At 62.6% G+C, this 57,477-nt stretch carries 50 protein-coding genes (1 of these 50 only partly in view); 13 read left to right on the plus strand and 37 right to left on the minus strand.

Annotated features, from left to right (window positions below; genetic code table 11):
* Positions 1 to 354 carry the 5' portion of a nucleoside-diphosphate kinase gene (ndk, locus tag P3T20_RS14430; RefSeq protein WP_074264186.1) on the minus strand. It extends 72 nt beyond the left edge of the window, so only the first 354 of its 426 coding nucleotides appear in the window; it begins with the start codon at positions 352 to 354; its stop codon lies beyond the left edge, outside the window.
* 266 nt (positions 355 to 620) lie between these two features.
* On the opposite strand from ndk, the gene P3T20_RS14435 reads away from it, so the two are divergent.
* The gene (locus P3T20_RS14435) at positions 621 to 1,319 is read left to right on the plus strand and encodes a Bax inhibitor-1/YccA family protein (protein ID WP_074264185.1); all 699 of its coding nucleotides are present in this window, start codon (positions 621 to 623) and stop codon (positions 1,317 to 1,319) included.
* Between the two features lie 226 nt (positions 1,320 to 1,545).
* Here P3T20_RS14435 and P3T20_RS14440 read toward each other — a convergent pair whose 3' ends face one another.
* From P3T20_RS14440 to P3T20_RS14485, 10 genes are all read right to left on the minus strand, one after another.
* On the minus strand, positions 1,546 to 2,319 hold the full coding sequence (locus P3T20_RS14440; RefSeq protein WP_429287148.1) for an MBL fold metallo-hydrolase: 774 nt from the start codon (positions 2,317 to 2,319) through the stop codon (positions 1,546 to 1,548).
* Positions 2,320 to 2,327: 8 nt separating this feature from the next.
* A complete protein-coding gene (gene bamC / locus P3T20_RS14445; protein ID WP_429287149.1) occupies positions 2,328 to 3,461 on the minus strand; it encodes an outer membrane protein assembly factor BamC in 1,134 nt (377 codons plus the stop codon).
* 111 nt (positions 3,462 to 3,572) lie between these two features.
* Positions 3,573 to 4,490 (minus strand): 4-hydroxy-tetrahydrodipicolinate synthase, encoded by a 918-nt coding sequence (gene dapA / locus P3T20_RS14450; RefSeq protein ID WP_429287150.1) that lies wholly within the window; start codon positions 4,488 to 4,490, stop codon positions 3,573 to 3,575.
* Between the two features lie 42 nt (positions 4,491 to 4,532).
* Positions 4,533 to 5,174, minus strand: coding sequence for a class I SAM-dependent methyltransferase (locus P3T20_RS14455; RefSeq protein WP_429287151.1), 642 nt, complete (start codon positions 5,172 to 5,174; stop codon positions 4,533 to 4,535).
* Between the two features lie 58 nt (positions 5,175 to 5,232).
* Entirely contained in the window at positions 5,233 to 6,435 is a 1,203-nt protein-coding gene (locus P3T20_RS14460) for a tryptophan--tRNA ligase (protein WP_074264180.1), read from the minus strand.
* Between the two features lie 4 nt (positions 6,436 to 6,439).
* Positions 6,440 to 7,105, minus strand: a complete 666-nt coding sequence (locus P3T20_RS14465; RefSeq protein ID WP_074264179.1) for a site-2 protease family protein — start codon at positions 7,103 to 7,105, stop codon at positions 6,440 to 6,442.
* Positions 7,106 to 7,176: 71 nt separating this feature from the next.
* Entirely contained in the window at positions 7,177 to 7,812 is a 636-nt protein-coding gene (locus P3T20_RS14470; protein WP_074264178.1) for an L-threonylcarbamoyladenylate synthase, read from the minus strand.
* A gap of 79 nt (positions 7,813 to 7,891) precedes the next feature.
* Positions 7,892 to 8,722 (minus strand): 3',5'-nucleoside bisphosphate phosphatase, encoded by an 831-nt coding sequence (locus P3T20_RS14475; protein ID WP_074264177.1) that lies wholly within the window; start codon positions 8,720 to 8,722, stop codon positions 7,892 to 7,894.
* Positions 8,723 to 8,828: 106 nt separating this feature from the next.
* Complete coding sequence (locus P3T20_RS14480) at positions 8,829 to 9,713, minus strand: alpha/beta fold hydrolase (protein WP_074266015.1); 885 nt, start codon at positions 9,711 to 9,713, stop codon at positions 8,829 to 8,831.
* A gap of 110 nt (positions 9,714 to 9,823) precedes the next feature.
* Positions 9,824 to 10,678, minus strand: coding sequence for a ferritin-like domain-containing protein (locus tag P3T20_RS14485; protein WP_074264176.1), 855 nt, complete (start codon positions 10,676 to 10,678; stop codon positions 9,824 to 9,826).
* Positions 10,679 to 10,925: 247 nt separating this feature from the next.
* Between P3T20_RS14485 and P3T20_RS14490 the strand changes: the two genes are divergently transcribed.
* Together P3T20_RS14490 and hslO are read left to right on the plus strand one after the other, a co-directional pair.
* The gene (locus P3T20_RS14490) at positions 10,926 to 11,450 is read left to right on the plus strand and encodes a gamma carbonic anhydrase family protein (protein WP_074266014.1); all 525 of its coding nucleotides are present in this window, start codon (positions 10,926 to 10,928) and stop codon (positions 11,448 to 11,450) included.
* Between the two features lie 70 nt (positions 11,451 to 11,520).
* Entirely contained in the window at positions 11,521 to 12,471 is a 951-nt protein-coding gene (gene hslO, locus P3T20_RS14495; RefSeq protein ID WP_074264175.1) for an Hsp33 family molecular chaperone HslO, read from the plus strand.
* 50 nt (positions 12,472 to 12,521) lie between these two features.
* Here the strand turns inward: hslO and ftsB are convergent, their stop codons facing one another.
* The 9 genes from ftsB to P3T20_RS14540 all read right to left on the minus strand — a co-directional run bounded on the left by ftsB (position 12,522) and on the right by P3T20_RS14540 (position 24,024).
* Positions 12,522 to 12,968: a cell division protein FtsB gene (gene ftsB / locus P3T20_RS14500; protein ID WP_074264174.1), complete on the minus strand. Its 447-nt coding sequence runs from the start codon at positions 12,966 to 12,968 to the stop codon at positions 12,522 to 12,524.
* Positions 12,969 to 13,092: 124 nt separating this feature from the next.
* Complete coding sequence (gene eno / locus P3T20_RS14505) at positions 13,093 to 14,376, minus strand: phosphopyruvate hydratase (RefSeq protein ID WP_074264173.1); 1,284 nt, start codon at positions 14,374 to 14,376, stop codon at positions 13,093 to 13,095.
* A gap of 168 nt (positions 14,377 to 14,544) precedes the next feature.
* Positions 14,545 to 15,399: a 3-deoxy-8-phosphooctulonate synthase gene (gene kdsA / locus P3T20_RS14510; RefSeq protein ID WP_074264172.1), complete on the minus strand. Its 855-nt coding sequence runs from the start codon at positions 15,397 to 15,399 to the stop codon at positions 14,545 to 14,547.
* Complete coding sequence (locus P3T20_RS14515) at positions 15,396 to 17,066, minus strand: CTP synthase (protein WP_074264171.1); 1,671 nt, start codon at positions 17,064 to 17,066, stop codon at positions 15,396 to 15,398. Before P3T20_RS14515 ends, kdsA begins: the two co-directional genes overlap by 4 nt.
* A gap of 371 nt (positions 17,067 to 17,437) precedes the next feature.
* Complete coding sequence (locus P3T20_RS14520) at positions 17,438 to 18,244, minus strand: alpha/beta fold hydrolase (RefSeq protein ID WP_074264170.1); 807 nt, start codon at positions 18,242 to 18,244, stop codon at positions 17,438 to 17,440.
* Between the two features lie 66 nt (positions 18,245 to 18,310).
* Positions 18,311 to 21,082, minus strand: a complete 2,772-nt coding sequence (locus P3T20_RS14525; RefSeq protein ID WP_429287175.1) for a ComEC/Rec2 family competence protein — start codon at positions 21,080 to 21,082, stop codon at positions 18,311 to 18,313.
* A 141-nt stretch (positions 21,083 to 21,223) separates the two neighbouring features.
* On the minus strand, positions 21,224 to 22,012 hold the full coding sequence (locus tag P3T20_RS14530; RefSeq protein ID WP_074264168.1) for a TatD family hydrolase: 789 nt from the start codon (positions 22,010 to 22,012) through the stop codon (positions 21,224 to 21,226).
* 25 nt (positions 22,013 to 22,037) lie between these two features.
* Positions 22,038 to 22,778 (minus strand): lipoprotein-releasing ABC transporter ATP-binding protein LolD, encoded by a 741-nt coding sequence (lolD, locus tag P3T20_RS14535; RefSeq protein WP_429287152.1) that lies wholly within the window; start codon positions 22,776 to 22,778, stop codon positions 22,038 to 22,040.
* Positions 22,771 to 24,024, minus strand: coding sequence for a lipoprotein-releasing ABC transporter permease subunit (locus P3T20_RS14540; RefSeq protein ID WP_074264166.1), 1,254 nt, complete (start codon positions 24,022 to 24,024; stop codon positions 22,771 to 22,773). Before P3T20_RS14540 ends, lolD begins: the two co-directional genes overlap by 8 nt.
* Positions 24,025 to 24,345: 321 nt before the next feature.
* On the opposite strand from P3T20_RS14540, the gene P3T20_RS14545 reads away from it, so the two are divergent.
* The 5 genes from P3T20_RS14545 to P3T20_RS14565 all read left to right on the plus strand — a co-directional run bounded on the left by P3T20_RS14545 (position 24,346) and on the right by P3T20_RS14565 (position 31,309).
* Positions 24,346 to 25,503 carry a regulator gene (locus tag P3T20_RS14545; protein WP_429287153.1) on the plus strand — a complete coding sequence of 386 codons (1,158 nt, stop codon included), beginning with the start codon at positions 24,346 to 24,348 and terminating at the stop codon, positions 25,501 to 25,503.
* A 52-nt stretch (positions 25,504 to 25,555) separates the two neighbouring features.
* A complete protein-coding gene (gene recJ, locus P3T20_RS14550) occupies positions 25,556 to 27,262 on the plus strand; it encodes a single-stranded-DNA-specific exonuclease RecJ (RefSeq protein ID WP_074264164.1) in 1,707 nt (568 codons plus the stop codon).
* Between the two features lie 168 nt (positions 27,263 to 27,430).
* Positions 27,431 to 28,535 (plus strand): peptide chain release factor 2 gene (gene prfB, locus P3T20_RS14555; protein ID WP_143787488.1). Its coding sequence is split into 2 segments (ribosomal slippage): positions 27,431 to 27,511 and positions 27,513 to 28,535, totalling 1,104 coding nucleotides; the frame shifts between segments, so codons are not numbered across the junction.
* A gap of 142 nt (positions 28,536 to 28,677) precedes the next feature.
* A complete protein-coding gene (gene lysS / locus P3T20_RS14560; RefSeq protein ID WP_074264163.1) occupies positions 28,678 to 30,204 on the plus strand; it encodes a lysine--tRNA ligase in 1,527 nt (508 codons plus the stop codon).
* Positions 30,205 to 30,568: 364 nt separating this feature from the next.
* Positions 30,569 to 31,309 carry a glycine zipper 2TM domain-containing protein gene (locus P3T20_RS14565; RefSeq protein WP_429287154.1) on the plus strand — a complete coding sequence of 247 codons (741 nt, stop codon included), beginning with the start codon at positions 30,569 to 30,571 and terminating at the stop codon, positions 31,307 to 31,309.
* 114 nt (positions 31,310 to 31,423) lie between these two features.
* Here P3T20_RS14565 and iscX read toward each other — a convergent pair whose 3' ends face one another.
* The 12 genes from iscX to P3T20_RS14625 form a co-directional block, all read right to left on the minus strand.
* A complete protein-coding gene (gene iscX, locus P3T20_RS14570; RefSeq protein WP_074264161.1) occupies positions 31,424 to 31,621 on the minus strand; it encodes a Fe-S cluster assembly protein IscX in 198 nt (65 codons plus the stop codon).
* Positions 31,622 to 31,634: 13 nt separating this feature from the next.
* Positions 31,635 to 31,976, minus strand: a complete 342-nt coding sequence (gene fdx, locus P3T20_RS14575; RefSeq protein WP_074264160.1) for an ISC system 2Fe-2S type ferredoxin — start codon at positions 31,974 to 31,976, stop codon at positions 31,635 to 31,637.
* Between the two features lie 104 nt (positions 31,977 to 32,080).
* Positions 32,081 to 33,952, minus strand: a complete 1,872-nt coding sequence (hscA, locus tag P3T20_RS14580; RefSeq protein ID WP_429287155.1) for a Fe-S protein assembly chaperone HscA — start codon at positions 33,950 to 33,952, stop codon at positions 32,081 to 32,083.
* 155 nt (positions 33,953 to 34,107) lie between these two features.
* Complete coding sequence (gene hscB, locus P3T20_RS14585) at positions 34,108 to 34,635, minus strand: Fe-S protein assembly co-chaperone HscB (protein ID WP_074264158.1); 528 nt, start codon at positions 34,633 to 34,635, stop codon at positions 34,108 to 34,110.
* A gap of 164 nt (positions 34,636 to 34,799) precedes the next feature.
* Positions 34,800 to 35,123, minus strand: a complete 324-nt coding sequence (gene iscA / locus P3T20_RS14590) for an iron-sulfur cluster assembly protein IscA (RefSeq protein WP_074264157.1) — start codon at positions 35,121 to 35,123, stop codon at positions 34,800 to 34,802.
* A gap of 17 nt (positions 35,124 to 35,140) precedes the next feature.
* On the minus strand, positions 35,141 to 35,557 hold the full coding sequence (gene iscU, locus P3T20_RS14595; protein WP_074264156.1) for a Fe-S cluster assembly scaffold IscU: 417 nt from the start codon (positions 35,555 to 35,557) through the stop codon (positions 35,141 to 35,143).
* Positions 35,558 to 35,630: 73 nt separating this feature from the next.
* Complete coding sequence (locus P3T20_RS14600) at positions 35,631 to 36,854, minus strand: IscS subfamily cysteine desulfurase (RefSeq protein ID WP_074264155.1); 1,224 nt, start codon at positions 36,852 to 36,854, stop codon at positions 35,631 to 35,633.
* Positions 36,855 to 36,917: 63 nt separating this feature from the next.
* On the minus strand, positions 36,918 to 37,448 hold the full coding sequence (gene iscR, locus P3T20_RS14605) for a Fe-S cluster assembly transcriptional regulator IscR (RefSeq protein WP_074264154.1): 531 nt from the start codon (positions 37,446 to 37,448) through the stop codon (positions 36,918 to 36,920).
* A gap of 180 nt (positions 37,449 to 37,628) precedes the next feature.
* A complete protein-coding gene (locus P3T20_RS14610; RefSeq protein WP_074264153.1) occupies positions 37,629 to 38,126 on the minus strand; it encodes a low molecular weight protein-tyrosine-phosphatase in 498 nt (165 codons plus the stop codon).
* Between the two features lie 121 nt (positions 38,127 to 38,247).
* A complete protein-coding gene (locus tag P3T20_RS14615) occupies positions 38,248 to 38,487 on the minus strand; it encodes a hypothetical protein (protein ID WP_074266013.1) in 240 nt (79 codons plus the stop codon).
* A gap of 156 nt (positions 38,488 to 38,643) precedes the next feature.
* Positions 38,644 to 40,056, minus strand: coding sequence for a lactate utilization protein B (locus tag P3T20_RS14620; RefSeq protein ID WP_074264152.1), 1,413 nt, complete (start codon positions 40,054 to 40,056; stop codon positions 38,644 to 38,646).
* 27 nt (positions 40,057 to 40,083) lie between these two features.
* Positions 40,084 to 40,806, minus strand: coding sequence for a (Fe-S)-binding protein (locus P3T20_RS14625; protein ID WP_074264151.1), 723 nt, complete (start codon positions 40,804 to 40,806; stop codon positions 40,084 to 40,086).
* Between the two features lie 192 nt (positions 40,807 to 40,998).
* Between P3T20_RS14625 and P3T20_RS14630 the strand changes: the two genes are divergently transcribed.
* The gene (locus P3T20_RS14630) at positions 40,999 to 41,805 is read left to right on the plus strand and encodes an IclR family transcriptional regulator (RefSeq protein WP_074264150.1); all 807 of its coding nucleotides are present in this window, start codon (positions 40,999 to 41,001) and stop codon (positions 41,803 to 41,805) included.
* A gap of 153 nt (positions 41,806 to 41,958) precedes the next feature.
* Here the strand turns inward: P3T20_RS14630 and pbpG are convergent, their stop codons facing one another.
* On the minus strand, positions 41,959 to 43,137 hold the full coding sequence (gene pbpG / locus P3T20_RS14635) for a D-alanyl-D-alanine endopeptidase (protein ID WP_074264149.1): 1,179 nt from the start codon (positions 43,135 to 43,137) through the stop codon (positions 41,959 to 41,961).
* Positions 43,138 to 43,943: 806 nt separating this feature from the next.
* Between pbpG and P3T20_RS14640 the strand changes: the two genes are divergently transcribed.
* Positions 43,944 to 44,516, plus strand: a complete 573-nt coding sequence (locus P3T20_RS14640; protein WP_074264148.1) for a phasin family protein — start codon at positions 43,944 to 43,946, stop codon at positions 44,514 to 44,516.
* A gap of 504 nt (positions 44,517 to 45,020) precedes the next feature.
* Here P3T20_RS14640 and lpdA read toward each other — a convergent pair.
* The 3 genes from lpdA to aceE form a co-directional block, all read right to left on the minus strand.
* Positions 45,021 to 46,820: a dihydrolipoyl dehydrogenase gene (gene lpdA, locus P3T20_RS14645; protein ID WP_074264147.1), complete on the minus strand. Its 1,800-nt coding sequence runs from the start codon at positions 46,818 to 46,820 to the stop codon at positions 45,021 to 45,023.
* A 275-nt stretch (positions 46,821 to 47,095) separates the two neighbouring features.
* Positions 47,096 to 48,775: a dihydrolipoyllysine-residue acetyltransferase gene (aceF, locus tag P3T20_RS14650; protein WP_074264146.1), complete on the minus strand. Its 1,680-nt coding sequence runs from the start codon at positions 48,773 to 48,775 to the stop codon at positions 47,096 to 47,098.
* An 85-nt stretch (positions 48,776 to 48,860) separates the two neighbouring features.
* Entirely contained in the window at positions 48,861 to 51,557 is a 2,697-nt protein-coding gene (aceE, locus tag P3T20_RS14655) for a pyruvate dehydrogenase (acetyl-transferring), homodimeric type (RefSeq protein WP_074264145.1), read from the minus strand.
* 276 nt (positions 51,558 to 51,833) lie between these two features.
* Here aceE and fixL point away from each other — a divergent pair, with 276 nt between their 5' ends.
* From fixL to folD, 3 genes are all read left to right on the plus strand, one after another.
* Positions 51,834 to 54,347, plus strand: coding sequence for an oxygen sensor histidine kinase FixL (gene fixL, locus P3T20_RS14660; protein WP_074266012.1), 2,514 nt, complete (start codon positions 51,834 to 51,836; stop codon positions 54,345 to 54,347).
* Complete coding sequence (fixJ, locus tag P3T20_RS14665; RefSeq protein ID WP_011488992.1) at positions 54,344 to 54,988, plus strand: oxygen response regulator transcription factor FixJ; 645 nt, start codon at positions 54,344 to 54,346, stop codon at positions 54,986 to 54,988. The genes fixL and fixJ overlap by 4 nt, the downstream gene beginning before the upstream one ends.
* A gap of 250 nt (positions 54,989 to 55,238) precedes the next feature.
* Positions 55,239 to 56,096 (plus strand): bifunctional methylenetetrahydrofolate dehydrogenase/methenyltetrahydrofolate cyclohydrolase FolD, encoded by an 858-nt coding sequence (gene folD / locus P3T20_RS14670; protein WP_074264144.1) that lies wholly within the window; start codon positions 55,239 to 55,241, stop codon positions 56,094 to 56,096.
* A gap of 114 nt (positions 56,097 to 56,210) precedes the next feature.
* Here the strand turns inward: folD and P3T20_RS14675 are convergent, their stop codons facing one another.
* Positions 56,211 to 57,323 (minus strand): acyltransferase family protein, encoded by a 1,113-nt coding sequence (locus P3T20_RS14675; protein ID WP_074264143.1) that lies wholly within the window; start codon positions 57,321 to 57,323, stop codon positions 56,211 to 56,213.
* Positions 57,324 to 57,477: the final 154 nt, after the last annotated feature.

Here is a 57,477-nt window from a genome sequence, read left to right on the forward strand (position 1 = left end):
ACCGTGCACGGCGTTCGCGTCGATGCTGTCAGCGAAGTCAGCGCGGATAGTGCCCTTTTCTGCCTTCTTCGGGTCCGTTGCGCCCATCAGGTCGCGATGCTTCAGAATAGCGTTTTCGCCTTCGAGCGCCTGCACGACCACCGGGCCCGAAATCATGAAGTCAACGAGGTCCTTGAAGAACGGACGTGCAGCGTGCACAGCGTAGAACTTCTCTGCATCAGCACGCGACAGATGGACCATGCGCGAAGCGATGATCTTCAGTCCAGCGTTTTCGAAACGGCTGTAGATCTGCCCGATCACGTTCTTTGCCACTGCGTCCGGCTTGATAATCGACAGGGTGCGTTCGATCGCCATAAAAACTCCAGAAAATTAAGAGGTTACAGATTCAAATGAATCCGCTATTGTAGCATGTTCCCATGTATGATTGCGATTGAACCCTTACGGCATTGAAAGACTCCAACGGGGAGTCGGTATTTATCTTAAGAGGACCGCGCGGGCTATTGAAACTCCCTGCCACGGCGCTAATCTTAGGGTTGTACAGATCAAGCGACCGGCCGCAAACTTGCTGGCCGGCGCTGCAAAACCACGGCGAGTTAATGCGCCTGACGCAAGGAGAAACCATGAACGAACATCCCTATAGTTTCGGCCGCAACGGCGCTGTCGCCACGGCTGAATCCCGCAACCGCGTGCTACGCAACGTCTACTGGCTGCTGGCGCTGTCCATGGTGCCGACGGTGCTGGGGGCGTACGTTGGCGTCGTCACCGGTTTCTCGCTGTTCGCGGCCACTAGCCCGGCCATGAGCATGCTGGCGTTCTTCGCCATTGCTTTCGGCTTCATGTTCGCCATCCAGCGCACCAAAGACAGCGCAGCCGGCGTATTCGTGCTGCTCGGCTTCACGTTCTTCATGGGCCTGATGCTTTCGCGCATGCTGAGCTTCATCCTCGGCTTCTCGAACGGCCCGTCGCTGATCATGCTCGCGTTTGGTGGCACGGGTGTGATCTTCGCAGCAATGGCAACTGTCGCCACGGTCAGCAAGCGTGACTTTTCGGGTCTTGGCAAGTGGCTGTTCGTGGGTGTGATCGTGCTGCTGCTGGCGATGGTCGCCAACATGTTTCTGCACCTGACAGCGCTCATGCTGACCGTATCGGTCATGGCCATCGTGATCTTCTCGGCCTACATGCTGTTCGACATCCAGCGCGTTGTGCGCGGCGGCGAGACGAACTACATCACCGCTACGCTGGCAATTTATCTGGACCTGTATAACGTTTTTGTGAATCTGCTGGCGCTGCTGGGTATCTTCGGCGGCAACCGTAATTAAGCGTAACGTGCACGCGCAACCAGGCGCGGCGCGGTAAGCGCGACCCAGACGAGTGGTCCGCAAGCCTGAGAGGCAGAAGCCGTAACCAGCAGTAATAGACGTAAAGCTCGGTTTTTACGAGTCGCATGAAAAACGCCCATGACCTTTGACCGTCATGGGCGTTTTCTTTTGGGCGCTCGCTCTGGCTTGCAGGTATGCGACGATGCACAGGCCCGGAATCGGTGAATCAAAGGCTCAGCCAGTCGAAGCCGTCGTCCTGCGAGGCCACCACTACCTCGACCGCTGCCGCGCCTAGCACGCCCGCCATAGCAGCTTGCGCGAGTGCCGGCGTATTGTTCTGCTGGCTCAGATGCGCCGCGATCAGATGACGCAAGCGCGAGCGATCGAGCGAGGCGAGAATTTCTGCCGCCGCTTCGTTGTTCAGGTGGCCATGGTTGCCGCCAATACGCGCCTTCAGCGATTGCGGATAGCGGCTCGCCGCCAGCATGCGCACGTCGTGATTGCATTCGAGCACCAGCGCGTCGCAGCCGCTCAGCACGGCACTGATGTGCGGCGTCGACGTGCCGACGTCGGTCAGCACGCCCAGCCGGCTCGCGCCGTCCGACAGGACATATTGCAAAGGTTCGCGGGCATCGTGCGGAACGGTATAGGGCAGCACGCTCAGGTCGCCGATCGCAACAGCCTCGTCGCCCCACAACACATGCAGGTCGACCTCAGCCTCGTCGGCGCCCACAGCGCGCGCCGTGCCCCAGCTCATGTGCAGCGGAATCGACCACTTGCGGGCCAGCGTCAAGGCGCTGCCGATGTGGTCGCTATGCTCGTGAGTAATCAGAATGGCGTCGAGAGATTCGACGCCCAACCCGAGACGCGCTAACCGGCGTTCGAGTTCTTTTGCCGAGAAACCGCAGTCGAGCAATACGCGCGTGGTGGTTGTGCCGCTGTGCACTTCCACCAGCAAGGCATTGCCTTCACTGCCGCTTCCCAGGCTGGCGAACCGCACGGTTCGTCTTAGTTCAGCTGCGCATGCAGCAGCGAAACAATGTGCTGCGCGTCCGACGAGGTATCCACCTGACCGTTGGCGTCGACCACCGCCACCTGCGTCAGCGCATCGCCCTTCGGTCGCACGTTGACGAGGAATTCCGGTGCAGGCTTGTTCGAACCGCCGCTGAACAGCTTGCCGAAGAGACCTTCCTTCTTCAGCTCCTGCGCCGCGTCTGAATAGCGCACGTAGTAAATGCCCTTCTGGCGATCGCGGTTGTCCACGGCGAAGTTCGTACGGTCAAGCGCGAGGCCCACACGCAGCCACGCGCTGTCGAAAGACTCCTGCAGGTCGAGGGTTGCACCGCCAGCCGTCATGTCCACCGTAACCGGTGCGGTAGCCGGGCGAGCATCCGTCAGCAGTTGCTTCGACTGCGCATCGGTCAGGCCGAATTTCTGCATCAGCTTGGCAAGGAACAGCGCTTCCAGCACCGGATTGCGCGGACGCTCCACCCAGCGCGACGACGTCTTGTCCTGTCCGGTCAGCATTTCTTCCATCGCGCTATGCGTGATCGAAATATCCGTGGCGCCGTCCGGGCCGTGCGACACGAGGGTGCGGAAGCTGTCGCGGGTACCCGACGAGTAAGCGAAATCGACCAGCTTGCCGATCGAGTTGCGGAACCAGTCGTCCGGGATGTTGGCGCGGTTCTCGGCCCAGTCGGTCGACATGATGCCGGTGTTCGGCGTGTCGCTCTTCAGCGCAAAGCCGTTTTCCTGCCAGAAATCCTCGATCTGCGGCCACAACTGCTCCGGCGTCCGGCCGTCGACAACCAGCCAGCGGTGATCGCCGTCGCGCTCGATGTGCATGCCGAGCGGGTCCCGCGCGCTCGGTACGCCTTCGACCGAATTGCCGGCGCTCGTGGCCACGCGCGTCGGCGCGCCGCCAAGCGCCAGGTTGGCCGGCGGGGCGACGTACTTCTGCTGGGTCTGCTGGGCCTGCAGATCGCTCGGCACGTTCAGCGGTGGGGCCGTGCCTGCACCCTTGTAGTTGACGCGATCGGACGCAAACCAGTCGTTCAGCGTGTCACAGCCGGCGAGCGTCACCAGGGCAAGCGCCAGCGCCGCCATGCGGGTTGCGTGGAGGGAAAGTGCGGAACGTTTCATGAGGTCCTTCGTGAAGCTGGAACGCGGTGCCTGGTTCAATGCCGGGAACGCGGGCGATATCGACGTCGGTTAAAAAAATGCCGGTGACGGGCTGCTCGGTGCTGAAACCACTCAGCTGAGCAAACCCGCTTCGCGCAGCGCCGCACGCACCACTTCGTGGTAGCGCGCATCGAGCGGGGTGAGCGGCAGGCGGATTCCGCCTTGCACGCGCCCCAGTTGCTGCAAAGCCCACTTCGCCGGGATCGGATTCGATTCGATGAAGAGGTTCTTGTGCAGCGACAGGAGTTTCAGGTGAATCTCACGCGCGGTCTTTGCGTCGGCTGCCAGAGCGGCCTTGCACAACTCGCTCATGTCGCGCGGTGCTACGTTCGCGGTCACGGAAATATTGCCGTGGCCACCCAGCAACATCAGCGCGATCGCCGTCGGATCGTCGCCGCTGTAAATGCCAAAGTGCGCGGGTGCCGACTTGATCAGGTGAGCGGCGCGGTCGATATTGCCCGTCGCTTCCTTCACGCCCACGATGCCCGGCACCTGCGCGCAGCGCAGGATCGTTTCGTTAGACATATCCGCCACCGTGCGACCCGGCACGTTGTACAGAATCACCGGCAGATCGACCGTTTCGGCGATCTTGGCGAAATGGCGGTAAATACCTTCCTGGGTCGGCTTGTTGTAGTACGGCACGACTTGCAGCGTCGCGTCCGCGCCGACTTCACGGGCCTGCTGCGTCAGCTCGATCGCCTCAGTGGTGGAATTGCCACCGGAGCCGGCGATCACCGGAATGCGGCCCGCCGTGTGTTCCACAGCGGTTTTGACCATCAGCACGTGCTCTTCGACCGACAAGGTAGCCGATTCGCCGCTCGTGCCCACTACGACGAGCGCGTTCGTACCCTCTTCGATATGCCAGTCGATCAGTTTGCGGAACGCCGGCAGGTCGAGGCTGCCGTCTTCGAGCATCGGGGTGATGATGGCCGGAATGCTGCCGCGAATCTGAGGGCCGTTACTGCTGCCGCTTTGAATGCCGTTGGTCATGAAACGCCATGAATTTAATCAGTAAACCGCGATTGTAGCGGATTAGCTAGCCAGTTCGTAACAAGGCTGGGGTAATGCCTGAGTGTCGCCGGAAGCCGGCTGCGCCTCCAGAATTGCGCAGATCCGCTGAACGTACGCCGGACGCGGCTGCGCAAGAAAACCGTCCTGAAACGCGACCACCCGCAGACGCGGCCGTACCACGTCGAGCAGCTCGCCCGGCGCAAGCAGGAACGCCGGGTTGGACGGCTTGCCAACCGTCTGGTTGCCCTGCGCGAAGGTCTCGTAAATCAGCACGCCGCCCGGCGCGAGCGCCGCCAGCAGGTTCGGGAACAACGGACGATGCAGGTAGTTCGTCACCACCACCGCGGCAAATTTCGCATCGTCGGGCAGCGGCCAGGGCGCGCCTTCGAGATCGGCCACGAGCGTCGTAATTCGGGGCTCGTCCCGCATGGCGGCGAGTGCTGCCGCATCGCGATCGAGCGCGCTCACCGGATGGCCGTGCCCGGCAAACCAGCGCGCGTGCCGACCTGTTCCCGACGCCACATCGAGCACCGCGCCGCCCGGCGCCACGAGATGTGTCCAGTGACATACCCAGCGCGACGGCTCGCCGAGCGAAGCGTGAGCTGCGACGGCGGCCGGAGAAGCCTCAGAGTTGGCAGAAGCAGCGGATGCGGATTCGCTCATGGCCTGCAAAAAGCGCTGCGCGCGGTTCGTGCCGGACGCACCCGTTGCGCCAGCGACGTCAATTGTACGAGAGTCCCATTGCCTCACGCACATCGCGCATGGTTTCGGTGGCGAACTTGCGGGCCTTGTCGCAGCCGTCGGCGGCGATCGCACGCAGCAGCGACGGATCGTCCATGTACTTTTGCGCGCGTTCGAGCATCGGCTGCTGTTCGCGCAGAATGCCTTCGATCACCGGCTGCTTGCAATCCAGACAGCCAATTCCGGCCGAGCGGCAACCCTTTTGCACCCACTCGTGGGTGGTTTCGTCTGTGTAGACCTGGTGCAACTGCCACACCGGGCATTTGTCGGGATCGCCCGGATCGGTACGGCGCACGCGGGCCGGGTCGGTTGGCATCGTGCGAACTTTCTTCGTGATGGTTTCCGAATCTTCCCGCAGGCCGATGGTATTACCGTAAGACTTCGACATCTTCTGACCATCGAGGCCCGGCATGCGCGACGCCTCGGTCAGCATGGCTTGCGGCTCGACGAGGATGATCTTGCGCGAGCCTTCGAGGTAGCCGAACAGCCGCTCGCGGTCGTTCATCGACAGGCTCTGCGACTCCTGCAGCATCGCGCGGGCCTGTTCGAGCGCTTCGTCGTCGCCTTCCTGCTGGTAGGCGTTGCGCAGCTCGTGATAGAGCTTCGAGCGCTTGCCGCCCAGCTTCTTCGCCGCCTCGTTGGCCTTCTCTTCAAAGCCCGGCTCGCGGCCGTACAGGTAGTTAAAGCGCCGCGCGATTTCACGCGTCATCTCGACGTGCGGCACCTGGTCCTCGCCGACCGGCACGAGCGAACCGCGATACAGCAGAATGTCCGCCGCCATCAGCACCGGGTAGCCGAGGAAGCCGTAGGTGGACAAGTCCTTGTCCTTCAGCTTCTCCATCTGCTCCTTGTAGGTCGGCACGCGTTCGAGCCAACCGAGCGGCGTGCTCATACCGAGCAGCAGCGCCAGTTCGGCATGCTCCGGCACCTTGCTCTGGATGAACAGCGTGGCCTGGGCCGGATCGATGCCGGAAGCCAGCCAGTCGATCAGCACTTCCCAGACGTTCTTTTCGATGACCTCGGGCGTCTCATAGTGCGTCGTGAGCGCGTGCCAGTCGACGACGCAGAAAAAGCACGGATATTCGGACTGCAGGCGCACCCAGTTTTTTAGCACACCGTGATAGTGGCCGAGGTGCAGGGAGCCGGTAGGCCGCATGCCGGAGAAGATACGGTCAGGGAACATGATTTTATTGAAAGAGCGAAGCGATAGGAGTCAGGATGGCGGTCACGGCGTCATAGCCGAGACCAACGAGCGGGCTCAGCCAGAAGCGGGTCAGGAGGCCCGTCATCACCAGCGCCATCACGATAAAGAAACCATACGGCTCGAGGCGCGCCAGCGCAATGGCCTGGCGCGGCGGCAGCAGCGCGGTCAGCACGCGCCCGCCATCGAGCGGCGGCAAGGGAAACAGATTGATCACGCCGAGCACCAGATTGACGCCAACGCCTGCGGCGGCCATGCGCGTGAAAAAGGGCTCTTGAACACCCGCCACACCAAGCGCCACGGCGATCACGCCCCAGACCAGCGCCTGCAAGAAATTGCACATCGGACCGGCCAACGCGACCCACAGGCTGCCCCAACGAGGATTGCGCAGATTGCCGAAGGCCACGGGCACCGGCTTCGCGTAGCCGAACATGAATGCTCCGCTGGTCGCAAAGTAGAGCAGCAGCGGAATCGCGATGGTGCCGAGCGGGTCGATGTGACGCATCGGATTGAACGAAACGCGACCGAGCGCGTAGGCGGTATTGTCGCCGAGGAGACGCGCCACGTAGCCGTGAGCCGCTTCGTGAAGCGTGATGGCAAAAATCACGGGCAACGCATAGACCGCGACGGTCTGTATCAGGGAAGAGTCCATAACCCGCTATTGTAACAACGCCATTGCGTGCGTCTGTCCGCTTTCGCTCATGCAGGCTAACACGGAGGCCCTCATGCCGGCTGTTCGAGACCAAAAGGCGCGAGACTGCCGCGCCCTGCCCGCACCAGCACCGGTTCTGGACCCGTCAGATCGACGATAGTCGACGGCTCGCATGGACACGGGCCGCCGTCGATCACGAGGTCGAGCTGTTTTTCGAGGCGCTCGCGGATTTCTTCGGCGTCGTTGAGCGGCTGGGTTTCGCCCGGCATGATCAACGTCGTGCCGAGCAGCGGCTGGCCGAGTTCTTCGAGAATCGCCAGCGTGATCGCGTGATCCGGCACGCGCAGGCCGATGGTCTTGCGCGACGGATGCGACAGGCGTCGCGGCACCTCTTTGGTGGCTTCGAGCACGAATACGTACGGGCCCGGGGTCACTGACTTGATCAGGCGGAACTGGCGGTTGTCGACCATCGCGAAGTTCGCGAGTTCGGACAGGTCGCGTACCAGCAACGACAGCAATTGACGCTCGTCGAGGCCACGAATCCGGCGCAGGCGCTCGACCGCGTTCTTGTCGTCGAGGTGGCAGGCAAGCGCATAGCTCGAATCGGTCGGCAGGGCGACCACACCGCCGTCGTTGATGATCTGCGCGGCCTGCTTGATCAGGCGCGGCTGCGGATTATCGGGATGGAGCCGAAAGAATTGGGACATGGTTATGAGCGGGTGGAAGCGAAGCAGAAGCGGGATCCGGGGCGAACCGGCCGCGAAGCCCGGTGCCGCCGGTGCACCGTCACAACCAGCGTTCCCACACCGGCGTCAGATCGGACGGCAACGGCGGCAGACTGCCCAGTTCGACCCGGCCCTCGCCCGCCGCATGAAAATCGGAGCCGCGCGAGGCCTCGAAACCGAAGCGGCGCGCCACGTCCGCATACTCGCGATACTGGTCTGGCGTATGGCTGCCTGTTACGACTTCGATCGCCTTGCCGCCGAGATCGATAAACTCGCCGAACAACGCGTCGAATTCTAGCTGGGTGTATTCATAGCGCCCCGGATGCGCAATCACCGCTTCGCCGCCGGCCACCTGGATCCAGCGGACCGCGTCAGCCAGCTTCGACCAGCGATGGGCGATGTATGCCGGCTTGCCGTCGCCCAGATAGCGAGTGAACACGTCCTGGGTCGATTCGGCGTAACCGTTCTCCACCATGAAGCGCGCGAAGTGAGTGCGCGAAATCATGTCGGGGTTGGACACGTACTTCAGTGCGCCTTCGTAGGCATTCGGCACGCCCAGGGTGGCAAGCAACTCGCCGATCGCTTCGGCACGTGCCGCGCGGCCGTCGCGGGTGCGCACAAGGCCGTCTATCAGCGCCTGGCAGGTCGGATCGACGTTCAGGCCGACAATGTGCACCGTGCGTGATGCCCATGTGACCGAAATCTCCACGCCGCTCAGGTAACGCATGCCGAGTTCCTCGGCGGTCTGGCGCGCTTCGGCCTGACCGCCCAGTTCGTCGTGATCGGTCAGCGCCCACAACGTGACGCCGTTAGCCTGCGCGCGACGCGCGACATCGGCGGGCGCAAGCTGGCCATCGGAAACGGTGGAGTGACAGTGGAGATCGGCGTTCATCGGTGTCTTAAAAAGGTTCTGCACTCATTTTACTGCAACGCAGTAACCCGAGCAGACCATTCGACGACGCCCAAGACCTTGCGGAAAGCTCAACCTGTCAGAAATCTTATGCGCAGAACGCCTCGATCAGCGCTGCCACCTGCTCCGGCTGATCGTGATGGACCATATGGCCCGCATCCTCGATGATTTTCTCGCGCCAGTCGGGAAACGCGCTGAACCGCGCCTTGAATTCGTCGAGCGGCACCTCGCCGGCAATCTGTGCGAGGGTCGGCGAGCCGGCGGCCTCGACGTGCAGCACTTTGGCGCGCACATTGGCCCAGACGGCCATGATTTCATCGAGACGGTAGAGCAGCGGGCTACGCAGCTTATGCGCGGGGTCAGCGAGCAGCATGAAACCGCCCTCGCCGTCCGGCTTCGACCAGTGCCCGGCGAGAAAACGCGCGCGCTGTGGGGCGAGACGCGGGTTGGTCTTCGTCAGCCGCGCAGCGACTTCGTCGAGAGACGCGTAACGCCTCAACTGCGGCGGCTCGCGCAATTCGTCGAGCCAGCTACGCAAACGCCTGGGCGACTGGCTCGGTTTCGCGGCGGCAAGGCCGAAGCCCTCCAGGTCCACCACCCGGCGAACCCGCTCCGGACGCGCCCCGGCATAAAGACAGACCACGTTCGCGCCCATGCTGTGCCCCACCAGGTTCACTTCGCCGGTCGGCGCGTAGTGGTCAAGCAGTGCGTCGAGGTCCGAGAGATAGTCCTGAAACCAGTAGCTACCACCGCCCCGCTCGGCCACCGGCCAGTCCGACAGCCCGAAACCGCGCGCATCCGGCGCGATCACCTGCCAGTTGCCGCCCAGTGCATCCACGACGAACTGGAACGATGCCGCCACGTCCATCCAGCCGTGCAGCATGAACAGCGTCGGGGCGTCCGGATTGCCCCAGCGCCTCGCATGCAGTCGCACGCCGCGCACGGCGATGAAGTCGGACTCTGGAATATTCATGAGCGCATCGGGCCTAAAAAAGAATGGTCGTTCGATTATAGCGAGATAGCGGGCAAGCGGAAGGTGCGACGTATCGAGAGGCGGCTCGATGTGCGACCGGCGCAACCGGCTCAATCTGTGGCTGGCGGAGTCGGCTCTAGGCCGGCCAGCGCGGCCAGTTCGGCTTCGTCGAAACCGGCGTCGCGACGGGCTTCGAAATTGAACGGACCACGTAATTTCGGTGCGTGATACTGGTCGGCGAGCTGCGCGTAAGTGGTGTGCGGGTCGAGACCGCCCTCGTCGCACAGGTGGCGGAACCAGCGGTTGCCGATCAGCACGTGGCCGATCTCGTCGCGCAGGATGACGTCGAGAATCGCCGCCGAAGCGTGGTCGCCCGCCTGCTGGAGCCTCGCACGGATCGGCGGCGAGGCGTCGAGGCCGCGTGCTTCCAGTGTGCGCGGCACCAGCGCCATACGCGCCAATACGTCGCCGCGCGTGCGTTCGCACATATCCCACAGGCCATCGTGGGCGGCAAAATCGCCGTAAGCGTGACCGAACTCGGCAAGCCGTGCGACCAGTAGCGAAAAGTGATGGGCTTCCTCTGCCGCCACCTTGAGCCAGTCGGTGTAGAACGCCGGGGGCATGCCGCTAAAGCGCCAGACCGCGTCGAGTGCCAGGTTGATCGCGTTGAACTCGATATGGGCGAGCGCGTGCAACAGCACGGCGCGTCCTTCAGGGGACTGCATACTGCGGCGGCCCAGTTTGCGCGGCTCCACCAGCTCCGGGCGGCCGGGCCGTCCTGGCAAGCCGGGCGGTTCGTCGATCAGCAGGGACGGCGAGCAGACCGCGGCGAGGGCCAGCACGTCGGCGTATAGGGTCCGCGCTGCGGCGGCCTTCGCCTGCGGATCGGACTGGCGCAATACTTCGAGTGCCTCGGCACGGGCACAACGCGACAGGTGGGGTACAACGGGAACGGCGGAATTCATCGTGACGGTCGTGGCGATCCTGGCGGGGCAGGAAAGTGGCTTGGAAAGGATTAAAAACGCACGCCGCAAGGCTGCCGGCCCACCGAGCGGTCTCTCCACACAACCGTTTACAATACGCCATTCAACCACACGGCGCGCACCATTCGCGCAGCCGTTTGCACTACCCCTACGCCCGCCGACGGCGGTGCGGCGACCGATCAACAGCAACCATCTTGCATGGATGCAGAAGCCTGGGACCGGAGACATTGTGGCAATTTACAAGCTTGGCGACGCAGCGCCGACCATCCACGAAAGCGTGTTCGTCGCGGATACCGCGACCATCATCGGTAAAGTCGAACTCGAAGAAAATTCGAGCGTCTGGTTTGGCGCAGCCATTCGCGGTGACAACGAACTGATCTCGGTAGGCCCGGGCAGCAACATCCAGGAAAACGCAGTCCTGCATACCGATCCGGGCTATCCGCTGACCATCGAAGCCAACGTGACAATTGGCCATCAAGCCATGCTGCACGGCTGCACCGTCAGGGAAGGCGCACTCATCGGAATTCAGGCGGTGGTCTTGAATGGAGCGGTAATTGGCCGCAACTGTCTGGTCGGAGCAGGCGCCATCGTCACCGAGGGCAAGGTATTTCCTGACAATTCGCTGATTCTGGGCGCGCCGGCCAAGGTCGTGCGCGAACTGACGGAGGCCGACATCGCCGGCCTGCGCCGTAACGCTGCCAATTACGCCGAGCGGCGCGCCTATTTCAAGGCGCAACTCGTGCGTATCGGCTAACCATGCCGCTCGCGCACAGTGCGCAAGCGCAGCATCGCATCAAGCTGCGCGATTCGACCGAGGAAAAGTTGTGAACGACCAGTTGCAAAAATTCATGTTCAGCGCGGCGCCCGTGCGCGGCGAAATCGTTTCGCTGCGCAATACGTGGCAAGAAGTGCTGACCCGCCGCGACTATCCGGCGCCGGTGCGCACGATACTCGGCGAAATGATGGCCGCCTGCGCGCTGCTCTCGGCGAACCTGAAGTTCGACGGCACGCTCATCATGCAGATTTTCGGCGACGGTCCGGTCAAGATGCTGGTAGTGCAATGCAGCTCCAACCTGTCGATGCGCGCCACCGCCAAGTTTTCTGGCGAAGCGGACGCCACTATCGGCGACGACACCACGCTGATCGAGCTCGTCAACGCCAGCGGTCACGGCCGCTGCGTAATCACGCTCGACCCGCGCGTCAAGCAGCCGGGCCAGCAGCCCTACCAGGGGATCGTGCCGCTGTCGGGCCTCGACGGTCCGCTCAAGTCAATGGCGGAAGTGCTCGAGCATTACATGCACCACTCCGAGCAGCTCGATACGCGCTTGTGGCTTGCGGCCAACACCGAGCGCGCGGTCGGCATGCTGTTGCAGAAGCTGCCCGGCGACGGCGGCATCGTCCCGCACCCCGGCGATCTCGACGTGGATACGTGGGAACGCGTGTGCACGCTCGGCGGCACGCTGTCGCAGGAGGAACTGCTCAAGGAAGAACCGGAGACCGTATTCCGGCGCCTCTTCTGGCAGGAAAACGTCCAGCATTTCGAACCCGCGCCTGCACGTTTCGAATGTAGCTGCTCGCGTGAGAAAGTCGGTGCGATGCTGAAAATGCTGGGCCGCGAAGAAGTGGATAGCGTGATCGAAGAACGCGGCCACGTCGAGATTCACTGCGAGTTCTGCAATCAGCGTTACGAATTCGATCCGGTCGACGTGGCGCAACTGTTTGTTGCCAGCGAGCTGTCGCAAGGCGTCTCGCCCGCTGCGGACCAGCGGCATTAACGGCATTAAGCAGAAACGCCTGCTCGCACATGCGGGCAGGCCAACCCGGCTTATTGCGCCGGCTTCTTCTCTTTCGAACCCTTGTCTTTCGTGTCCCTGCCGGCGCGCTTGCGATCCGGCTTCGCGCGCGATTCGGGATTCGGCACCACGCGCACCGGCGCCGCGGACACCTCGCCACGCGTCGATGTGGTGACCGACGCGTTATTCGGCGTAGGCAACGGCGCGTTAGGCGCGACGAACTGCACGAACACTTCGCCGTCCTTCACCATACCCATCTCGTAACGCGCGCGCTCTTCCACTGCGGCCGTACCATTCTGCAGATCCTGCACTTCACCCGCAATGCGTTCGTTGCGCAGCTTCTCGTCCGCGTTCTTCTGCATCTGCTGCGCCAGTTCGCCTTGCAGCTCATGCACGCGCAGCCAGCCCCCATGCCCCCACCAGAGTGGGTACTGGATCAGGGCCAGCAGTACGATCAGGACAGCAGTGACAAGCCGCATGAGGTAAGCACAATAAATACACGCCGCCCTGCGCTATACGCAGGGCGGCGTGCTGAATCAGAAACGAAGGAGAACCGGCTCAACGGTCAAAACCTGCATTCGACCTCATGATCAAGACTAGCGATCAACGCAGATTGTAGAACGCCGACTTGCCCGGGTAGCTGGCGATATCGCCGAGATCCTCTTCAATGCGCAGCAACTGGTTGTACTTCGAGATGCGGTCGCTGCGCGAGAGCGAACCGGTCTTGATCTGACCGGCGTTCAGGCCAACGGCGATATCGGCAATCGTCGAATCTTCCGTTTCGCCCGAGCGGTGCGAGATCACGGCCGTATAGCCGGCGCGCTTGGCCATTTCGATCGCGGCGAAGGTTTCCGTCAGCGTGCCGATCTGGTTGATCTTGATCAGGATCGAGTTAGCGATACCCTTCTCAATGCCTTCCTTCAGGATGCGCGTGTTGGTGACGAACAGGTCGTCGCCCACCAGCTGGATCTTCTTGCCGAGCTTGTCGGTCAAGATCTTCCAGCCGGCCCAGTCGCTTTCGTGCATGCCGTCTTCGATCGAGACGATCGGGAACTTGTCGGCCAGATTCGCCAGGTAGTCCGCAAACTCCGTCGACGACAGTTGCAGGCCTTCGCCCGCCAACTGGTACTTGCCGTCGTGGTAGAACTCGCTCGCAGCGCAGTCGAGTGCCAGCAGCACGTCTTCACCCGCGCGGTAGCCGGCTTTCTCGATGGCTTGCAGGATCGTCGACAGACATTCGTCGTTGCTGCCGAAGTTCGGCGCGAAGCCACCTTCGTCGCCCACGGCCGTGCTCATGCCACGGTCGCTCAGGATCTTCTTCAGCGCGTGGAACACTTCGGCGCCGCAGCGCAGTGCTTCGCGGAAGGTCGGCTGGCTGACCGGCACAATCATGAATTCCTGGATGTCCAGGCTGTTGTTGGCGTGCGCGCCACCGTTGACGATGTTCATCATCGGCACCGGCAGTTGCATCGCGCCCGAGCCGCCGAAGTAGCGGTACAGCGGCAGGCCGGCTTCTTCAGCGGCAGCCTTGGCCACCGCCATGGACACAGCCAGCATGGCGTTCGCGCCGAGGCGCGACTTGTTCTCGGTGCCGTCGAGTTCGAGCAGGGTCTTGTCGAGGAAAGCTTGCTCGGAAGCGTCGAGGCCCATGATCGCTTCGGAGATTTCGGTGTTGATGTGCTCGACAGCCTTCAGCACGCCCTTGCCGCCGTAACGGCCGGTTTCACCGTCGCGCAGTTCGATCGCTTCGCGCGAGCCCGTCGATGCACCCGACGGCACCGCAGCGCGGCCCATCGTGCCCGACTCGAGCAGCACGTCGCATTCGACGGTGGGGTTGCCTCGCGAATCGAGAATCTCTCGACCGATGATATCTACGATAGCACTCATGGTTTCCTCAAGAAATGACGTTGGATTCTTACGGTGAAACAGCGTCCGGCGTACGAAGCACAGCCTCTAACCAGACACCTTGGACGACCATTGGGTTCAGATCGGGGTTCAAAGCGGATTCAGACGCACTGCGCCGGCTAGCGGGTCGACACAGCACACGGGTCAGCATCAGTTGAAATCGCTTTCGAGGAACGGCGTACGCTTCACAGCCCGATCGAGCGTCACCAAAGTTTCGAGCAAATCGGCCATACGATGCAGCGGCACAGCGTTCGGACCGTCGGACTTCGCTTCCGCAGGCTTCGGATGAGTCTCCATGAAGAGCCCGGCCACACCGGTCGCCACAGCAGCACGCGCGAGCACCGGCACAAATTCGCGCTGACCGCCCGAGCTGGTGCCCTGCCCGCCCGGCAACTGCACCGAGTGGGTAGCGTCGAACACGACCGGCGCGCCAGTTTCGCGCATGATCGCGATCGAGCGCATGTCCGAAACCAGGTTGTTATAACCGAACGAGACACCACGCTCGCAAGCCATGAAGCGGTCTTCCGACAGACCTGCTTCACGCGCAGCGTCGCGTGCCTTGTCAATCACGTTCTTCATGTCGTGCGGTGCGAGAAACTGGCCCTTCTTGATGTTGACCGGCTTGCCCGAACGCGCGCACGCATGAATGAAATCGGTCTGGCGGCACAGGAACGCCGGCGTCTGCAGCACGTCGACGACTGACGCAACCTGCTCGATCTCGTGTTCAGCATGCACATCGGTCAACACCGGCACGCCAAGCTGGCGCTTCACTTCCGACAGGATGTGCAAGCCTTCGTCCATGCCCAGACCGCGAAACGACTTGCCGCTGCTGCGATTGGCCTTGTCGTATGACGATTTGTAGATGAACGGGATCTCCAGCTTCGCGCAGATTTCCTTGAGCTTGCCGGCGACGTCGATCGTCATCTGTTCGGATTCGACGACGCAGGTGCCCGCGATCAGGAAAAACGGCTTGTTCAGGCCGATTTCGAAATCGCCTAGTTTCATGCTTTCTCCTCGACGACCGGCTGCTGGTGCTGCTGATGCGCCAGCGCCGCCTCGACGAACGACTTGAACAACGGATGACCGTCACGCGGAGTGGACGTGAATTCCGGGTGGAACTGCACGCCGACGAACCACGGGTGCATGTCACGCGGCAATTCCATCATTTCCGGCAGATCTTCGCTCGGGGTACGGGCGCTGATGATAAGGCCACCGCCTTCGAGCTGGGGCACGAAGCGGTTATTGACTTCATAACGGTGACGGTGACGCTCGTTCACGTCCTTGCCATAGATCTCTTCGGCCATCGTGCCCGGCTTGATCGGGCAACGCTGCGAACCGAGACGCATTGTGCCGCCGAGGTCCGACTCTTCGGTGCGCTTTTCGACGCGGCCGTCACGGTCGTACCACTCGGTGATCAGCGCGACCACGCGGTTCGGTGTGCCGGGATCGAACTCGGTGCTGTTCGCGTCCTTCAGACCGACCACGTCGCGAGCGAATTCGATCACCGCGAGCTGCATGCCGAGACAGATGCCAAGGTACGGCACCTTCGCTTCACGCGCATAGCGGATGGCCGCGATCTTGCCTTCGGTACCGCGCCGGCCGAAGCCGCCCGGCACCAGCACGGCGTCGAGATGCTTGAGGCTCTCGACGCCTTGCGTTTCGATCTCTTCCGAGTCGATGTATTCGATGTTGACCTTGGTCGACGTATGAATCGACGCATGGCGCAGCGCTTCGATCAGCGACTTGTACGACTCCGTCAGGTCGACATACTTGCCAACCATGCCGATGGTGACCTGATGCTGCGGATGTTCGAGCTTGCCGACCATTGCCGCCCACAGGGAGAGGTCAGCGGGCTTCGGCGTGAGCCGGAGCTCTTCGCAGACGATCGCGTCCATGCCCTGGTCATGCAGCATCTGCGGAATCTTGTAGATGCTGTCCGCGTCCCACACCGAGATCACCGCGTCTTCCGGCACGTTGGAGAACATCGAGATCTTCGCCCGTTCGTCGTCCGGAATCGGACGGTCGGCACGGCACAACAGCACGTGCGGCGAGATACCGATTTCGCGCAGCTTCTGCACACTGTGCTGGGTAGGCTTGGTTTTCAATTCACCGGCCGTCGCGACCCAGGGCACCAGCGTCAGGTGCACGAAGCACGCGCTGTTGCGGCCGAGACGCAGGCTCATCTGACGAGCGGCTTCGAGGAACGGCAGCGATTCGATATCGCCCACCGTACCGCCGACTTCGACGATCGCGACATCCGGCTCACCGCACGTCGCAGACGCTGCGCCGCGCTCGATAAAGGCCTGGATTTCGTTCGTGATGTGCGGGATTACCTGCACGGTTTTGCCCAGATAGTCGCCGCGCCGTTCCTTGCGGATGACCGACTCGTAAATCTGGCCCGTGGTGAAGTTGTTGGCCTTGCGCATCTTCGTACTGATGAAGCGCTCGTAGTGGCCGAGGTCGAGGTCGGTCTCCGCTCCGTCTTCCGTCACGAACACTTCGCCGTGTTGAAACGGGCTCATCGTGCCGGGGTCGACATTGATGTAGGGATCGAGTTTGAGGAGGGTGACTTTCAGACCGCGCGATTCGAGGATCGCGGCGAGGGAAGCGGCGGCAATACCCTTGCCGAGGGAAGAAACTACGCCGCCGGTGACGAAAACATATTTGGTCATCGCTGGATGCTCGCGGGAAAAACGGATTATACCGTAAAGCAGGGTCTCAACCCAGCAAAATGCGCGGCATCCGCGCCGATCCTGCACCGTTTTCTGCGCCGCCTGTTGCTACTGCATGAAGCCCTGCGGTAGCGACGTTGTTGTTGTCAAGCGGTTGCTATCTTGTTGCCTTGCTGCTTTCCCCTTTCCTTGCGGCTGACCTGCTGCCCGGACTTCCACGTGACATGCAGGACTGCTTGCCTGCATGTTAACGCTTGCGACGTTCGTTGTGCAGGTTCAATTGCTAATGGAAGTCAAGCGCGCCTGTGGGAGCGGATAAACGGCGCCGCGCGACGTTCGCGGCAGCCTCCGTGGTGCCGTGCCACCGTTCATCAGGCAGGCGGCCGTTCGAGTTCGCGCAGCATCCGCTGCACGGCCCGCGCGGTTTCGATCGGTTTCTCCATCGGATAGAGATGGCTGCCCTGGATCCATTCCAGGTGGCCCCCGGTAACGCGGCGTGTGGCCTCCAGCCCGGCCTGGCGAATCTCCTTCGAATGGGTCCCGGCGATGAAGCCGACCGGCACCGGCGCGCCACGCGCCAGCCGCGAGCCGAGCGTGTGCGGCAAGGTCTTGTAGATCCTGTATTCGGTGCGCCGGTCGAAGGCGAGCGCGCGACTGCCGTCAGGCGAGGCTTGTGGAATGCCGAAGTCGATATAGTCGGACAGCATCCGTTCGTCCCAGCGCGCGAAGGCGGGTTTCGAATGAAAGTGGCGCCACGCTTCATCGCGGCTCGCCCACTGCGTTCGGCGCGTGCGGGTCGCGGCCGCCGGCGAGAGACGTTCGTCGAGCCCGGTCCATTGCGACACGCGTAGCATGCTGCTGCGCCAGCCAGCGATCACCGGGGAGTCGAGCATCACGACGCCCCTCACCCACTGCGGCTTCTTCAACGCCGCCATCAGTGAAAGATAGCCGCCGAGCGAATGACCGACCAGCCAGACCGGTTGCTCGTATGACCGGCTGATGTCGTCCAGCAACTGCTCCACCAGATGCGGCCAGTCCTGCGTCACAGGAAAGCGCGTGTCATGGCCGATGCGCTCGATGAAGCGGACCTCGTAGTCGTCGGCGAGCTCGGCAAAGATGGTCCGGTAGGTCGACGCCGGGAAACCGTTGGCGTGGGAGAAGTGAATGATGTTTTTCAAGTGCTGCTGTCTCCGTTCCTGATTATGTTGCGCGAGGCGCCCGGCCGGGTGTGGCGCGAGCGTCCTTCATCGGTCCATCCAGTACCGGTGATACGCAGTGCGATACCGTTCGAGCGTGAGTGTGGCGGGCGGCGATGGTGCGTCCTGCGCCGGGTCGCTGTGTGCATGAGTGCCCGCCGGCAAGGTGCCCTGCGCATGGTCGCCCGCCGCCAGGTAGCCCTGCGCACGGTTGCCCGCCGCCATGATTTGCACCGCGCCGTCGGTGTCGCTGCGCGTGAGTTCGATGTGCCGTCCCAGATAGCGTTCGAAGACACCCGGATTCGGATGATGAAAACGGTTGCGATAGCCTACCTGAAATACCGCGACAAGCGGCTCGATAGAGTCGAGGAACGGCTCGGTCGACGAAGTCTTGCTGCCGTGATGCGGCACGACAAGGATCTGTGCGGGCAGCGCCGAGCGATCCCGCGCCAGCAGGATACGCTCAACCGGTGCCTCGATATCCGCAGCCAGCAGCGCGCTGACACTGGGCGCGGCGGGGCTGCCAGTTGTGTGACCAGGAGATTCGCCGGAGCCCGCGATACTGACACGCAGCACGCAGCAATGCGCATTCGGATTGCCTGATAACGGCCCGGGGTCGGGCCAGAGAATGCTGAAATCGACGCCGTCCCATTGCCAGTGCTGCCCCGCCGCACAGCGCACCGTGTCGGCACCGACGGCACGGGCTTTGTCCCAAAGCGCATTCGACGGCACGAGGCCGCCCAGCAACTGGCGCACCTCGACGCCTTGCAATACGGCCGGCGCGCCGCCCGAGTGATCGGAATCCTCATGGCTGATCACCATCGTGTCGAGCGTGTACACGCCGTTGGCGTGCAGATACGGCACCACCACCCGCTCGCCGGCGTGGGTCGACTCCGGCCCTGGGCCCGCGTCGAACAGCAACGCGTGATGGGTCGTTTCGACGAGGATCGACGAACCCTGGCCGATGTCGAGCGCGGTCAATCTGAACGAGCCCGACGGCGGCCCCGGAGGAGGTGGCAACAGAAGCGGCAGCCACGTTAGCGGCGCTGCCCAGCGTAACGGCCAGCCGCGCGGAGCGAGACACCAGACGACACCCACCGCCGCGACGGCCAGCACCCAGCCATTCGGCTGCGGCAAGCGCCAGAGCGTCCAGCCAGGGCCGGACAACATCTGCAATCCCGCGACGAGCAGTTCGAGCAAAGCATGGGCGGCACGAAACGCATACGCGTCGACAGGCATCGGCAACGCGACGCCGGCCAATACTGCGGGAGTGACGAACAGACTGACCCAGGGAATCGCAAACGCATTGGCGAGTGGCCCGATCAATGGAATCTGCGAGAACCAGTAGATAGTGAGCGGGGCAAGCGCGATCGTCACCGCAAACTGGACGTGTGCGGCACCGCGCATACGCTCGATGAGCGCCCGGCCACGGGCGCATACGACGCGGAGCAGGCGGGTGGAGAAATGCGTGGTAGCCTGGCCGCTAGCTGCACCGACGCCAGCACTGCCACTGCCACTGCCACCGCCACCGCCACCGCCACCGCCACCGCCACCGCCTGCATCAGGATCAACGCCAGGCCCACCCCCCGCTCCATCGCCGCGCTCATCCGCCCGCACACGCGGCCGCCCCGACATCGCATACAGGATCGCCGCCACCGCGCAGAACGACAGCCAGAACCCCGCGGACACCGGCGCCCACGGATCAAGCAACAGCACAAGACCAAGCGCCCAGGCCAACACCCACGACGGCGCGACACTGCGTCCGCTGACAAACGCCAACGCCACCACACCCGCCATCCACAATGCCCGTTGCGCCGGCACATTGAACCCGGCGAGCGCCGCATGCAGCGCAGCGAACATCGTCCCCGCAGTCACCGCGACGAGTTGCGCCGGAATTCGCAACGGCCAGTTGCGCCCAACCAGGCCCGACCGCCGCCACAGCGCGCCGGCCAGCCATCCGGCGAGGCCCGCAACGAAACCAATGTGCAGACCGGAGATGGCCACCAGGTGGCTCGTGCCGGTGGCGCGCATCAGCAGCCAGTCGGCGGCGCTGACCTCGTCCTGCGCGCCGACCGCGAGCGCCACGACAATGCCGCGATGCGGGGCGTCGGCCAGCACGGTGTCGATGCGCGCACGCAGTGCCGCGCGCCAGCGGTCCACGCTGACACCCAGGCCGCCCGCGTAACCATCGAGACGCCGTGCCGTAGCAGGCGCATTGACATAACCCGTTGCGCGGACATTGCGTGCCAGCAAGCCCGCTTCGGCGTCGCGCACGCCGAAGTTGGCATTGCTGTGCGGACGCTTGAGCCGTACCGTCAGACGCCAGCGCGCGCCGGGTTCGAGCAATGGCGGCGGCGGGCCCTTCTGATCGATCCACGCCAGTTGAATCGTGCGAGGAAAATGTTCGATCGGCGCAGCAACAGAATCCACGTCGAACAGAAAGCGCGCGCCCTTCTCGTCACGGCTCGGCAGACCTCGAATGGCGCCCTGCACTTCGAGGTCGCGTCCCTCCCACGCGGTAGGCAAGCTCAGGGCAAGACGCATTTCGGCCCGCCAGGCTGCATAACCGAATCCGACACATGCTGCGGCCAACAAGACCGCGCACCAACCGGTGTACACACGCCAGCGTATCCCGTACCACCAGGCTGACGCGCACCGAGCGGCCGTGCAGCTTCTCTGCCCTCGCAAGCACCAGCAAGCCCAAGCGAGCGCGCCGCCAGATATCAGCAACAGCACAAGCCACTCGCGCCACACAGGCAATGCCGCCTGCTGCTGCAAGACAATCACACCCAACGCAAAACCACACCACACTGCCCGCATTCGCCCTCCGCCCTGCTCGCCAGCCGGCCGCGCCGGACTGCCACCCAATGCCACCGGGCGTAGCCAACGCATGCAGGTCAGAAGCCATTTCAGACGAATTACCGGACGCGTGTTCCGCCCGGCGCGAACCACCAGGAAAGATTATGCAGACGAAAGTGCTAGCCGCGGCAGCGCGGCGTGAGCGTTAGCCGTTGTGCCTATGGAAAGCTCGTCTACGCCGATGCCGCGCAGTTGCGCGAGTCCCGCGCCGATGGCGGGAATCTGGTCCGGCGTATTGCGTTGGCGATAAAGCCATGAAGGAGCGATGTCCGGCGCGTCGGTTTCGACCACCAGCGCATCGAGCGGCAATTGCGCCGCGAGACGACGAATCTGCAGCGCGCGCTCGAACGTCAGATTGCCGCCGAAGCCAAGATGCATGCCGTGATCGATGAACGCCTGGGCCTGCTGAAAACTGCCGTTGAACGCATGGGCGATGCCGCGATGCACGCTATGCCGGCGCAAGCCTTTGAGCACCTGGTCCTGCGATTTGCGCACGTGGCAAATCACCGGCAAATCGAATTCGTGCGCGAGTTTCAGCTGCTCGTTGTAAAAGAACTGCTGACGCCCATCGTCGAGGCCCGCGACGAAATAATCGAGGCCGATTTCCCCAAGTCCGACAAACAGCGGATCGTCCAGACTTGCTTCGATCTCCATGCGGAGCACGTCGAGATCGGCGTCCTGCGCACCGGGCGTAAAGAGCGGATGAATCCCGAGCGCGTACGCACCGCCCTTCACGCGATGCGCGAGTTCACGCACCCGCGCGAAGTTCTCGCGCGCCACACCCGGAATCACGATGCGCGCTACGCCTGCCTCGCAAGCCGCAGAAGCGACCGCGTCACGATCCGCGTCGAATTCCGACGCGTCGAGATGGCAGTGCGTATCGATCCACATGCTGGCGCCCCGGCAGCAAAAGACGTTAGACCGGAACGTGCGGCTCTTCGTGCAGCACGCCGTCGCGCAGACGCATGATGCGATCGCAGCGCGCCGCCAGATCGGGATCGTGCGTGACGATCACGAAGCTGGTATCGAAGGTTTGCGACAGTTCGAGCATCAGGTTAAACACCGTATCCGCGGTGCCGCCATCGAGATTGCCGGTGGGCTCGTCAGCCAGCACGCAGGCCGGGTTCGTGACGAGCGCACGCGCGATCGCCACACGCTGACGCTCGCCGCCCGAGAGCTCGCCCGGGCGGTGTTTCGCGCGATGCGCGAGGCCCACGCGTTCCAGCGTCTGCAATGCCGTGCGACGCGCCTCGTCGGTTGGCATGCGGCGGATGCGCAGCGGCATCGCGACGTTGTCGAGCGCAGTGAATTCCGCCAGCAGATGATGGAACTGATACACAAAACCGAGCGCGCGATTGCGTAGTTCATTGCGCTCACGCTCCGAGAGTTTCGTGAACGGCTTACCCAGCACCGAGACTTCGCCCGTGCTCGGATCGTCGAGGCCGCCCAGCACGTGCAACAGTGTGCTCTTGCCGGAACCCGACGCGCCGACGATCGCCAGCTTCTCGCCGCGCCGCACTGACAGTTCTGTGTTGTTCAGCACCTGCACGTTCAGGCCGCCCTGCACGAACGACTTCGAGATGCCGGTCGCTTCGAGGACATACGGATGCAGCGCGCTGTCTGGGGTCATGGCCTGGCCAATGGAACGATCATTCATAACGCAGCGCCTCCGCCGGGCGAACCTTCGCACCGCGCCAGCTCGGATACAGCGTCGCCAGCGATGCCAGCACGAACGCGATCACGCCGATCCGGATCACATCTGCGGGCACCAGCTCGGACGGCAGCTCGCTGATGAAATACACCGACGGCGGCAGGAACTGCACGCCGAGCAGATGCTCGATCATGGGCACGAGCCACGGAATGCTCCACGCGATCAGACACCCGAGCGCCACACCGGTTGCGGTACCGATAAAGCCGATCGTCACGCCCTGCACCACGAAGATCTTCATGATCGAGCTGGGCTGCGCGCCAAGCGTGCGCAGGATCGCGATATCCGCCTGCTTGTTGGTCACCGTCATCACCAGCGACGACACCAGGTTGAACGCCGCCACCGCAATGATCAGCGTAAGGATGATGAACATCATGCGCTTTTCGATCTGCACGGCGGAAAACCAGGTTTTGTTCTGCTGGGTCCAGTCGCGGATGTAGAGGTCACCGGAAAGCGTGCGCGCCAACTGGTGCGCGACCTCCGGCGCGCGCTGCATGTCCTTCAGGCGCAAACGGACGCCAGTGGGCGCAGCGAGCCGGAACAGCACTTGCGCATCCTGAATGTTGATCAGCGCGAGCGTGCTGTCGTATTCGTAGTGGCCCGATTCGAAGACGCCGACCACGGTGAACTGCTTCAGGCGTGGCAGCATTCCTGCAGGCGTGATGGTGCCCTCGGGCGCCACCAGCGTAATCTTGTCGCCAACCATCACACCCAGGTTAGCAGCGAGATCCGCGCCCAGCACAATGCCGAAATCGCCCGGCTTCAGATCGGACAGCTGGCCGCCTTTCATTTCCTTGTAGATATCGGACACCTGCGGCTCGAGCGCCGGGTCGACACCACGCAGCGCGACGCCGCTCACGGCGTCCTGACGGGTCAACAGCGCCTGGGCGTCGACATACGGCGCCGCGCCGATCACTTCCTTGTTCTGCTTCGCTTCCTTGGCGGTCAACTGCCAGTTCGGCATGGAGCCGGTCGGCGAGAAGATCTCGACGTGCGCAAGCACCGACAGCATGCGGTCGCGCACCTCTTTCTGGAAGCCGTTCATCACCGACAGCACGACGATCAGCGCCGCGACGCCGAGCGCAATGCCCGACATCGAGACGAGCGCGATGAAGGAGATAAAGCCGTTACCGGTCGTGCGTTTGCCGGCGCGGGTGTAGCGCCAGCCAATTGTCCATTCGTAGGGAAATTTCAAGCGAATCCTTTTCTGCGTTCTTCAGCCTCGTGCTGCGGCGTCGGTATTCGACCGTTGGTGCAGCGCATGACGGTGGCAATCCCGCGCGCCATGCAGTTCGAGGGTCGTGACCATTGGTGCCGGATCGGGGCGGATGGTTCCGGTTCGATGCGCAAACCGCTGGGGCTGCCGGGCTGGTACCGCTTCCAGCGTCGGGGCGGTGCACCGAGCTGTCCATGCTGCACCGCACGGGTACATTACCAAAGCCTTAATACCGTCCTCCGACGCCGCCCGTCCACTGCCGCTCATCTACCGTCGGTCAAGCGCGAAGTTTGCCATACAATGCCGAGCATCATGCACGCCAACCGTCTTCAACTCCTCCTGCCCTTCGCGCTGCCCGCTGCAGCCGACGCCTCCACCGCGCTGCATAACATCGAAAGTCCCGCCCTCGACAAGCTGGTCGCAAGAGCCACGCTGGTCGAACGGGTGATCGGCGAGGACTTCCAGCGCACGCTCCCGCACGAACGCTGGGTGGCCCGTCAGTTCGGCACGGTCGCGAGCGGCGAAGGGGCTGCGGACGAAGCGCCGCTCGCCCCCTACATGCTGCGCGCCGATGGCGGCGAACCCGGCACGTCGACCTGGGCGTGCGTGCAACCGGTGCACGTACGCATCGCGCACGACCATCTGGTCCTGATCGATCCGGCCTCGCTCGAACTGACGGACGCCGAAGCCGCGACGCTGCTCGAGGTCGCCAGGCCGCTGATCGAAGAGCTGGGCGTGCGCATCGAGGCGCCCCATCCATCGCGCTGGTATCTGGCGAGCGACGCCTTCGGCACGTTGGCCGGCGCGTCGCCGTTGCGCGCCAGCGGCCGCAACATCGAGATCTGGCTTCCGCACGAAGCCCATACCGGCCAGCGCTCGCGCGCCTGGATGAAACTGCAGAACGAAGTGCAGATGGCGTGGTTCGAGCATCCGGTCAACGAGGCGCGCGAAGCGCGCGGCCTGCCCGCGGTCAATTCCATCTGGTTTCATGCGCAAGGTGCCGCGCAACCGGTTAAAAGCCCGTTCACGCGAGTGCTGTCGGACGCAGCGGCGACGCGCGGCCTCGGGCTCACCGCTGGCGGGGTCGAGATCGGGCCGCCGCCGGCTTCGTTTGCAGCCCTCACGCCCAGCGCCGCCACGGCACCGCGCGCGAACGGCGCGAGCGGTGCTCAGCAAGCCGGCAACGGCGCCACAGCAACGGCATCAACAACGCTCGTCGAGCTCGACCCATTTTCCGCGCCCTATATCGAGCAGGACTGGGGCCGCTGGAATGCGGCCTTCGCCGCGCTCGAAACCGACTGGTTCGCCCCTGCTCTCGCTGCCTTGCAGTCGGGCCAACTCGGCGAACTGGGCCTCACACTATGCGGCGACACCGGCTCGGTGACGCTCAACATTACACGCGGCGATCTGCGCAAATTCTGGCGCCGCCGCGTGCTCGCATCGCTCTTTATCGAATGATGCACTTCATCACCCAGCTACCGTTCCACCGCATGTTTTCCGGCCTTTCCGCATGACTCGAATCGTTACGCGCGCCTGCTCCCCCGTCGATGCCGAAGTGTTGACCCGTCATGGCCTGCATCCGGTGCTGGCCCGTCTGTACGCGTCGCGCGGCGTCTGCCTGCCGGATGAACTCGAAACCGGCCTTGCGCGGCTGGTCGCGCCCACTCAACTGAAAGGCTGCGAAGAAGCGGCCGTGCTGCTCGCCGATTCGATCGAAGGCAAACGCCGCATGCTGGTGGTCGCCGACTACGACTGCGACGGCGCCACCGCTTGCGCCGTTGCCGTGCGCGGGCTGCGGATGTTCGGCGCGAACATCGACTATCTGGTGCCGAACCGCTTCGAATACGGCTACGGCCTGACGCCCGAAATCGTCGCGCTAGCAGCACGCAATTCGTCGGGCAAGCCGGACCTGCTGATCACCGTGGATAACGGCATCGCCAGCGTCGACGGTGTGGAAGCGGCCAACGCGCTCGGCATCGACGTACTCGTCACCGATCACCATTTGCCCGGCGACGAGCTGCCTGCCGCGCGCGCCATCGTCAATCCGAACCAGCCCGGTTGCAGCTTCCCGAGCAAATGCATCGCCGGCGTCGGCGTAATGTTCTATGTGCTGCTCGCGCTGCGCGCCGAACTGCGCAAACGCGGCGCCTTCGACGACGCGCGGCCCGAACCGCGTCTGGACGGCCTGCTCGATCTGGTCGCGCTCGGCACGGTGGCCGACGTCGTCAAGCTCGACGGCAACAATCGCGTGCTGGTGGCTCAAGGCCTGCAACGGATTCGCAAAGGCAAGATGCAGCCGGGTGTGGCGGCGCTGTTTCGCGCCGCTGCACGCGACGCCCGTAGCGCTTCCGGTTTCGATCTGGGCTTTGCGCTTGGCCCGCGGCTGAACGCGGCGGGACGGCTCTCGGATATGTCGCTCGGAATCGAATGCCTGACCACCGACGACATCGGCCGCGCATGGGAACTCGCGCAGCAACTCGATTCGATCAACCGCGAGCGGCGCGAGATCGAAGCCGGCATGCAACAGCAGGCACTCGAAGATCTGTCGTCGATCGATCCGGCCGGCTCGGCCACCATCGTGCTGTTCAACCCGAGCTGGCATCAGGGCGTCATCGGCATCGTCGCGGGGCGCATCAAGGAGAAGTTCCACCGGCCCGTCTTCACCTTCGCACCGGCTGACGAAAGCGGCGTGCTCGTCAAAGGCTCGGGCCGTTCGATCGGGGGCTTTCATCTGCGCGATGCGCTCGACCTGATCTCGAAACGCGAACCCGGTCTGATCGCCAAGTTCGGCGGCCACGCCATGGCTGCCGGCATGACGCTCGCCGCCGCCGATGTGCCGCGTTTCACGACTGCCTTCGAAGCAGTGGGCCGCGAGTGGCTCAGCGAAGACGCGCTCGCCCGTGTGGTCGAAACCGACGGCGATCTAGAAGAAGCCTATTTCACGCCGCAATTCGTCGAAATGCTCGACGCGGCGGTCTGGGGTCAGGGCTTTCCGGCACCGGTGTTTTCCGGCGAATTCGAGGTGGCGTCGCAAGCGCTGGTGAAGGACAAGCACCTGAAGCTGCAACTGCTGCGCGGCCGGCAGCGCTTCAACGCAATCTGGTTCAATCACACGGATTCGCTGCCCAACCGCACGACAATCGCCTACCGCCTCGCAAGCGATACGTGGAATGGCGTCTCGCGCGTGCAACTGATCGTCGAGCATGCAATAAGCTGAGCGGCAGTGCGTCCGCCTCGACCTCGCGTCATCCACGCCGGGGCGCCGAAATCGCGCGAAATCCCCCGCAAAACGGCCCCAACCACCCGCCGGATCGCGTATTCGCCTCCGGCGGGCAGCCTCGATCGGCTATAATTTCCCCTTTTTACGAAGCTATAAAAGATCGACATGGAAGCGGAACGTCTCAACGCGATCGAAGCCTCTCTGGCCGACCTGCGCCATCGCGCGGGCGAGCTACGGGGGTATCTTTGACTACGACGACAAAGCACTGCGTCTAATCGAAGTCAACCGGGAACTCGAAGACCCGAACGTCTGGAACGACTCGAAGCATGCCCAGGCCCTCGGCCGGGAAAAGAAGCTGCTTGACGACGTCGTCGGCAAACTCACAGCGCTCGACAACGACCTGCGCGACGCGCAGGACCTGTTCGGCATGGCGCGCGAAGAAAATGACGAGGAAACCCTGCTCGCCTGCGAAAGCGATGCAGCCGGCCTCGAACAGCGCGTCGCCGATATGGAATTCCGCCGCATGTTCTCGAACGCGGCCGACCCGAACAACGCCTTCCTCGACATTCAGGCCGGCGCCGGCGGCACCGAAGCATGCGACTGGGCCGCGATGCTGTTGCGCCAGTACCTGCGCTACTGCGAGCGCAAGGGCTTCAAGACCGAAGTGCTGGAACAGACCGACGGCGACGTCGCGGGCATCAAGAACGCCACCATCAAGATCGAAGGCGAGTACGCCTACGGGTTCCTGCGCACCGAAACCGGCGTGCACCGCCTCGTGCGCAAGTCGCCGTTCGACTCGTCGGGCGGCCGTCATACTTCGTTCTCGTCGGTGTTCGTGTACCCGGAAATCGACGATTCGATCGAAGTGGACATCAACCCGGCCGATCTGCGTATCGACACGTACCGCGCGTCCGGCGCGGGCGGTCAGCACATCAACAAGACCGACTCCGCGGTGCGGATCACGCACATGCCGTCGGGCATCGTCGTGCAGTGCCAGAACGACCGCTCGCAGCACCGTAACCGCGCCGAAGCGATGGCCATGTTGAAATCGCGTCTGTACGAAGCGGAAATCCGCAAACGTCAGGCCGAACAGGACAAGCTCGAGGCAGGCAAGACCGACGTGGGCTGGGGTCATCAGATCCGCTCGTACGTGCTGGACAACAGCCGCATCAAGGATCTGCGTACCAACGTCGAAATCAGCAATACCAAGAGCGTGCTCGATGGCGACCTCGATCCGTTCATTAGCGCCAGCCTGAAACAGGGCATCTAAAGTAAGCGCATCCGGCGCGGCGAGCTTTGCCGCGCCGCATCTTTTGACCGCCTGCTTTGGTCCGATTGCAGTCCGATTTCCGACCCGCAGGCAACCTCGTGCGGCCCACCCGCATGCAGGCCACCCCGAATACCGACCCATCATGACCGAACCGAACCAGACGAACGCTGCGCCCGAGGGGGACGAAAACAAGATCATCGCCGAGCGCCGCGAAAAGCTGCGCGAGCTGCGTGAACAGGGCGTCGCCTATCCGAACGATTTCCGCCCGACGCATCACGCGGAAGACCTGCAGACGCAATACGCCGAGACCGACAAGGAAACGCTCGAAGCGAATCCGCTTCAGGTTGCCGTGGCCGGCCGGATGATGCTGAAGCGCGTGATGGGCAAGGCGAGCTTCGCGACCGTGCGCGACGGTTCGGGTCAGATCCAGTTCTTCATCACGCCGGCTGACATCGGCCAGGAAACCTACGACGCATTCAAAAAGTGGGACATGGGCGATATCGTCGCCGCGCGTGGCGTGCTGTTCCGTACCAACAAGGGCGAGCTGTCGGTGCGTTGTACCGAACTGCGTCTGCTGTCGAAGTCGCTGCGTCCGCTGCCGGACAAGTTCCACGGCCTCGCCGATCAGGAGATGAAGTACCGTCAGCGCTATGTCGATCTGATCGTCACGCCGGAAACGCGCAAGACCTTCGTGGCGCGCACCAGGGCGATGTCGTCGATCCGCAAGTTCATGGCCGAGGCCGACTTCATGGAAGTCGAAACGCCGATGCTGCACCCGATCCCCGGCGGCGCCGCGGCCAAGCCGTTTGTGACGCACCACAACGCGCTCGATATGCAAATGTTCCTGCGCATCGCGCCGGAGCTGTATCTGAAGCGTCTGGTGGTGGGCGGCTTCGAGCGTGTGTTCGAGATCAACCGGAACTTCCGTAACGAGGGCGTCTCCGTGCGCCACAATCCGGAATTCACGATGATAGAGTTCTATGCCGCGTACACCGATTATCAGTGGCTGATGGACTTCACCGAACAGTTGATCCGCCAAGCGGCGATCGATGCGCTCGGTACGGCGACGATCAGCTATCAGGGTCGCGAACTCGATCTGTCCAAGCCGTTCCATCGGCTGACGATCACGCAGGCTATCCAGAAGTACGCGCCGCAGTACACCGACGAACAACTCGCTGACGCTGCGTTCCTACGCCCCGAACTGAAGAAGTTCGGCGTTGATGCGTCGCAGCCGCAGTTTTTGAACGCAGGCGTCGGCGCGCTGCAACTCGCGCTCTTCGAAGAGACCGCCGAATCGCAATTGTGGGAGCCGACGTACATCATCGACTACCCGATCGAAGTGTCGCCGCTCGCGCGCGCATCGGACAAGGTGGCGGGCATCACCGAGCGCTTCGAGCTGTTCATCACCGGGCGTGAAATCGCCAACGGTTTCTCCGAGCTGAACGATCCGGAAGACCAGGCCGCGCGCTTCAAGAAGCAGGTCGACCAGAAGGACGCCGGCGACGAGGAAGCGATGTTCTACGACGCCGACTACATCCGCGCGCTCGAATACGGTATGCCGCCGGCGGGCGGTTGCGGTATCGGCATCGACCGTCTGGTGATGCTGTTGACCGACAGCCCGAGCATCCGCGATGTGATCCTGTTCCCGCATCTGCGCCGCGAGGACTGATTGCGTGGATCGACTTGGTCCGACAGACAGCGGGTCCTGACTGACGCAACGCCCGGCTCGTCGCCGGGCGTTTTCATTTGAGCGGCCTGCAGGCCCGTCGGCCTATCTCCAACATCTCGGCGCGCCACCTGACAGTTTGTAACGATCGGTAAAAGGTTCCCGGCCGGAGGCGACTCTCGTCGGGATCGGAAGGCCGTGTCAGCGCTTGAAATCAGGCGCCAGGCCGCCGTCTCCGCGATGCGCTTCAAAACATCTCTGCGGACGCTACAGAACTGGTTACAAATTGAAACCCCGCGCGAGTCTGTCTGTCAGACACTTAAGTCTCGAAAAAACCAATCGGACTCTGCTCAAGACGGAGGTCATCATGGACAATCCTGGCAACACACAACCACGCCGAATTCACCCGCTTGTCGCGACCGCGGCAGGCGCTGTCATCATCGCGAGCCTCGCGGCCACAGCGGCTATCACGGGTCTGTTTCCCAAAGCGTCGAGCAACGGCGCGCAGACAGATCAAACCCAGGCGGCACAGGTGACTTCGCAGCCGTCGCAGCAGGTGGTCGATTCGGCGGCTCCGGCCAATCCGAACACCTACGCGCAGCAACAGCAGTCGCAGGCCCAGCCTGCACAGGCTCAGGCGCAAGCCGATGCTCAGACCCAGCAGCCCCAACCGGCTCCGGTCGCAGCGGCTCCTACGCCCGCGCAAGCGCAGTACGCACAGCAGCAACAGCAATCGGGCCAGTACGCGCAGCAACCGCCACCCCAACCCGCCTATTGCGCTAGTTGCGGGACCGTCGTAGCGATCTCAGCAGTGCGTCAGGAAGGCCATGGCACCGGCGTCGGCGCTGTGGGCGGTGCGGTGGTCGGCGGTCTGGTGGGCAATCAGTTCGGCGGCGGCGTGGGCCGCGGCGCGATGACGGTGCTGGGCGCAGTCGGCGGCGGTTTCGCGGGTAACGCGGTCGAGAAAAATATCCGCAGCACGACCGCCTACTCGGTGCATGTGCGTCTGGAGAGCGGCAAGAACCGTTACTTCACGTATCACGAGGCGCCGCCGTTCCAGCAAGGCGAGCGCGTGCATATCGAGAACGGCGCGCTCGTAGCAGGCTAAACAACGCGTCAGGAAGCGCATCAAACAAAACGGCGATTCCAGTGAAATCTGGAATCGCCGTTTTTCTTTCAGAGCCGGTCGAGATCGAGAGTCAATCCTGAACCCACAGCCCGCTCAATAATCCGCATCCTCGATCCAGGCCGTCTGGATCGCTTCGAGAATCTTCTCGTTCGAACGGTTCGGATCGTCGTCGAAGCCGTCCAGTTCGGTGACCCAGCGGTGCAGATCGGTAAACCGGATCTGCTGCGGGTCCACTTCCGGGTGCTTGTCGGTGAGGGCCATCGCGATGTCTTGCGTGTCGGTCCACTTCATGGCTGCGCTCCTGTTAGTGATTTTCCTTCGCGTGGTTGATCGAGTAACGCGGGATTTCAACGACCAGATCCTGGTCGACCGGCACCATCGCCTGGCACGACAGACGCGACTCCGGCTCGAGGCCCCAAGCCTTGTCGAGCAGATCGTCCTCGTCTTCCTCCGACGGCGTGAGCGCATTGAAGCCTTCGCGCACGAGCACATGGCAGGTCGTGCAGGCACACGATTTCTCGCAGGCGTGCTCGATTTCAATGCCGTGCTCCAGCAGATTGTCGCAGATGCTCTTGCCCGGCACAGCATCGATCACCGCGCCTTCCGGACACAGTTCGACATGGGGCAGCACAACGATTTGAGGCATACGATTTCCGTTTAGTCTGGTGCACGACAGCCGGCGAGCCGGCTGCGTGCCATTTTACTGGTGACGCGCGCCTTTGTTGACACGCGTCACGTGATTCATTGAGCTCAGATGTCGTCGAGCTTGCGGCCCGCCAGCGCGCGACGAATGCCCTTGTTCATGCGGCGGGCGGCGAATTCGTCGGTACCTTCGGCCACTGTCTTGGTCGCCGCTTCGATCGCGTCCACGTCATCGCTTTGCGCCACGTTGCGCAAAGCGGTGAGCAGGCCATCGAGTTCGGCGCGCTCGGCTTCGTCGAGCAGGTCGGCATCAGCAGCCAGCGCCGCATCCGTCGCTTCGACCAACCGTTGCGCTTCCACTTGCGCCTCACGCAGCGCCCGAGCCCGCATGTCGACTTCGGCGGTACTGAAGCTGTCTTCGAGCATTTTGGCGATGTCGTCGTCGGCGAGGCCGTATGAAGGCTTCACCACCACCGACGCTTCCACGCCCGACAACTGCTCACGCGCAAACACCGACAGCAGGCCATCGGCATCGACCTGATAGGTCACACGAATGCGCGCCGCACCGGCCGCCATCGGCGGAATGCCGCGCAGTTCGAAGCGCGCGAGCGAGCGGCAATCCGCTACCAGTTCGCGTTCGCCCTGCACGACGTGGATCGCCATCGCCGTCTGGCCGTCCTTGAAGGTCGTGAAATCCTGCGCACGCGCGACCGGAATGGTCGAATTGCGCGGAATGATCTTCTCGGTCAGTCCGCCCATCGTCTCGACGCCAAGCGACAGCGGGATGACGTCGAGCAGCAGCCAATCGTCGCCGTCGGCGCTGCGGTTGCCGGCCAGCAAATCGGCCTGGATCGCCGCGCCGAGCGCGACCACTTCGTCCGGGTTGAGATTGGTCAGCGGCGGCTGGCCGAAGAAAGCTTCGACCGCGCGGCGGATCACCGGCATGCGGGTCGCGCCGCCCACCAGCACCACGCCCTTGATTTCCTTCGTGGTGACCTTGGCGTCGCGCAGTGCTTTCTTGGTCGGACCGAGCGTGCGCTGCACCAGCGCCTGCGTGATAGCTTCGAAAGCAGCCTCGTCGATCGTCAGATCGAGCTGGGTGCCGTTGGAAAGGGTCGCCTTCAGCGTTGATAGCGGTGCGTCCGACAACGCCTCCTTGGCCACACGTACGTTGTCGAGCAGCATACGCACGTCTTCAGCCGCGAGCGTCTGTGGCGCGATGCCGGCCTGCTCGAGCACATGACGGTAGAGCGCGTGATCGAAGTCGTCGCCGCCGAGCGCGGAGTCGCCGCCCGCTGCGAGCACTTCGAAAACGCCTTTGGTGAGCTTGAGGATCGACAGATCGAACGTGCCGCCGCCGAGGTCGTACACGGCGTAGAGGCCTTCGGAGCCGTTGTCGAGGCCGTAGGCAATCGCCGCTGCAGTCGGCTCGTTGAGCAGGCGCAGAACATTGAGGCCGGCCAGACGCGCGGCGTCCTTGGTGGCCTGGCGCTGCGCTTCGTCGAAATACGCCGGCACGGTGATTACGGCGCCGACCAGATCGTCGCCAAGCGAGTCTTCCGCACGCTGCCGCAGCGTCGCGAGAATTTCCGCCGACACTTCGACCGGGCTCTTCACGCCATCGACGGTGCGGATCTGCACCATGCCCGGTGCGTCCACAAAATCGTACGGCGCATTCTCGGCGCCTTCGACCTCGCTCTTGCCGCGGCCCATGAAGCGTTTGACCGAGACGATCGTGTTACGCGGATCGCTCGCTGCTTCCGCCTTGGCGGTACGGCCGATGCGGCGGCCGCCCTTCTCCAGATAACGCACCACAGACGGCAGCAGCACATGGCCGTCCTCGTCGGGCAGAACGTCGGGAACGCCACTACGCACTGCAGCGACAAGGGAGTTGGTGGTGCCAAGATCGATACCGACCGCGAGGCGCCGCTGATGCGGCGCGGGCGCCATGCCGGGTTCGGAGATTTGCAGTAAAGCCATCTGAGATCTTCTTCGGGGAACGTTAGGCCCCGTCCTGAATGGTTCGCGTTGCTGGGTTGAACGCCACGGCTGGTTGTCGTGGCGTCCCGTTTGCATCCGGCCTGTTTCCAATCGCGTCCGCTTACGTGCGTTTGCGCTGATCTGCTTCGTTTGCTTCAGTTGTCGAGCCGTTCGATCTGCGTGCCGATTTCCGCCGCCACGCGCTCGATGAACATCAACTGCCGCACCGCCTCGCCCGCCGCCTGATCCGCGCCGCTGTCGAGCAGTGCACCGAGCTTCGTGAAGCGCACCCGCTCTTCGTCGCGCAACTCGGTGAGCAAGGCGTCAAGTGCGTCGACATTCTTCGCCGCCGCAGCATCCTCGATACCTTCACGCCATTCCATCTGCTGCATCAGGAATGCCGGCTCCATCGCCGTATTGTTCTCCGCGCCGACATCGATGCCGCGCAGCGACAACAGATACGTGGCGCGCTTCAACGGATCGCGCAGGGTCTGATACGCCTCGTTCGTGCGCGTCGCCCATTGCATCGCGATGCGCTTTTGCGCGTCGCCCGCGGCGGCAAAACGGTCGGGGTGAACCTGCGACTGCACCGTACGGTACGCATGATCGAGCGCACTGGCGTCGAGCGCGTATTGGGCCGGCAGGTCGAACAGGTCGAAGTGGCTGTCGTTCAGCGAGGCCATCGAATGATGTGATCCGTTCAAAAAGCGCACCTGAGTTTCAGGCATCAAGTGCAACGTAAGGTGCCACGAGGCGCACAAAGCACAACGCAAGGTACAACGACGTGCGACAAATTAAAAAGGCGGCCCGCGCCGCCTTTTTTCCGCTTCACGCGGACTGAACCTGCTCAGACGCGGAACGATTCGCCGCAGCCGCACTCGTCCTTGACGTTCGGGTTGTTGAACTTGAAGCCTTCGTTCAGCCCTTCGCGTGCAAAATCGAGTTCCGTGCCGTCGATGTAAGCCAGGCTCTTCGGATCGACGATGATCTTCACGCCGTTGCACTCGAATACCTGATCCTCCGGCGCGAGTTCGTCCACATACTCAAGCTTGTACGCCAAGCCGGAGCATCCGGTCGTGCGCACGCCCAGCCGCAACCCGACACCCTTGCCACGCCGGGTCAGGAATTTCTGGACGTGATTTGCTGCCTTCTCGGTCAACGTAATTGCCATAGCGTTTCTCAACGGCCTTAAGCAGCCTGGTGCTTTTCGCCCGCTTCCGCGGTTTCGCCATGACGCTGCTTGTAGTCAGCCACGGCTGCCTTGATTGCGTCTTCCGCGAGGATCGAGCAGTGGATCTTGACCGGCGGCAACGCCAGTTCTTCGGCGATGTGGGTGTTCTTGATTTCCATGGCCTGATCGAGCGTCTTGCCCTTCACCCATTCGGTGACAAGCGAACTCGACGCAATAGCCGAACCGCAGCCATACGTCTTGAACTTCGCGTCTTCGATGATGCCGTCCGCGCCCACGCGGATCTGCAGCTTCATCACGTCGCCGCAGGCCGGCGCGCCGACCATGCCGGTGCCGACTGCATCGTCGTCCTTGGCGAAGGAACCGACGTTGCGCGGATTTTCGTAATGGTCCAGAACCTTGTCGCTATAAGCCATGATTACACTCCTTGATTCGTTTCAACCTGCATTCGGTGCGATGTTTCGTGCAGCGTAGCGTCGCAGTCAAACCTCAGTGCGCCGCCCACTGGATCGTCGAAATATCGATCCCGTCCTTGTACATTTCCCACAGCGGCGACAGATCGCGCAGCTTCGAAATCTTGGTCTTCAGCAGGTTGATGACGTAATCGACGTCCTGCTCCGTCGTGAAGCGGCCCACCGTAAAGCGGATCGAGCTGTGCGCCAGTTCGTCGTTGCGGCCAAGCGCGCGCAACACATACGACGGCTCGAGCGACGCCGACGTGCAGGCCGAACCCGACGACACCGCCACGTCCTTCACCGCCATGATCAGCGATTCACCTTCGACGAAGTTGAAGCTGATGTTCAGGTTGTGCGGCACACGCTTTTCCATGTCGCCGTTCACGTAGGTTTCTTCCATGTCTTGCAGACCGCGCAGCAGACGGTCGCGCAGCATGCGAATGCGCTCGTTTTCCGTTGCCATTTCTTCGCGGGCAAGACGGAACGCTTCGCCCATGCCGACGATCTGGTGCGTCGCCAGCGTGCCCGAACGCATACCGCGCTCGTGACCGCCGCCGTGCATCTGCGCTTCGATACGGATACGCGGCTTGCGGCGCACATACAGCGCGCCGATGCCCTTCGGACCATACGTCTTGTGTGCCGAGAACGACATCAGATCGACCTTCAGCTTTTGCAGGTCGATCGTGATCTTGCCGGTGGCCTGAGCAGCGTCGACGTGGAAAATGATGCCCTTTTCACGGGTGATCTCACCGATCGCCTCGATGTCCTGAATCACGCCGATCTCGTTGTTGACCGACATGACCGAGACCAGAATCGTGTCGGGGCGCAGCGCAGCTTTGAACACATCGAGGTCGATCAGACCGTCGTCCTTCACGTCCAGATACGTGACTTCGAAGCCTTCGCGCTCGAGCTCGCGGCAGGTGTCGAGCACGGCCTTGTGCTCGGTCTTCACCGTGATGATGTGCTTGCCCTTGCTCTTGTAGAAGTGCGCGGCACCCTTGATGGCCAGGTTGTCCGACTCCGTGGCGCCCGAGGTCCAGATAATTTCGCGCGGATCGGCATTCACCAGCGCTGCGACGTTCTCGCGCGCTTCCTCGACCGCACGTTCCGCGTCCCAGCCGTACGAGTGGCTACGCGATGCGGGGTTGCCGAACTGCTCACGCAGATACGGAATCATCTTGTCCACCACGCGCGGGTCGACCGGAGTCGTGGCGCTGTAGTCCATGTAAATGGGCAGGTGGGGAATGTCGTTGTTCATGAATCGCTCCGGGGACATCATTGCTCTGGCTTCTGGGTTCCGAGTTCGCTGGCTTCGCGGGGTCTAGGAACCGGCCATGTTAAAAACGGAATTCGGTCCGCGTGGCGCGACCCGGGCGGGTTCGACCGCCGGCGCCTCGCTGCGGCGGTCGCGCAGCACGGCGGGCGCGCCTTCGCGCGAGCGCTGCTGATCGACCAGATCCTTCAGCGATACCGAATCGAGGTACTCGACCATTTTCTGGTTCAGCGTGGACCACAGTTCGTGCGTCATGCAGTGGCCGTCGTGCTGCTTGGTGCCTTCGCAGGTGCCTTTGCCGCCGCATTGGGTGGCATCGAGCGGTTCGTCGACAGCAATGATGATGTCTGCGACGGTCACGTTCTCGGCGCGGCGGGCCAGATTGTAGCCACCGCCGGGGCCGCGCACCGACTCCACGATCTCGTGGCGGCGCAGCTTGCCGAACAACTGCTCAAGGTAAGACAGGGAAATATGCTGGCGCTGGCTGATACCCGCAAGCGTCACCGGGCCCTGCTCCTGGCGCAGTGCCAGGTCAATCATCGCCGTGACGGCGAAACGGCCTTTCGTGGTGAGTCTCATGATGTTGGGGATCGCAATTCTCGACAAGTTTGCTCAAGTATAAATACATGAGCAAATTAGTCAAGTATCCCTATCGCGATTTGGGTCATTTGCTTAATTGAGGCGGCGCGCCTGAAAAGCCTGTAGATAGGCCCTGAAGCCAGCCACCACGAACACCTTGAGCGCTAAAGCGCCACGCCCTCAAGGCACCAGTTGCGGATGCAATGCTGCGATCAGACCCCGGCAAGCCGCCTCGCACTGATCGAGGACCTGCTCGAAGCCTTCGTCGCCACCAAAATAGGGATCTGTCACTTCCCGCTCCCCCGCCCACCGGCTGTCGGCCTCGGGGACAAACTCCATCAGCAGACGGATCTTGTCGCGCTGGGCCGGCGGGCAGATCCGGCGCAACGCGGCGACGTTGGCGTCGTCCATCGCGACCAGCAGATCGAAACGCTCGAAATCCGCCGCACCGATCTGCCGGCCGCGCAGCCCGGACAGGTCGTAGCCGCGCTGGGCGGCGGCACGCTGCGCCCGCTCGTCAGGCGCCGCGCCGATGTGCCAGTCGCCGGTACCGGCCGAATCGATCGCAATGCGTTCTTGCAGCTTCGCTTCACCCACCTGATGCCGCATCACCCCTTCCGCGGTCGGAGAACGGCAGATGTTCCCGAGGCAGACAAAGCAGATGGAGATGGTTTTCATCAGGGCTCTGGATGCGGTGCATCCGGATAGGGTTAGCCAACAGTGCCGCGATTATACAAAGGTGCTGAAAATCTCGCCGCGCAGGCGCACCGGCGCGTTATCCGCGCCGCGCGCCTGGTGTTCAGGACGCTTCCGAAGCCTGCACCGAGGTGACCGCCCGCATGGGCTTGACCGGCGCGGCACTATCGTCGCCGACCAAACCATACGAAACGGTTCGCGCCAGCTCCGCCGTGAGCTGCGATGCGCCGAGCGGCGACTGCGAGACCGGGGAAGCGCTCTCGCTGCTGACATACATATAGGCTGCCGCTGCGAACGGCACAAACACGGCCAATGGCCAGTACATCGATATTGTCTTTTTCATGATGTCGTTCTCTTCCGATTGGGGCATCCGGAGCTTGTGACCCACTATGCCCAGTCGAAATCATATAGAACTAATCAATTGGTATAAACCCACCCTGGTGAGATAGAGCGTTGCTCTGGAGATAACAGTGCCAGTCCGCGACCCGGGCCGCGCCCTTCAGCCGAGGTGACTGCGCTGCGCGGCGTATAGCTCGCGGAACGTACGCCCGACCGGCGCCGGCATGTCTCGGGTGTTGGTCCAGCCGGCCGCGAGCGGCAGCCGGCTGATGGCGCGCCGACGCCCGCCCACCATCTCCAGAACGCGCACCGCCAGCTTGGTAAACAACGCATACGCATCCGGATGCAGAGCGAGGAAACCCCACACGGCCAGCCCCGCGCGCTCGCGCCACGGTCGCAGATGCCGCTCCACCTGCCTCTCGCGCAACTTGCGCAGCAGCCCCGAGAGGGGAATGCCGACCGGACAGACGCTATCGCATTCACCGCACAGCGTGGCGGCCTGTGGCAGATCGAGCGCGTTGTCGATACCGACGTAGCTCGGTGTCAGCACCGAGCCCATCGGCCCCGGATAGACCCAGCCGTAAGCGTGGCCACCGATCTTCTGATAAACCGGGCAGTGGTTCATACAAGCGCCGCAGCGGATACAGCGCAGCATCTCCTGGAAGTCGCCGCCGATCAGCCCGGTGCGCCCGCCATCGACCAGCACCACATACATATGCTCCGGCCCATCCTGATCGCCCGGCCCGCGCGGCCCGGTCAGCACCGAGAAGTAGTTCGAGGTCGACTGGCCGGTCGCCGAGCGCGGCAGCAGGCGCATCGCGGTCGCGAGATCTTCGAGCGTCGGCAGCACTTTCTCGATCCCCGTCACCGCCACGTGCACGCGCGGCATCACTGTGCACATGCCCTCGTTGCCTTCGTTCGTCACGAGCGCGACTGAACCGGTGTGCGCTACCAGAAAATTGCCGCCGGTCACGCCCATGTCAGCCGTCATGAAATGTGGGCGCAGCACCTCACGCGCCTCGCGGGTCATCTCGGTGATTTCGGTCAGGCGCGGCCGCTGGTGGGTTTTGGCAAACAGATCGGCGATCTCGTCCTTATCCTTATGGACGACCGGCGCGATGATATGGCTCGGCGCCTCGTTGTCGTTGATCTGCAGGATATATTCGCCGAGATCGGTCTCGATCGACTGCACGCCCATCTGGCCGAGCACTTCGTTCAGACGCATTTCCTCGGTAACCATCGACTTGGTCTTGATCACCTTCCTGACGTCGTGCCGACGCGCGATGTCCGCGACGAGCTGGGCCGCTTCCCGCGTGGTCTCCGCAAACAGCACCGTGACGCCGCGCCGGGTCGCCTCGCGCTCGAAGGTCTCGAGCCAGACGTCGAGGTTTTCCAGTGCGCGGTTGCGGCGCTCCTTGAGCGCGGCGCGCGTCGCCGCGAAGTCGATCGTCGTAATCGCGGCGGCCCGGGCCGAAACGAACTTCGTCGACAGCTTGGTGAGGTTCTGCTGCAGACGCTGATCGGCGAGCTTCTCGCCTGCGCGCGCCTTGAACTGCATCGTTTGAACTTGCATGGCGGCCTTGGGGATTGGCTTGAGGACTTAAGCGTCGCCGGCGAGCACCTGCGCGATATGCAGCACGCGCGTGGTGGTGTCGCCCTTGCGGCGCAAACGGCCTTCTATGTTGAGCATGCAGCCGAGGTCGCCCAGCACTACCGTGCCCGCGCCGCTCGCGCCGATATTCGCGCATTTCTCATCGACGATCGCCGTCGAGATATCGCCATACTTGACCGCGAACGTGCCACCGAAGCCGCAGCAGTGCTCGCAATCCTTCATCTCGGTGACCGTCACACCAGCCTGCGCCAGCAACGTGCGCGGCTGCGACTTGACGCCCAGTTCGCGTAAGCCCGAGCAGGAATCGTGATACGTCACCGGCCCCGCGAACTCGCCCGGCGGCAACTGCACCCTGGCGACGTTGACGAGGAAATCGGTCAGCTCATACACCTTTGGACGCAGGCGGCCGAAGCGGATCATCATTTCCGGATCGTCGCCGAACAGGTCGCCGTAGTGCACGCGAATCATGCCGCCGCACGAACCGGACGGCACCACGATGTAATCGAACTGCTCGAATTCCCGCAGCGTTTTTTGAGCCAGATCTCGCGCCAGACGGCGGTCGCCGGAATTGTAGGCGGGCTGCCCGCAGCAGGTTTGCGCCGGCGGCACCATCACCTCGAAGCCAGCGCCCTCGATCAGCTTGATCACCGAGAAACCGATCTCGGGACGCATCAGGTCAATCAGACAGGTGACGAACAAACCGACTCGCATAGGCGCTCCTTCGGGAAAACGTCCCTGATTATCCGCTGTTTATCGAGCAATACCAACGCCAAAACCGGTCAACGCGCCGGACGGCGAACAGTGGCCGCAGATTCGAAGGCGGCCTCGAACGGCGTTCGCTTTTTTCACAATACGATATACAATCAATTCTCCGCTGTTTGACGCGTCAACCGATTTCTCCCCATGAGCGATACGAACCCGGATCCCAAGACTTCGATCCAGGTGATCGAGCGCATGATGCGCCTGCTGGATGCCCTGGCTGCGCATACCGACCCGGTCAGCCTGAAGGAACTCGCGCTAGGCACTGAGCTGCACCCCTCCACGGCGCACCGCATCCTTAACGACATGGTGACGTGCCGTCTCGTCGACCGTTCGGATCCGGGCACCTACCGGCTCGGCATGCGCCTGCTGGAACTGGGCAATCTGGTGAAGGCGCGCCTGTCGGTGCGCGATGCTGCGTTGACGCCGATGCGCGAACTGCACCGCCTGACCGGCCAAACGGTGAATCTCTCGGTGCGTCAGGGCGATGAGATCGTCTATATCGAGCGCGCCTATTCCGAGCGTTCCGGCATGCAGGTCGTACGTGCCATTGGCGGGCGGGCGCCGCTGCATCTGACATCGGTCGGCAAGCTGTTCCTCGCCGCGGACGAATCCACACGTGTGCGCGCGTACGCGACACGCACGGGCCTTTCGGGGCACACCCAGAACAGCATTACCGACCTCGGCAAACTCGAACGCGAACTGTTGCACGTGCGCCAGCACGCCTGCGCGCGCGATAACGAGGAACTGGAACTCGGCGTGCGCTGCATCGCAGCGGGTATCTATGACGACACCGGCAAGCTGGTCGCCGGCCTGTCGCTGTCGGCACCGGCCGATCGCCTGCAAGACTCGTGGCTTGGGCAGTTGAGCAAGACTGCCCTGGTGATCTCCGCCTCGCTCGGCTATCAGCCCGAGACGCCGCCCGCTAGCGCGCATCATCAGCATGCCTGATTAAACAGAGCGTGTAGCCTGGTGGCTGCGAATGGATGCGCCATATGCAAAAAGCCCCGCAAATGCGGGGCTTTTTGTTTGCGCTGCTGATTGCCTTAGGCCGATACCGGGTGCCACGTCGAGGCGGCAACCCTCATACGCGGCTCCAGGCTTTCAGGTACCGGCGCCGCCAGCGTCGGCACTGGTGATGTGCTGCTCGCCACCGTTGTCGAGCCAGTTACGCAGACGCGTCGCATCGGCAAAGCGCGTGTACTTGCCCGACGAATCGAGCAGCACCACGATCATCGGACGGCCGTGAATGGTCGTCTGCATCACCATACACTCACCCGCTTCGTTGATGAAACCGGTCTTCTGCAGACCGATATCCCACGTCGGGTTGCGCACCAGCGCGTTCGTGCTGTTATAGGCGATCGAACGCTTGCCCGTGTAGACCTCGTAGCTACGATCCGTCGAGAACTCGCGGATCATCGGATACTGATAAGCCGCGTTGACCATCTTCACCAGGTCGCGCGCGCTCGACACGTTCTCGCTCGTCAGACCCGATGGGCTTTCGAAGTGCGTATCCGTCATGCCGAGTTGCTTGGCCTTCGCGTTCATTGCCGCGATAAAGGCCGGACGGCCGCCCGGGAAGTAACGCGACAGCGCTGCGGCCGCGCGGTTTTCCGAAGCCATCAGCGCAATGTGCAGCATGTCTTCACGCGAAAGCACCGAACCGACCGCGAGACGCGAACCGGTGTTCTTGATGTAGTCGCGGTCTTCGTCCGTGACTTCGATCTGCTCGGTCAGCGGTGCCTTCGAATCCAGCACCACCATGGACGTCATCAGCTTGGTGATCGAGGCGATTGGCACCACGGCGCGCGAGTTCTTGTCGAACAGCGACTCGCCGGTGTTTTGATCGACCACATACGCGACGCTCGAGCGCAAGGCCAGTGCATCAGGCGTGTCGTGCAGGCCGAACGCCTGGCCGACCGTCGGCTGACGCGGTTCGAACGCAACCTGGCGGACCACCGAGCGGCGGTGGCCGTTCATCGTGTACGAAACACGGTGGCGGCGGCTTTCGACGCGCGGTGCGTCGTCGTCCGCTGCCGCGACCTTCGCGGCTTTGGAAGACTTCGCGGCGACGGCGGAACCCTTGCGGGCCGATTTCGCGGTTTTGAGGGTTTTCTTGCCGGATTTGGCAGGGGCGGTAGCGGCCTTGGCCGCTGTAGCCGCGAAAGCGTCGACAGGCGCAGCAAACGCGGCTGCGATGACCACCGAGGCGGCCACCGACATAGCGGTGCTGATGGCCACGCCATGGATCACTTTTAGCGACGAAAACATGTCGGTTTTCATTGGTGTTCTGTCAGGGGCGGCTGGAGTTTTACGCAAGTGTAGTAAAACCACGAAAAATTAGCAATATTAAGCACTTATCGGCGCTCCTTAAACCGGCTTGTAAGATCCGATTGCAGAGAAGCTATAAGCTTTGCGCACTCAATCGAAAAAAACGATCAAATCCGCGGATGTTTGTCGGGGCTGTTACGTGCCCATTTCGGGCAACGCTCACAGCATAACGGCAATTTAAAGACAACCTTGATCAGGGGAACTACGGTCGCTTCGCGTGGCTGCAAAACGCCGCTGGCCAGTGCCCCGTGGGCGTTCCCCAAGGCACCCGCCAATGTGCCGACCAGCAGGAAGTTAAGCATCTGCTGCGTATCGATCCATCGCGCATTCGACCGGGATGGTGGATTAACGTTCCGTGACAGATTCCGGTTTACATCGAATGTTGTTTTCTCACCTCTTGCCCAAAAAAGTTTGCTCCGCCCTACCCTGCGAAGGATCGCCGCAAAAGTGTCCCTTTGGCCGTTCTGGCGGCAAAAACCGTCGTGCTAAAACGCACCAGCACTGTGCAGCAGCCAATCCCGCATGCTCCCGGCATATGTCATATGTGCTCCATAACGCATTGTTTTGTCGAGATATTCTCGATATTGTGCGACGCACAAAAAGAGCTTGACATTCGCTGCCACCATCCTAAAATGAGACCTATTGCTGCGATGCACCATGAATCGTGGCGTGATGTGTGATTCAGGTTTCGATGTACCGGATTTACCGTTAACCCAATACGGTCCGCATCAGACGGACCGTCATCCAGGAGCGTAAACATGTCTCTGCTGACCCCCGAGCAAATCGCCGCAGCCCAGAAAGCAAACCTTGAAACCCTCTTCGGCCTGACGACCAAGGCATTCGAAGGCGTGGAAAAGCTGGTTGAGCTGAACCTGCAAGTCGTGAAGTCGACGCTCGCGGAAAGCCAGGAAAATGCGCAACGCGCTCTGTCGGTGAAGGATGCGCAGGAATTTTTCGCGCTGCAGGCTGGCCTCACGCAGCCGCTGTCGGAAAAGGCGCTGTCGTATGGGCGTCACGTGTATGAAATCGTGTCGGCTACGCAAGCCGAGTTCGCCCGTGTTGCCGAAGCACAGTACGAAGAGCAAAACCGCAAGGTGCAATCGCTGGTCGAGAACGTGGCCAAGAACGCACCGGCCGGTTCGGAAACCGCTGTCGCCGTGATCAAGTCGGCTATTACCGCCGCCAACACGACGTACGAAACGGTTCACAAGGCAACCAAGCAAGCTGTGGAAATCGCCGAAAGCAACTTCAACGCAGCCGCTACGGCAGCGTCGAAGGCCGCTTCGCAAGCCGCCGCTCAAGCTTCGCGCTCGGCCAAGAAGGCTGTCTAAGCTTCAGCTTAGGCTTCACTCGGGTGAGACTGCGTTGTGTCGATCCGGCATCAACGGCATCACCTGACGTTTGATTCGCATTAGCTTCTCGCGCTTCAACATGCGCGGGCCGGTTCGAAAGCCGGCCCGCGCCTATCGTAGCAACAGCGTCGTGCGGCCTCGCATGCTATGCGTGTGCCGCGTGGGCCAACGCTCCGATACGTTGAACAGCGTATCGTTTGCCCGGCGAAGGCCGGGATTTTTTTGCCCTGGCTGTGGCTAGCCTCGTACACGGTGCGGACAAACGAAGCGCGTGACACACAAGCGTGGCGAATGCCCTGCCCCGCTGAAAACAGAACGGCGCGCCCTTTGCGGGGCGCGCCGTTCTGTTTGTGTCGCTGACTTTCGCGGCTGACGTTCGCGGTTCGTCGCTGAGGCCAACTACAGAAACCCGCCGCCACGCGAACCGTGCGTCAATCGGCGACGCCCGCGCTCGCCAGCGAGCGCAAGCGTCCCCTTACCGCCTTACTTCTTTTTCTGCGGCGGCAGATCGGTACAGACGCCTTCGTACAGCTCAGCGGCCATGCCAACCGATTCGCCAAGCGTCGGATGCGGATGGATGGTCTTGCCGATATCGGTTGCGTCGGCACCCATTTCGACGGCGAGACACACTTCGCTGATCAGGTCACCGGCATTCAGACCAACAATCCCACCACCGATGACCCGATGCGTGGTCTCGTCGAAGATGAGCTTGGTGAAGCCCTCATCGCGACCGTTGGCGATAGCGCGACCCGAAGCAGCCCACGGGAACACTGCCTTGCCGTACTTGATGCCTTCGGCCTTGCACTGATCTTCCGTCTTGCCGGCCCAGGCCACTTCCGGATCGGTGTAAGCCACCGACGGGATCTGCAGCGCGTCGAAGTACGCCTTCTCACCGTGCGCAACTTCAGCGGCGACGTGACCTTCGTGCACGGCCTTGTGCGCGAGCATCGGTTGACCGACGATATCGCCGATCGCGAAGATGTGCGGCACATTGGTGCGCATCTGCTTGTCGACGTCGATGAAACCGCGATCTGTCACAGCGACGCCGGCCTTGTCGGCACCGATCTTTTTGCCGTTCGGGCTACGGCCCACTGCGACCAGCACGAGATCGTAGCGCTGAGGTTCAGCCGGAGCCTTCTCGCCTTCGAAGGTGACGTAGATGCCATCGTCCTTGGCTTCAGCGGCGGTGGTCTTGGTCTTCAGCATGACGTTAGCGAAACGCTTGCTGTTGTACTTCTCCCAGACCTTGACGAGATCGCGGTCGGCGCCGGCCATGAGACCGTCGAGCATTTCGACGACATCGATTTTCGCGCCGAGCGTGGAGTACACCGTGGCCATTTCCAGACCGATGATGCCGCCACCGATGACGAGCATGCGCTGGGGAATCTGACGCAGCTCGAGCGCACCGGTCGAATCGACGACCCGCGGATCTTGCGGAATGAACGGCAGCTTGACCGCTTCCGAACCGGCAGCAATGATGGCCTGCTTGAACTTGACGACCTTCTTGCCGCTTTCGGTGACGACTTCCATGTGATGCGGATCGACGAACGTCCCGGTGCCCGTGACGACTTCGACCTTGCGCATCTTGGCCATCCCAGCGAGACCACCGGTGAGCTTCTTGACGACACCGGACTTGAAATCGCGGAGCTTGTCGAGATCGATCTGCGGCTTGCCGAACGTGATGCCGTGCGAGCCAAGCGCCTCAGCCTCGTCAATGACGAGGGCCGTATGCAGCAGCGCCTTGGACGGAATACAACCCACATTCAGACAGACGCCACCGAGCGTGGAATAACGTTCGACGAGCACGGTCTTCATGCCCAGATCGGCGGAGCGGAACGCAGCGGAATAGCCGCCAGGCCCCGAACCGAGCACGACCATATCGCATTCGATGTCCGCGTTACCGGAGTAGCTCCCCGCTTGAGGCGCGGCGGCCGGTTGCTTCGGAGCGGCAGCGGGCGCAGGAGCGGGCGCCGCTTGAGGTTTAGCTTCCGCTTGAGCGGGCGCCTTCTCGGGTTCTTTGGCAGCCTTGGCAGGTGCAGCTTCAGCGGACGATTCGACGACGGCGATGACGGTTCCCTGGGAGACCTTATCACCGGTTTTGACGCGCACTTCCTTAACGGTGCCGGCGGTATCGCTGGGCACTTCGATGGAAGCCTTATCGGACTCGAGCGTCAGGAGAGCTTGTTCGTTCTCGATGACATCGCCCGGCTTGATATTGACTTCGATGACATCGACATCCTTGAAATCACCGATGTCCGGCACTTTCACTTCGACGAGACTCATAGTGTCCCCTTCTCTTATTGATCATGTTGATGAGGGAGCGCGAACCAAAACTCAAAGCAGCCTAAAAGCTGGCAGCGCGCTGGACAGAAGCATCCTTTGCCGTCCGCCCAAGGACGCGCCTTTCTTTTGCCTACTTTTCTTTGGAAGACAAAGAAAAGTAGGTGCTGCCCCGCACAGGGGCGACGCTAATAGACCGACATGAAAGCAAGTTCAACGAGGAACGTGGATGACCGCAATGGACCCACGTTCCTCGGCGCAAGCGTCAAATCAACACATCAAAGAATCACACGCCGAAAATCGGCAAGAATCGCACCCAGATACGCATTGAACCGCGCAGCTTCAGCCCCATCGATAACCCGATGGTCATACGACAGCGAAAGCGGCATAGTCAACCGGGGCACAAACTGCTTCCCATCCCAGACGGGCTTCATAGCGCTGCGCGACAGCCCAAGAATGGCCACTTCAGGCGCATTGATAATCGGCGTGAAGTGCGTTCCACCGATCCCGCCAAGGGAAGAGATAGAGAAGCACCCGCCCTGCATCTGATCCGGCTTGAGCTTGCCCTCACGAGCCGCCTTGGACAGATCAGCCATCTCCCTGGCGATATCGACGAGCCCCTTCTTGTCCCCATCGCGAATCACGGGCACCACGAGACCATTAGGCGTATCCGCAGCAAACCCAACGTTGTAGTACTGCTTGAAAACGAGCGTATCGCCATCAAGGCTTGCATTAAACGTCGGGAACTTCTTCAACGCGGAAACGACTGCCTTGATCACAAAAGCCAGCATGGTGAACTTCACACCAGCCTTCTCGTGTTCCTTGTTCAACTGCACGCGCAGCGCTTCGAGTTCGGTGATATCCGCTTCGTCGTTATTGGTGACGTGCGGAATCATGACCCAGTTGCGATGCAGGTTCGCGCCGGAAATCTTCTTGATGCGCGAGAGCGGCTTCGGATCGACCGGACCGAACTTCGTGAAATCGACCTTCGGCCACGGCAGCAGATTCAGCTCGCCGCCACCGCCGGCAGCAGGCGCAGCAGCAGCCGGAGCCGCACGCTGACCGCTCATCACACCCTTGATGAATGCAGTGACGTCGTCCTGCGTAATGCGGCCCTTCGGCCCCGTACCCTGTACGCTTGCAACATCCACGCCCAGTTCGCGCGCGAACTTGCGCACGGACGGCGACGCATGACTCGCGTGACGGCCACCCTCGCCTGACGGAATCACCGGAGCCTGTGCAAGCGCGGACGGCGCTGCCGGTGCCGGACTCGGCGTAGCCGGTGCGTCCGACGGCTTCTCGACTGCCTGCTTCGGCGCCGCGGCCGGTGCGGGAGCGGGAGCAGCCGCGCCGCCTTCCGCTTCGATCACCACGATCACGGAGCCTTCCGACACCGTATCGCCGATCTTGACCTTCAGTTCCTTGACGACGCCCGTGGCCGTGCTCGGCACGTCCATGGTCGCCTTATCGGATTCCAGCGTAATGAGCGACTGTTCCTTCTCGACACGGTCGCCGACCTTCACCGCGATCTCGATCACGGGAATGTCCTTGTAGTCGCCGATATCCGGGACCTTCACTTCCTGCACGCCGCCACCGCTCGAGGCGGGCGCAGGCGCAGGTGCAGCAGCCGGTGCCGGAGCGGCAGCGGGTGCCGGCGCGGGAGCCGCAGCAGCACCATTCGCCTGCGCAGCGGCCGGCTTCTCAGCCGCACCACCATCAGCGCCTTCCAGCACGACGATCAACGAGCCTTCCGACACGTTATCGCCCACCTTGACCTTCACTTCCTTGACGGTACCGGCGGCCGAGCTCGGCACGTCCATGGTCGCCTTGTCGGATTCCAGCGTGACGAGCGACTGCTCTTTCTCGACGGTATCACCCGCCTTCACCAGCACCTCGATCACAGGGATGTCCTTGTAATCGCCGATGTCCGGCACCTTGACTTCGATCGCTTGACTCATTGTTGGTGTCTCCTGGGCCGCGCACGCAACCCGCCCCTGGCGATCAGGAGCAGACGCGCACGCATGGCACTCGGGGAATGATGCCTTAGACGGTCATCGGGTTGGGTTTGGCCGGATCAAGGTTGTACTTCTTGAGCGCCTCTGCGACGACCTTGCGTTCGATCGTGCCTTCATCTGCCAGTGCATTCAACGCGGCAACCGTGACCCAGTAGCGGTCCACTTCGAAGAAGTGACGCAGCTTTTCACGGGTATCCGAACGGCCGTAGCCATCCGTGCCCAGCACGACGAACTTCTGCGGCACGAACGCACGGATCTGCTCGGTCAGCGCGCGCACATAGTCGGTCGATGCGATGACCGGCCCTTGTGCGTCCTTCAGCAGCTTCTCGACGTGCGAGACCTTCTTCTCTTCGGTCGGATGCAGCAGGTTCCAGCGCTGCACTTCGTGGCCTTCGCGGGCCAGTTCCGTGAAGCTCGGCACGCTCCAGAGGTCGGCAGCGACGCCCCAGTCGTTCTTCAGCAGGTCGGCTGCAGCGATCACTTCATTGAAGATCGTGCCCGCGCCCATCAGTTGAACGCGCGGAGCCTTGGCGTCCGCCTCGGCCTTCCTGAACGCGTACATGCCCTTGATGATGTCAGACGCTACGCTGTCGCCCTGCGGAATCGCCGGGTGCTCGTAGTTCTCGTTCATCACGGTGATGTAGTAGTACACATCTTCCTGATCCGCGACCATGCGGCGCAGACCGTCCTGCATGATGACGGCGAGTTCGTAACCGAACGTCGGGTCATAGCTGATGCAGTTCGGCACCGAAGCCGCCCACAGCAGCGAGTGGCCGTCTTCGTGCTGCAGGCCTTCGCCGTTCAGCGTCGTACGGCCGGCGGTACCACCCAGCAGGAAGCCGCGCGAACGCATGTCGCCCGCGGCCCACGCCAGATCGCCGATACGCTGGAAGCCGAACATCGAATAGAAGATGTAGAACGGGATCATGATCTCGCCGTGCGTCGAGTACGACGTCGCGGCAGCGATCCAGTCCGCCATACCGCCGGCTTCGTTGATCCCTTCCTGCAGGATCTGGCCGGTTTCCGATTCGCGGTAGAACATCAGCTGGTCGGAGTCTTCCGGCACGTACTTCTGGCCGTCCTGATTCCAGATACCGATCTGGCGGAACAGGCCTTCCATACCGAACGTCCGCGACTCATCCGGCACGATCGGCACGACGCGCTTACCGAGCGCCTTGTCCTTCAGCAGGATGTTGAGAATCCGCACGAACGCCATCGTCGTGGAGATCTCGCGGCCTTCGCCTGTGCCCTTCAGCAGCGGCTCGAACACGTCGAGCGCCGGCACCGGCAGCGACTCCGCCTTCTGACGACGCGCCGGCAGATAGCCGCCGAGGTCCTGGCGGCGAGCGCGCATGTACTCGAGCTCCTTCGAACCTTCTTCGAACTTGAGATACGGCACGTTGACGATATCTTCGTCGGAGATCGGCAGGCGGAACTGGTCGCGGAATTTCTTCAGCTGATCCACGTGCAGTTTCTTCTGCTGGTGGGTGATGTTCATCGCCTGACCGGCTTCGCCCATGCCGTAGCCCTTGATCGTCTTGGCGAGGATCACGGTCGGCTGGCCCTGCGAATTCGATGCTTCCTGGAACGCCGCGTAAATCTTGTGCGGATCATGGCCGCCGCGGTTCAGGTTCCAGATGTCTTCATCGGACCATTCGGCAACCAGCGCCTTCAGTTCCGGCGTGTTGAAGAAGTGCTCGCGTACGAACGCGCCGGACTCCGACTTGTACGTCTGATACTCGCCGTCGACGACTTCCATCATCCGGCGCATCAGCGCACCCGACTTGTCGCGCTGGAACAGCGCATCCCAGCGGCTACCCCAGATCACCTTGATGACGTTCCAGCCCGCACCGCGGAATTCGCTTTCGAGTTCCTGGATGATCTTGCCGTTACCGCGCACCGGTCCATCCAGGCGCTGCAGGTTGCAGTTGATCACGAACACCAGGTTGTCGAGGCGTTCGCGGCCGGCCATGCCGATCGCGCCGAGCGATTCCGGCTCATCCGTTTCGCCGTCGCCGAGGAACGCCCAGACCTTGCGGCCTTCGGTCTTGACGATGCCGCGCGCCTGCAGGTACTTCATGAAGCGCGCCTGATAGATCGCCATGATCGGGCCAAGGCCCATCGAGACGGTCGGGAACTGCCAGAAGTCCGGCATCAGCCACGGGTGCGGATACGAGGAGATGCCCTCGCCGCCCACTTCCTGACGGAAGTTGTCGAGCTGGCCTTCGGTCAGACGGCCGAGCAGGAACGCGCGCGAGTACACACCCGGCGACGAATGGCCCTGCACGAACACGAGATCGCCACCGTGCTTGTCCGACGGTGCATGCCAGAAATGGTTGTAGCCGACGTCATACAGCGTGGCAGCCGAGGCGAACGAGGCAATGTGACCGCCGACGTTGGTGTCCTTGCCGGCACGCAGCACCATCGCAATGGCGTTCCAGCGCGTGTAAGAGCGAATCCGGTGTTCGAGGTCCTGGTCGCCGGGAATCGGCACCTGACGCGACACAGGAATCGTATTGATGTAGGGGGTATTGGCAGAGAACGGCAGGTGTTCGCCATGCACGCGCGCAAATTCGATCTGTTTCTCGATCAGGTAGTGGGCGCGGTCGGGACCTACAGCAGAAATCACGCCATCTAGCGCTTCCAGCCATTCGCCGGTTTCCTGCGGATCATCGTCTTTCTCGGCGGCGACATATTTCATGACTTCGTCGGGTACAGCGGACATGCTCGTCTCCTGGGGGATAAGGAACGCTCTTTGAACAGACGACGCGGACGAGGGCCGGCCGCGGCAGCTTCGGGCCGATTGTAATAAGGCGCTCGCCGTCTGCGCAACAAAATTTTCGAATTACGAGATCGTTTCTCATAATGCGGAATATTGTTGCGGCGCACCCTGGTTTGGCTGCCTTTCAACGGATACGTCGGCTAGTTTGCTCCGATTAGCGGCACTTTCAGCGTTTTTTTGCGCCATTTGCTAGCGACACGCTGCGCTACAATGCCAGCCATGTTGACCGAACGGCTTTTCGCACGCTCGGCGCGGCCGTCCGGTTCGCCGGCGGATTCGTCGCCGTCCCGCTGGCACCATGGACCATGGTGGTCGAACTCCTATTTGCTGACGCCGCTCCTGTCGATCCTGGTGTTCCTGGTCGTCATGAGCCTGATCCTGTGGAGCCTGAACCGGCGCGAGCAACAGCAGCAGGAAGACACGCTGTACCGCAACGTGGCGTGGGCCCAGCAGCAGATTCGCCTGTCCATGACGGGCGCGCAGGAACAGATCCAGGCACTCGCGCGTGACATCGCCGCCGGCCACGCCGACCAGCATTCGTTCCAGGTGTCTACCACGGACATCCTGCAGGGCCATCCCGAAATCCTCTACATGAACTGGTACACGGCGCAGCAACAGCCGCGCTGGCCCAATACCGCGCTGCCGGTGCTCGGCCAGCGGCTCGCCAGACCCAGTGACGAACAGATGGACGAAGCCGTAAAGGCCGCGTTCAACGATGCGCGCAACTCGCGCCGCCAGACCTACTCACCGCTCTTCTACGACGACCTCGGCAACGGCTATCTGACGTTGCAGACGCCGGTGTACCGCGACCGCGAGTTTCTCGGCTCGATCGCCGCGGTGTTCTCGATCGAAGGTGTGCTGAAGCACGACATCCCGCCTGAGCTGTCGGCCAAGTACAAGATCTCGATCATCGACCTGAACAATCGCGAGCTTGCCACCACCTCGACGCGCCCGCGTCTGCCGCGCGACGCGTTCTACGACCTGCCGCTCGACCCGCCCGGCCAGGGTGTCTCGGTGCGCGTCTATGCGTACCCGCAGATGACCAACTTCACGAACAACACGCTTGTGTGGCTGGTCGCAGGTCTGTCGTGCTTCGTGCTGTGGAGCTTGTGGAGCCTGTGGAAGCACACCCGGCAGCGCTTCGAAGCACAGCAGGCGCTGTACGCAGAAGCGTTCTTCCGTCGTGCGATGGAAAACTCCGTGCTGATCGGCATGCGCGTGCTCGACATGCATGGACGCATCACCCACGTCAATCCGGCCTTTTGCCGCATGACGGGCTGGGACGAAAGCGACCTCGTCGGCAAGCAGGCGCCCTTCCCCTACTGGCCGCGTGACGCCTACCCCGAAATGCAGCGCCAGCTCGACATGACGCTGCGTGGCAAGGCGCCCTCGTCCGGCTTCGAGCTGCGCGTGCGGCGTAAGGACGGATCGCTCTTCCACGCCCGGCTCTATGTCTCGCCGCTGATCGACAGCTCGGGCCGTCAGACTGGCTGGATGTCGTCGATGACCGACATCACCGAACCGAAACGCGCCCGCGAAGAACTCGCCGCCGCGCACGAGCGCTTCACCACCGTGCTCGAAAGTCTCGATGCCGCTGTGTCCGTGCTCGCCGCCGACGAAGCCGAGCTTCTGTTCGCTAACCGCTACTACCGCCATCTCTTTGGCATCCGCCCGGACGGCCACCTGGAATTAGCGGGCGGCGGGTTCGATAGCGCACAGGCGTCGTCCGATTCGATCGATATGGTCGATGCCTATGCGGGCTTGCCCGCCGCCGCACTGACCGAAAGCACCGCGGACGCCCAGGAAGTCTATGTACAGGGCATCCAGAAATGGTTCGAAGTGCGCCGCCAATACATCCAGTGGGTAGACGGCCATCTGGCGCAGATGCAGATTGCAACCGACATCACCACTCGTAAGCAGGCCCAGGAACTCGCGCGCCAGCAGGACGAGAAGCTGCAGTTCACCAGCCGTCTGATGACGATGGGCGAAATGGCTTCTTCGCTTGCTCACGAGCTGAACCAGCCGCTCGCGGCAATCAATAACTATTGCTCCGGAACGGTTGCACTGGTTAAATCAGGTCGGACAACGCCTGACAATCTGCTGCCCGTGCTCGAAAAGACCGCGCAGCAGGCGGTGCGGGCAGGCATGATCATCAAGCGGATCCGTGAATTCGTGAAGCGCAGCGAGCCGAAACGCCAGGCCACCCGTGTCGCCGATATCGTGGCGGACGCGGTCGGGCTTGCCGAAATCGAGGCACGCAAGCGCCGTATTCGCATCGTCACGGACCTGCGTTCGCGGCTGCCGGTGATCTATGTGGACCCGGTGCTGATCGAGCAGGTGCTCGTGAACCTGTTGAAGAATGCGGCTGAAGCCATGCACGATGCACGGCCTAATGCAGTCGATCCGGTGATCCGCGTGGTCGTGCGGCTCGATAGCGGGTTCGTCTGCATCAGCGTCGTCGACCAGGGGCCGGGCGTCGACGAAGCGACGGCCGAGCGTCTGTTTGAACCGTTTTACAGCACCAAGTCCGATGGCATGGGCATGGGGCTGAATATCTGCCGTTCGATTATCGAATCGCATCGCGGCCGTCTGTGGGTGGTCAACAACGTCGAATCTGACGGCCACATCACAGGCGCCACGTTCCATTGCAGTCTGCCTATTGGAGAGCCTGATACCCCGAGCAACGGCGGGGCACAGGCGCCGACACCACAAACCGTTACGGGAGAGCTATGAACAGCCCAGTCACCACACAGGAAACAGTCTTTGTCGTCGACGACGACGAGGCCGTGCGAGATTCGCTGCGCTGGCTGCTGGAGGCGAACGGCTACCGCGTGCAGTGCTTCTCCAGCGCCGAGCAGTTCATCGACGCCTGGCAGCCGCACACGCACCCGGGGCAGATCGCGTGTCTGATCCTCGACGTGCGGATGTCCGGCATGAGCGGTCTCGAGTTGCAGGAACGCCTGATCGCCGACAACGCCTCGCTGCCGATCATCTTCGTGACGGGCCACGGCGACGTGCCGATGGCCGTGTCGACGATGAAGAAAGGCGCGATGGACTTTATCGAAAAGCCGTTCGACGAAGCCGAACTGCGCAAGCTGGTCGAGCGCATGCTCGATAAGGCGCGCAGCGAAAGCACCAGCGTGCAGCAGCAACGTGCCGCTGCCGAGCGGCTGGGCAAGCTGACCGCGCGTGAGCATCAGGTGCTCGAGCGCATCATCGCCGGCCGTCTGAACAAGCAGATCGCCGACGACCTCGGCATCAGCATCAAGACGGTGGAAGCGCACCGCGCCAACATCATGGAAAAGCTCAACGTCAACACCGTCGCAGATCTGCTGCGACTGGCGCTGTCGAACAAGCCGCAACCGGCGCAGTAAGCCGGCGTCGTTGCAAAGGCAGTAGAGGTGCGCGGCTAGGGCTGGCTGCGCACCTTGCTTGCCGCAGTACTTCATCCTCTCCCCTCGCGCTTCTCGCGCCACTCCGCGATCGTTCCGTGCATCCTGGCTGAAAGAGCGCCGGGCCGCGCCGGTATAATCCTGTACTTCGTCGCCGCGCCCGATTTGCACATCCAGGCGCACCGCACGCCCCCGCATTCCGAACACCACCCTATCTCGACCTCGACCGACCATGACAGCCAAACTGATCGACGGCAACGCCCTCTCCAAGACCTTGCGCGGCGATGTCGCGACCCGCGCCGCCGCCCTCACGGCTCGCGGCCACCAGCCGGGCCTCGCGGTCGTGCTGGTGGGCGACAATCCGGCCAGCGAAGTGTATGTGCGCAACAAGATCAAGGCCTGTGAAGACAACGGCCTGCACTCTTCGTATGACCGCTATCCGGCTACGCTGTCGGAGGCCGATCTGCTCGCGCGCATCGACGCCTTGAACAACGACCCGAAGATTCACGGCATCCTCGTGCAACTGCCGTTGCCGAAGCATATCGATAGCCACAAGGTGATCGAAGCGATCGCACCCGAGAAAGACGTGGACGGCTTCCACGTCGCCAACGCAGGTGCGCTGATGACCGGCAAGCCGTTGTTCCGCCCCTGCACGCCGTACGGCGTGATGAAGATGTTCGAGGCCTACGGCATCGACCTGAAGGGCGCGAACGCGGTGGTGATCGGCCGCTCGAACATCGTCGGCAAGCCGATGGCGTTGCTGCTGCTCGAAGCGGGTGCGACGGTCACGATCTGCCACAGCAAGACGCGCGATCTGGCCGCGCATACGCGCAACGCCGACGTGGTGGTGGCCGCCACGGGTCTGCGCAATATCCTGACCGCGGAGATGGTGAAACCGGGCGCAGCGGTGATCGATGTGGGCATGAATCGCGACGAGGCCGGCAAGCTGTGCGGCGATGTCGATTTCGCCGGCGTGAAGGAAGTAGCCGGCTTTATCACTCCGGTGCCGGGCGGCGTCGGCCCGATGACGATCACGATGCTGCTCGTCAATACGATCGAAGCGGCTGAGCGCTCGGCTGGTCAGGCGTAAGGCGGTTCAAGCGTAACGAAGCCGGCGCATTCGCTGTGGCAAGCGCTGTGCTTGCGGCGCGGGCGCGAGCCGTATCATCAGCTCGCGCTCGCCCGCATTTGCCCGCACCCGTATCTAACGCGCGGCCGAATTGGCTGCCGCCGCCCCAACTGCGCCCGGTGTACGCGCCAGACGCCGGTGGCACCACACCAGTACCGGCCGCTCCACAAAGCGCCACGAGAGCACTGCGCAAAGCAGGATGAAGGGCGCGGCAACCAACGTTGCCGTCTGATGACTCAGACGTGGCGCGAGACTCGCCACACATTGCTGCATCATGAAGCCGTACAGATAGATGCCGTACGAGTAATCGTTGCGTGGCGTGAGGCGGCGCAGCAGCGGCGTCGTGCCGACCCACAGCACGCCGTACACGAAGGCCAGATAGAACAGCGGTTGCGCGGCAGCCGTGTCGCGGAACACCAGAAACACCATCACGAGACCAAGCGCAGCGAGGCCATGAAGCTCGATGTCCTCGCGCCAGCCGTACAGCAGCATGCCGATGAAAAAGAACGGCTCGGGCCAGAACGAATAGCCGGGCGTCTTTGCGGAGAAGTCGCGCAGCTCGAGGTGCAGATGCGGCACCAGATGCACGCGCAGCACGAATGCCGCCAACCCCAGCGCGGCGGCAAGCACCACACCCCAACGGTTCGACAGCAAGCCCACGAGCCCCGTGAACAGCACGATCAGATAGCAGCGCACCGCGAGCGGCAGCGTCCACAGCGGCGCGCTGACTTCGTTCAGCCAGCGGTTATGCTCGAACACGCCGGGCACGGCCCAGCTGCCGTTCAGCACGAGCGTCGAGAAATTGTCGAGGTTGGCCCATGTCACGCCGGAGGCGAAATATTCGCGCAGCGGCAGCGTGGTGAAGAGCGGCCCGATGACGAAGACCGTCACCAGCGAACCGGCAGCCACAGCCGGCCAGATACGTGCGATGCGCAGTACCGCGAAGCGCGGTGCCGAGCGCTGCCGGTCGAAACTGGCCGTCACCAGCATGCCGCTCAGCAGAAAAAATGCGTAGATCCCGAATGCGATCAAACCGTCGAAACCGAGCGCGTTCGGGACCCAGTCGGTGCTGCCGTCCGGCTGCTGAAGCAGGTACGAGTACCCGTAGACGACGGCAATGGCCGCAAGGAGACGCACGAGGCCGAAGTTGTTCTCGTTACGCGATAAGGCATGCGAAAGCGGATTCATCTGGCGTTCTCCTGTCGGCCACTTCATCGCACCATGCCGCAAAGCAACAAACCTGACCGTTCGCTTTCGTACAGACCGGTGGAGCGCACGAAAACCCACCAAGCCGCGCACGACAGCCACCTCCGTCCCAAACGCTCTGGCACAAATATCGCAA

The sequence above is a fragment of the Paraburkholderia sp. GAS206C genome, from assembly GCF_050435645.1.
Taxonomy (GTDB): domain Bacteria; phylum Pseudomonadota; class Gammaproteobacteria; order Burkholderiales; family Burkholderiaceae; genus Paraburkholderia; species Paraburkholderia phenazinium_B.

What these genes read in the sequence shown, in the direction of transcription:
- P3T20_RS14435 (WP_074264185.1), top strand. Translation starts at nt 621, where the DNA reads ATGAACGAACATCCCTATAGTTTCGGCCGCAACGGCGCTGTCGCCACG.
- bamC (WP_429287149.1), bottom strand. Translation starts at nt 3,461, where the DNA reads ATGAAACGTTCCGCACTTTCCCTCCACGCAACCCGCATGGCGGCGCTG.
- dapA (WP_429287150.1), bottom strand. Translation starts at nt 4,490, where the DNA reads ATGACCAACGGCATTCAAAGCGGCAGCAGTAACGGCCCTCAGATTCGC.
- P3T20_RS14455 (WP_429287151.1), bottom strand. Translation starts at nt 5,174, where the DNA reads ATGAGCGAATCCGCATCCGCTGCTTCTGCCAACTCTGAGGCTTCTCCG.
- P3T20_RS14460 (WP_074264180.1), bottom strand. Translation starts at nt 6,435, where the DNA reads ATGTTCCCTGACCGTATCTTCTCCGGCATGCGGCCTACCGGCTCCCTG.
- P3T20_RS14465 (WP_074264179.1), bottom strand. Translation starts at nt 7,105, where the DNA reads ATGGACTCTTCCCTGATACAGACCGTCGCGGTCTATGCGTTGCCCGTG.
- P3T20_RS14470 (WP_074264178.1), bottom strand. Translation starts at nt 7,812, where the DNA reads ATGTCCCAATTCTTTCGGCTCCATCCCGATAATCCGCAGCCGCGCCTG.
- P3T20_RS14475 (WP_074264177.1), bottom strand. Translation starts at nt 8,722, where the DNA reads ATGAACGCCGATCTCCACTGTCACTCCACCGTTTCCGATGGCCAGCTT.
- P3T20_RS14480 (WP_074266015.1), bottom strand. Translation starts at nt 9,713, where the DNA reads ATGAATATTCCAGAGTCCGACTTCATCGCCGTGCGCGGCGTGCGACTG.
- P3T20_RS14485 (WP_074264176.1), bottom strand. Translation starts at nt 10,678, where the DNA reads ATGAATTCCGCCGTTCCCGTTGTACCCCACCTGTCGCGTTGTGCCCGT.
- ftsB (WP_074264174.1), bottom strand. Translation starts at nt 12,968, where the DNA reads ATGCGGCTTGTCACTGCTGTCCTGATCGTACTGCTGGCCCTGATCCAG.
- eno (WP_074264173.1), bottom strand. Translation starts at nt 14,376, where the DNA reads ATGAGTGCTATCGTAGATATCATCGGTCGAGAGATTCTCGATTCGCGA.
- kdsA (WP_074264172.1), bottom strand. Translation starts at nt 15,399, where the DNA reads ATGAAACTAGGCGATTTCGAAATCGGCCTGAACAAGCCGTTTTTCCTG.
- P3T20_RS14515 (WP_074264171.1), bottom strand. Translation starts at nt 17,066, where the DNA reads ATGACCAAATATGTTTTCGTCACCGGCGGCGTAGTTTCTTCCCTCGGC.
- P3T20_RS14525 (WP_429287175.1), bottom strand. Translation starts at nt 21,082, where the DNA reads ATGCGGGCAGTGTGGTGTGGTTTTGCGTTGGGTGTGATTGTCTTGCAG.
- P3T20_RS14530 (WP_074264168.1), bottom strand. Translation starts at nt 22,012, where the DNA reads ATGTGGATCGATACGCACTGCCATCTCGACGCGTCGGAATTCGACGCG.
- lolD (WP_429287152.1), bottom strand. Translation starts at nt 22,778, where the DNA reads ATGAATGATCGTTCCATTGGCCAGGCCATGACCCCAGACAGCGCGCTG.
- P3T20_RS14545 (WP_429287153.1), top strand. Translation starts at nt 24,346, where the DNA reads ATGCCGAGCATCATGCACGCCAACCGTCTTCAACTCCTCCTGCCCTTC.
- recJ (WP_074264164.1), top strand. Translation starts at nt 25,556, where the DNA reads ATGACTCGAATCGTTACGCGCGCCTGCTCCCCCGTCGATGCCGAAGTG.
- lysS (WP_074264163.1), top strand. Translation starts at nt 28,678, where the DNA reads ATGACCGAACCGAACCAGACGAACGCTGCGCCCGAGGGGGACGAAAAC.
- P3T20_RS14565 (WP_429287154.1), top strand. Translation starts at nt 30,569, where the DNA reads ATGGACAATCCTGGCAACACACAACCACGCCGAATTCACCCGCTTGTC.
- iscX (WP_074264161.1), bottom strand. Translation starts at nt 31,621, where the DNA reads ATGAAGTGGACCGACACGCAAGACATCGCGATGGCCCTCACCGACAAG.
- fdx (WP_074264160.1), bottom strand. Translation starts at nt 31,976, where the DNA reads ATGCCTCAAATCGTTGTGCTGCCCCATGTCGAACTGTGTCCGGAAGGC.
- hscA (WP_429287155.1), bottom strand. Translation starts at nt 33,952, where the DNA reads ATGGCTTTACTGCAAATCTCCGAACCCGGCATGGCGCCCGCGCCGCAT.
- hscB (WP_074264158.1), bottom strand. Translation starts at nt 34,635, where the DNA reads ATGGCCTCGCTGAACGACAGCCACTTCGACCTGTTCGACCTGCCGGCC.
- iscA (WP_074264157.1), bottom strand. Translation starts at nt 35,123, where the DNA reads ATGGCAATTACGTTGACCGAGAAGGCAGCAAATCACGTCCAGAAATTC.
- iscU (WP_074264156.1), bottom strand. Translation starts at nt 35,557, where the DNA reads ATGGCTTATAGCGACAAGGTTCTGGACCATTACGAAAATCCGCGCAAC.
- P3T20_RS14600 (WP_074264155.1), bottom strand. Translation starts at nt 36,854, where the DNA reads ATGAACAACGACATTCCCCACCTGCCCATTTACATGGACTACAGCGCC.
- iscR (WP_074264154.1), bottom strand. Translation starts at nt 37,448, where the DNA reads ATGAGACTCACCACGAAAGGCCGTTTCGCCGTCACGGCGATGATTGAC.
- P3T20_RS14610 (WP_074264153.1), bottom strand. Translation starts at nt 38,126, where the DNA reads ATGAAAACCATCTCCATCTGCTTTGTCTGCCTCGGGAACATCTGCCGT.
- P3T20_RS14615 (WP_074266013.1), bottom strand. Translation starts at nt 38,487, where the DNA reads ATGAAAAAGACAATATCGATGTACTGGCCATTGGCCGTGTTTGTGCCG.
- P3T20_RS14620 (WP_074264152.1), bottom strand. Translation starts at nt 40,056, where the DNA reads ATGCAAGTTCAAACGATGCAGTTCAAGGCGCGCGCAGGCGAGAAGCTC.
- P3T20_RS14625 (WP_074264151.1), bottom strand. Translation starts at nt 40,806, where the DNA reads ATGCGAGTCGGTTTGTTCGTCACCTGTCTGATTGACCTGATGCGTCCC.
- P3T20_RS14630 (WP_074264150.1), top strand. Translation starts at nt 40,999, where the DNA reads ATGAGCGATACGAACCCGGATCCCAAGACTTCGATCCAGGTGATCGAG.
- pbpG (WP_074264149.1), bottom strand. Translation starts at nt 43,137, where the DNA reads ATGAAAACCGACATGTTTTCGTCGCTAAAAGTGATCCATGGCGTGGCC.
- P3T20_RS14640 (WP_074264148.1), top strand. Translation starts at nt 43,944, where the DNA reads ATGTCTCTGCTGACCCCCGAGCAAATCGCCGCAGCCCAGAAAGCAAAC.
- lpdA (WP_074264147.1), bottom strand. Translation starts at nt 46,820, where the DNA reads ATGAGTCTCGTCGAAGTGAAAGTGCCGGACATCGGTGATTTCAAGGAT.
- aceF (WP_074264146.1), bottom strand. Translation starts at nt 48,775, where the DNA reads ATGAGTCAAGCGATCGAAGTCAAGGTGCCGGACATCGGCGATTACAAG.
- aceE (WP_074264145.1), bottom strand. Translation starts at nt 51,557, where the DNA reads ATGTCCGCTGTACCCGACGAAGTCATGAAATATGTCGCCGCCGAGAAA.
- fixL (WP_074266012.1), top strand. Translation starts at nt 51,834, where the DNA reads ATGTTGACCGAACGGCTTTTCGCACGCTCGGCGCGGCCGTCCGGTTCG.
- fixJ (WP_011488992.1), top strand. Translation starts at nt 54,344, where the DNA reads ATGAACAGCCCAGTCACCACACAGGAAACAGTCTTTGTCGTCGACGAC.
- folD (WP_074264144.1), top strand. Translation starts at nt 55,239, where the DNA reads ATGACAGCCAAACTGATCGACGGCAACGCCCTCTCCAAGACCTTGCGC.
- P3T20_RS14675 (WP_074264143.1), bottom strand. Translation starts at nt 57,323, where the DNA reads ATGAATCCGCTTTCGCATGCCTTATCGCGTAACGAGAACAACTTCGGC.